A 55676-nucleotide genomic window follows, 5' to 3' on the forward strand; every position below is an offset into this window, starting at 1 on the left:
GCCTTATAGTGGCCTCATCCACGCTTTTACGAGATCCCCCATGAGTCAGGAAACGCCGTACATCTTCGACGCCACGACTGCCGATTTCGACCAGTCGGTGATCGAAGCCTCCTTCAACAAACCGGTGCTGGTGGATTTCTGGGCCGAATGGTGTGCGCCGTGCAAGGCGTTGATGCCGATGCTGCAGGGCATTGCCGAGAGCTATCAGGGCGAGTTGCTGCTGGCCAAGGTCAACTGCGACATCGAGCAGGACATCGTCGCCCGCTTCGGCATTCGCAGCCTGCCGACCGTGGTGCTGTTCAAGGACGGTCAGCCGGTCGACGGCTTTGCCGGCGCACAACCGGAATCCGCCGTGCGCGCGCTGCTGGAACCGCATGTGCAGATGCCGCCACCGGCCGCTGCCGACCCGTTCGAACAGGCTCAGGCGATGTTCGACGAAGGCCACTTCGCCGAGGCGGAAGCGGTGCTGGTGACCATTCTCAATGAAGACAATACCAACGCCAAAGCGCTGATCCTTTACGCACGCTGCCTGACCGAGCGCGGTGAGCTGGGCGAAGCGCAAACTGTGCTCGACGCGGTCAAGAGCGATGAGCACAAGGCCGCACTCGCCGGCGCCAAGGCGCAGATCCAGTTCCTCGGCCTCGCCCGCGATCTGCCGGACGCCGCCGACCTGAAGAGCCGCCTGGCGCAAAATCCACAGGACGATGAAGCGGTGTACCAACTGGCGATCCAGCAACTGGCGCGCCAGCAATACGAAGCGGCGCTGGACGCCTTGCTCAAACTGTTCATCCGCAACCGCAGCTACGGCGAAGGCTTGCCGCACAAGACCTTGCTGCAGGTGTTCGAGCTGCTGGGCAATGATCATCCGTTGGTGACGGCTTACCGTCGCAAAGTGTTTGCGGCGCTGTATTAAGGCCTCACCCGATCCAGCTATAGAGCGGCGTATCCCCGCCGCTCGCCACTTTCACATCGGAACTATGGCGCAGACGCACGAGCAGACGCTTGCCCGCTACCGCACTGCCGGTGAGCGCCTCCAACTGATCCAGCAGATCCGGCCCGCTAAGTTGCCCGGCGTTGCGCAACACGTCTTTGGCCACCTGCCACAGCGCATCATCCTGATTCACCGGCTTCGCCGCCGGGGCCGACGCCACTGCCTCAGACTGCACGACCGGCGCCTGCCCGCTCAGCGCCGAACCCAGCCTGGCCCAATCGCTGTCATCCAGCTCCACCGTCAAATCCACCGGCACTTCGCCGACCGTTCCGCGTATCCGCAACATCGAGTTCGCTCCTGCATTTTTCTGACCTGCATGCTCCCACGGGACTTGTGCAACGCCAAGCGACGTTGTCCAGTGTGGCGGTTATCGAGCATTCATCTACAGTGTCCTTTTTCTCACAGCACCCTGTAATGAAACGAAGTTACTACGCCCTATTGATGACCCCACTCTTGCTCATCGTGGCATGGCGCATCTGGTTGCCTGCCGATCTTTCGGCTTGTCCCGCTGACGGGGAAACTGCAGGTCCACTGACCCTTGTTATTCGTGATTACTTTGAGCGCAATAGCCGGACCGACTGGCGAGACATGGATGATCGTTTTGACATACTTTCAACCCCCGAAGGCCAGAGCATAGCGAGTCAACCGAATTCACACACTTGCGAAGCATTGCGGGTACTGCAGAGTCCGGCGTTCAGTCAGAGTGAAAAAATCTTCACCATGGCACTTATGTTCAGACTGCCAATCGACCAGTACATGGCCCTGATGGATCGCAGTCATCAACTCTACACGCAGGGCAAAATGGATAAGGAGGTGCTGACTCTGGTGGTATTTCCGCGCGGAACAGCCATCAACTACTGGTGGCTTCCGGCTTGGCGACAGCGTTTCAGTCGCGATGCCCCGAGCGTGCTCGACGCAAATCTGATCAACGATGTTCTTTCGGGACACTATTGGTTCGACTATCCCGGCGCAGGCTTCTGATTCTGCAAGCATGACATCCAATCCCAGCACCGCCCGCGAACTCATCCCGGGCGGTGCTTAGCCATGTCTTGCGCAATCTCAAGCGCACGGGCACACTCTGCGCACTTTCGTTATAAGATTACATAACAAACTTTTCATTTTTCTCGGAGTCCGTCATGCGTCGTCTGTTGCTCGCTTTGCCGTTTGCCCTGTTGCCGCTGGCCGCTGCCCATGCGGTTGATGAGCACGATCATGATCATGAGCACGGCAGCCTCGGCGCTCACGAACATGGCGTGGGTCGGCTGAACGCCGCGCTCGATGGTCAGACCCTGGAGCTGGAGCTGGAAAGCCCGGCGATGAATCTGGTCGGTTTTGAACACGCCGCCACGTCCGATGCCGACAAGGCCAAAGTCGCTGCCGCTCGGGCGCAACTGGAAAAACCATTGGCTCTGTTCAGCCTGCCCGCTGCGGCCGGCTGCAAGGTGGTCAGTCAGGAACTGGAAAGCCCGCTGTTCGGCGACAAACCGGACGCCGATGATCACGACGAAGATGAAGCGGACAAGGACGGTCACGAGCATCACCACGACCACAGCGAAATCCATGCGCATTACCAATTCAGCTGCGCCACACCGGGCGCGCTGAGCACGCTGAACCTGACGAACATCTTCAAGACCTTCCCGGCGACGCAGAAGATTCAGGTACAACTGATCAGCGCGACTGGCCAGCAAGGTACCGAAGTGACGGCCAAGTCGGCTGCGCTGAAATTCTAGGATCCACCGAAATCCCCTGTGGGAGCGAGCCTGCTCGCGAAGGCGGCGTGTCAGCTGACATGTGGGTGTCTGACCCAGCGCTTTCGCGAGCAGGCTCGCTCCCACAGGGTTATGTGTTCACTTCATGAAAATCGGTGCCATGACCCAAGCACTCATCGAACTTTCCGACCTTGGCTTCAACTGGCCCGGTCACCCGACGCTGCTGGACATCCCGGCGTTTCGTCTGGAAGCCGGCGAAACCCTGTTTCTCAAAGGCCCCAGCGGCAGCGGCAAGACCACTCTGCTCGGCCTGCTCGGCGGAGTGCAGAAGCCCGGTCGCGGCAGCATTCGCCTGCTCGGCCAGGAGCTGACCGAACTGTCTGCCGGCAAGCGCGATACGTTTCGTGTCGATCACACCGGCTACATTTTCCAGCAATTCAACCTGCTGCCGTTTCTCTCGGTGCGCGAGAACGTTGAGCTGCCGTGTCACTTCTCGAAACTGCGTGCGCAACGGGCGAAACAGCGCCACGGCAGCGTCGATCAGGCCGCCGCCACACTGCTCGCGCACTTGGGTCTGAAAGACGAAAGCATCCTCAGCCGCCGCGCCGACTCGCTGTCCATCGGCCAGCAACAACGGGTCGCTGCCGCCCGTGCGTTGATCGGTCAACCGGAACTGGTGATCGCCGACGAACCGACCTCGGCATTGGATTACGACGCCCGCGAGAACTTCATTCGCCTGCTGTTTGCCGAGTGCCGCGAGGCCGGATCGAGTCTGTTGTTCGTCAGCCACGACCAGAGCCTGGCGCCGCTGTTCGACCGTCATCTGTCCCTGGCCGATCTCAATCGCGCCGCTACGTCCGCCGAGGTCTGAGATGTATCTGTTTCGTCTGGCCATGGCCAGCCTGGCCAACCGCCGTTTCACCGCATTGCTCACCGCCTTCGCCATCGCCCTGTCGGTGTGCCTGCTGCTCGCCGTCGAGCGTGTGCGCACCGAAGCCAAGGCCAGTTTCGCCAGCACCATCAGCGGTACTGACCTGATCGTCGGCGCTCGTTCGGGGTCGGTGAACCTGCTGCTGTATTCGGTGTTCCGCATCGGCAACGCTACCAACAACATCCGTTGGGACAGCTTTGAACACTTCGCCAACAATCCGAAAGTGAAGTGGGCAATCCCCATGTCCCTCGGCGATTCCCATCGCGGCTATCGCGTGATGGGCACCACCGAAGCCTACTTCGAGCACTACCAGTACGGGCGCCAGCAACACCTGGCGCTGGCCGACGGTCGCGCGTTTGCCACCGATCCTTTCGAAGTGGTGCTCGGTGCCGAAGTCGCCGAAGCGCTGCACTACAAGCTCGGCGACAAACTGGTACTGGCCCACGGCGTGGCGGCGATCAGCCTGGTCAAGCATGACGACAAACCCTTCACCGTGGTCGGCATCCTCCAGCGTACCGGCACCCCGGTGGACCGCACGTTGCACATCAGCCTCGGCGGCATGGAGGCGATTCACATCGACTGGCACAACGGTGTGCCGGCGCGCGGCAACGGGCGGATCAGCGCTGATCAGGCGCGCAACATGGACCTGACCCCGCAAGCGATCACCGCGTTCATGCTCGGCCTCAACAGCAAGATTTCCACCTTTGCCTTGCAGCGCGAGATCAACGAGTACCGTGGCGAACCGATGCTGGCGATCCTGCCGGGCGTGGCCTTGCAGGAATTGTGGAGTCTGATGAGCACGGCCGAGAAAGCCTTGTTCGTGGTCTCGCTGTTCGTTGTGCTGACCGGGCTGATCGGCATGCTCACGGCGATTCTCACCAGCCTCAACGAACGTCGCCGCGAGATGGCGATTCTGCGTTCGGTGGGCGCGCGGCCGTGGCACATCGCAAGTCTGCTGGTGCTGGAAGCTTTCGCCCTGGCGCTGACCGGGGTGATTGCCGGGCTGGCGTTGCTGTACGTCGGCATCGCCGCTGCGCAAGGGTACGTGCAGGCCAATTACGGTTTGTATCTGCCGCTGGCATGGCCGAGCGAGTATGAATGGACGCTGCTCGGTGGCATTCTGGCGGCCGCGCTGCTGATGGGCAGCGTGCCGGCCTGGCGCGCGTATCGCCAATCATTGGCCGATGGCCTGTCGATCCGTTTATGAGGATGTTCACCATGCCCCGCGCCCTGCTTGCGCTGCTGATGCTGGTCGCCCTGCCCGTGTGGGCAGCGGCGCCGAAAGACCTGACCTGGTCGGAAATGATCCCGCCGGACGCCGCGCCGGAAGTGCCGAACATGACCCCGCTGCACGACCTGTCGAAGATGGGCGACGCACTCTCTGCCGAGTCCGCGCCGGCGGCCAAGCAGGACATGCCCAACGCACCGGTAGTGAAGAGCCTCGACGGGCAGAACATTCGCCTGCCCGGTTACATCGTGCCGCTGGAAGTCAGCGAAGAGGGGCGCACTACCGACTTTTTGCTGGTGCCGTATTTCGGCGCCTGCATCCACGTACCGCCACCGCCGTCGAACCAGATCGTCCATGTGAAAAGCGAACTGGGCGTGAAGCTCGACGAGCTGTATCAGCCGTATTGGGTTGAAGGACCGTTGCAGGTGAAAGCGTCGAGCAGTGAGCTGGCCGATGCCGGGTATCAGATGGAGGCGGAGAAGATTTATGCGTATGAACTGCCGGAGTAATTCCCGGTAGTTTTGTATTGGCTGGTCTATCGTCTTCGCGAGCAGGCTCGCTCCCACAGGTGATCACATTCCAAAGTGGGAGCGAGCCTGCTCGCGAATAGGCCCTCAAAGGTTCCACAAAACCCCGCCCCTTCACTGTTTCATTGAGCTGAGTCAAAACACCGTATCAGACGGCTTCGTACCCTAGGACATCGAATTTTTATGTCCTTTTCGGAGCCCCCATGAACAAGTCCTTGCTCAGCGCCTCGCTGTTTGCCCTCGCGCTCGCAGCCCCGCTCGCCCACGCCCACGAAGCCGGTGACATCCTTGTGCGCGCCGGTGCGATCACCGTCAACCCGAAGGCCGACAGCTCCAGCGTCAAGGTCGATCAGGGTCCGCTGAGCGGCACCAATCTGGGCGGCAAGGCGACCATGAGCAGCGACACCCAACTGGGCCTGAACTTCGCCTACATGCTCACCAACAACATCGGTATCGAACTGCTGGCAGCCACGCCGTTCGAGCATGACGTCAAGCTCAAGGGCACCGCCCTGCCCGCCGCCAACGGCAAGCTCGGCACCCTGAAACACCTGCCGCCGACCCTCAGCGTCGTCTACTACCCGCTGGATTCGAAATCGGCCTTCCAGCCGTATGTGGGTGGTGGCATCAACTACACCTGGATCTACGACGAACACGTCGGCAGCGAAGCCAGCGCCAACGGCTTCAGCAACTTCAAGGCGAAAAACTCCTGGGGCCTGGCCTGGCAGGTCGGCGCCGACTACATGATCACCGACAACATCATGCTCAATGCCCAGGTGCGCTACATCGATATCGACACCCGCGCGACCGTCGAGAACAACGCCGTCGCCCCCGGCACCCGTGCACGGGTGAATGTGGACGTCGATCCGTTCATCTACATGGTCGGTCTGGGCTATAAGTTCTAAGTCGATTTTTTACCGAACGTTCACGTGGTGGTGAATGAGGCTTGGTGGCGGGCAGGCACAGACCTGACGAAGACCGTACGCAGTCGATCGGGGGATAATTCCCTCGCCACAGGGATAGCAATATTCCGGCCGTGAAAAAGGCGCCTGTTGAAAAAGGCGCCTTTTTCATTTGGTGCTGAGTCATGTGGGGCGTTGGAGGCCCGGGCCCCTCACCCCAGCCCTCTCCCGGGGGAGAGGGAGCCGATTTGTGTGTTGTTCAAAACCTGAGTTCGACTGGGTATCGCAAGTCGGCGTACTTCTCACAAACACCTCAGTCAGTTCCCTCTCCCCTGGGAGAGGGCTAGGGTGAGGGGCTTCTCAGGAGCGCCCCAGCAAGCGCGCCAAGCCCACACTCATCGGCGTCTGCGGCGGCATTTCGAAGCGCTGCAGCAAGCGTCGGTTATCGGCTCGCGAATGGCGGATATCACCCGAACGCGCCGGCCCGTAACTCACGGGCGGCAACTCACCGATTACCGATTTCAAAGCTTCGAGCATCTGCTTCAGGCTCATCGCCTGGTTCCAGCCAACATTGACCGCGCCTTCCTGTACATCAGGCTTTTCCAGCGCCTGCACCAGCAAATCGACCAGATCACCGACATAGAGGAAATCGCGAGTCTGCTCGCCATCGCCAAACACTGTGATCGGCAAACCCTTCGAGGCGCGCTCGCTGAAAATGCTGATCACCCCGGAATACGGCGAGGACGGATCCTGGCGGGGGCCGAAGATGTTGAAGAAGCGAAAAATTGCCGGTTCCAGGCCATGCTGGCGACGGTAGAAATCGAAGTACTGCTCACCGGCCAGTTTGTCCGAGGCATAGGGTGTCAACGGCGCTTTTGGCGTGTCTTCATCAATCGACTCGCCCTCGCCATTGTTGCCGTACACCGCCGCGCTGGAGGCATACACCACACGCTTGACCCCGGCCAGACGCATGGCTTCGCAGACATTCAGGGTGCCGATGAAATTGCTCTGGTGGGTTTTCACCGGATCGTCCACCGAGGCCTGCACCGAGGCCACGGCCGCCAGATGCGCGACAGCGTTGCAACCTTGCATGGCGCGGGCGACCAAAGCGGCATCGGCGACATCGCCGACCACCAGTTCGACCTTGGGATTGTCCAGCGGCAGGTTGCTGCGCTTGCCGGTCGACAGATCGTCAAGCACGCGTACCGCATAGCCCTTGGCGAGCAAGGCGTCGGTCAGGTGCGAGCCGATGAATCCTGCTCCGCCGGTGATTAGAACCGTTCCTTCAGCCATGTCGGTAAAACCTGTCCAGTAGACCCGGGAGCGCGGCACGCCAGGCGCGCGGCTTGATCCCGAAAGTGTGGAGAATCTTCTTGCAGGCCAGCACCGCGTGTTGCGGCTCTTCGGCGGCGTCCGGGCGCGCGGCATGGGCCTGCGCGGTCGGTGCTTCGATCGCCAGCGGATGCAGGCTGCGTGCTTCGGTGAGAATCGCCTGGCCCAGCGCCAGCGGTGTGGTCGCTTCGTGGCCGGCGTAATGGTAAGTGCCCCACAGCGGCGCGGCGCAGTCGAGTTGCTTGAGCACGGAGATGATCACTCGCGCGGCGTCATCGACCGGAGTCGGATTACCGCGACGATCATCGGCCAGCAGCAACTCTTCGGGTTGTTCCGCACGGGCGAGAAAGCGTCCGAGGGTGCCGTCCGGGCTGTCGTCGAGCAGCCAGCCGAAACGCAGCAGCACATGTTGCGGGCAGGTCGCGCGCACACTTTGCTCGATGCGCCACAAGGCCTGACCGCGCAGGCCCAGCGGCACCGGTTCGTCTTTTTCGCTGTAAGCGGTAGCACGTGAGCCGTCGAACACGCGATAGCTCGACGGCTGCACGAGGACAATGTTGTGGTGCTGGCACAGCTCGGCCAGACGCTCGATGGCGCGTTCCTGACCGCTCATGCGGCTTTCGCTGACGCTCTCGGCCTGGAACCAGTCGAAATAGTAGGCGAGGTTGATCAACGCATCGGGACGGGTGTCGTCGAGCAGTTGGGTGAGGCTCGCGGCATCCCAGCCGTTTTCGGGCGGGCGGGGGGCGAGGAAACCGATGTCTTCTTCCGCACCGAGGCGAATCAGCGCCTGCCCAAGGGCATTTCCGCCGCCCAGTAACATAAGGCGCATTCGCATAGAGTCAGCAGGCCCAGTCTGATTGGAACGATGGCTTTGGCGACGGTTCTCGTGGAACCGTCGTCGATAATTGCCGGAATCGTTGCATTTTGCGGGTTTAGTGCGCAACCGTCATCCGTAAAGTGTAGATGCGCGGATTTGTATCGCCCTCACTGGCGCTATCGCGAGCAGGCTCGCTCCCACAGGGGAGCGCATTCCAAGGTGGGAGCGAGCCTGCTCGCGAAGGCGTCCGAACGGTACTTGCATCTTCCCGCCCCCGCCCGCATAACTTCAGTCATGAATCTGCCCCTCCCCGCCAACAGTGCGCTGGCCGGCTTTCACCCCGCCGTCAGCGCCTGGTTCAACAAGACTTTCCCGGCGGTCACCGCCGCTCAGGCCCGTGCGTGGCCGTTGATCCGCCAGCGCCGGTCGACGCTGATCGCCGCGCCCACCGGCTCCGGCAAAACCCTGACCGCGTTTCTCGCCGTGCTTGATGAGCTTGTCCATCGCGGTCTGGAACAGCCCGATGGTCTGCCCGCCGAAACCCTGGTGGTCTATGTCTCACCGCTGAAGGCACTGTCCAACGACATTCAGATCAACCTGCAAAATCCGCTCGCTGGCATTACCGCGCAATTGCGCGAAATGGGCCTGCAGGAGCTGACCATCACTACCGCCGTACGAACCGGCGACACGCCGCAGAAAGACCGCGCCGCCATGCGCAAGACCGCGCCGCACATTCTGGTCACCACCCCGGAATCGCTGTATGTGCTGCTTGGCTCGGAATCCGGGCGCAGGATGCTCGGCACTACGCGCACGGTGATCATTGACGAAATCCACGCCATGGCCGCCGGCAAGCGCGGCAGTCATCTGTCCTTGAGCCTTGAACGACTGCAAGCGTTGTGCGCCGAACCGCTGACCCGCATCGGCCTGTCCGCCACGCAGAAGCCGGTAGAAGCCGTGGCGCAATTCCTGGTCGGTCACGATCGCCCCTGCGAAATCGTCGACATTGGCCACGCCCGCCCTCGGGATCTGGGTATCGAAGTGCCGCCGGTGCCGTTGTCGGCGGTGATGGCCAACGATGTCTGGGAACTGGTGTACGAGCGCCTCGCCGAACTCGCCCGCGAGCATCGCACCACACTGATTTTCGTCAACACCCGACGCCTTGCCGAGCGCCTCAGCCGGCATCTGAGCGAACGCCTCGGCAAGAAGGCGGTGGCGGCGCACCATGGCAGCCTGGCCAAGGAGTTTCGCCTCGACGCCGAACAACGGCTCAAACGCGGCGAGCTGCAAGTGCTGATCGCCACGGCGTCGCTGGAGCTAGGCATCGATATCGGTGAAGTCGACCTGGTCTGCCAGATCAGTTCACCGCGCTCGATTGCTGCGTTTCTGCAAAGGGTTGGCCGTTCCGGACATCAGGTCGGCGGCACGCCCAAGGGTCGTTTGTTCGCCACCACCCGCGACGATCTGATCGAGTGCGCCGCCCTGCTCGACTGCGTGCGCCGGGGCGAGCTGGATACGCTGCAGATTCCGGAAAAGCCGCTGGACGTGCTGGCGCAGCAGATCATTGCCGAGGTCAGTTGCCAGGAATGGTCGGAGGACGCGTTGCTGGCGATGTTCCGCCGAGCGTGGCCGTATCGCGATCTCGACGAAAAACACTATCAGGCCCTGCTGAGCATGCTCGCCGAGGGTTACAACGGCCGTCAGGGCATTCGCAGCGCCTACCTGCACCGTGACGCCGTCAGCCGCACATTACGTGGCCGGCGGGGCGCGCAACTGACTGCCGTGACCAGCGGCGGCACCATTCCGGACAACGCCGACTACAGCGTATTGCTAGAACCCCAGGGCTTGAACATCGGCAGCGTCAACGAAGACTTCGCCGTGGAAAGTATCGCCGGCGACGTGTTCCAGCTCGGCAATACCTCGTACCGCATCCTGCGGGTGGAAAGCGGCAAAGTGCGGGTCGAGGATGCGCAGGGGATGCCGCCGACCATTCCGTTCTGGCTCGGCGAAGCGCCGGGGCGCAGTGATGAACTGTCGGCGGCCGTCGCGCGCCTGCAAGCGCAGTTGGACGAATTGCTCAGCGCCAGCCCCGGGAATCTGCAACCGGCGCTCGACTGGCTGACCGCAACACTCGGCCTCAACCTCGCCAGCGCCGAGCAACTGGTTGAATATCTGGCGCGCGCACGGCAAACCCTCGGCGCCCTGCCCTCGCAGAACACGCTGTTGATGGAGCGGTTTTTCGACGAGTCCGGCGGCACCCAACTGATCATTCACACGCCGTTCGGCAGCCGCATCAACCGCGCCTGGGGCCTGGCCCTGCGCAAGCGTTTCTGCCGCACCTTCAACTTCGAGTTGCAGGCCGCCGCCAGCGAAGACGCGATCGTGCTGTCGCTGTCCACCAGTCACAGCTTCGAGCTCGACGAAGTCTGGCGTTACCTGCACAGCAACAGCGCCGAACACACGCTCATTCAAGCGGTGCTTGATGCGCCGTTGTTCGGCGTGCGCTGGCGCTGGAGTGCCGGAGTGGCGCTGGCGTTGCCGCGTTTTACCGGCGGGCGCAAAGTCGCTCCGCAACTGCAACGGATGAAAAGCGAAGACCTCATCGCCAGCGTGTTTCCCGACCAGATCGCCTGCCTGGAAAACCTCGCCGGCGAGCGTGAAGTCCCCGAGCATCCGTTGGTGGAACAGACCCTCGACGATTGCCTGCACGAAGCGATGGACAGCGAAGGCTGGCTGACCCTACTGCGCCGCATGGAGCGTGGCGAGGTGCGCCTGATCGCCCGGGATTTACCTGCGCCGTCGCCGCTGGCGGCAGAAATCCTCAGCGCCCGACCGTACACGTTTCTCGACGACGCGCCGCTGGAGGAACGCCGCACGCAAGCGGTGATCAATCGACGCTGGAGCGATCCGCAGTCGACCGATGATCTCGGCGCACTCGATGCCGATGCGATCACCGCAGTACGCGAAGAAGCCTGGCCGTCGCCCAATTCCATGGATGAAATGCACGAAGCGCTGATGAGCCTCGCCTGCATAAGCGACACCGAAGCGCGCGCCAACGCGGGTTGGCCGGACTGGCTGCAAACGCTGATGGCCAGCGGCCGCGCCTGCCTATTGCAGATCGACGCCGAGCATCAGTTATGGCTGGCCCGCGAACGCTTGAGTTGCCTACAAGCACTTTATCCACAGGCGACGTTGGCAAGCGCAGCAGTCGCGCTGCCCGGATTCGACGATACGTGGGCATTCGATGAGGCGCTGGTCGAAGTGATCCGCGCCCGCCTCGGCGCCTTTGGGCCAATCCCGTTGCCCGCCATTGCCGAGCCGCTCGCCCTGCCAGTTGCGCAAGTCAATCAGGCCCTCGCGCAACTGGAGCGTGAAGGTTATGTGTTGCGCGGCCAGTTCACGCCGAACAGCGCGATTGAAGAATGGTGCGAACGCCATCTGCTGGCGCGCATCCATCGCTACACGGTCAAGCGCCTGCGCCGGGAAATCGAACCGGTGGCATTGCAGGACTTCATGCGTTTTCTGTTCGACTGGCAGCATCTGACGCCGGCCACCCAAGGTCAGGGCAGTGCGGTGCTGCCGGCGATTGTCGGCCAATTCGAAGGCTACCCGGCGGCAGCTTCGGCGTGGGACAGCGACATCCTGCCGGCCCGCCTCAAGGACTATTCGCCGAGCTGGCTGGATGAACTGTGCCGCAACGGCAAACTGGTGTGGACGCGCATCAATGCGCGGCAGAAGGTCAGCGGCTCGGCATTGCGCAGTACGCCGATCGTGCTGCTGCCGCGTAGCCAGGTGGGTTTGTGGAGTGCATTGGCAGAACAGACACCAGTGAGCGAGTTATCGCCGAAAACACAGAAAGTCTTCGAGGCGCTGAGTCAGCATGGCGCGCTGTTTTTCGATGAGCTGATTCATGAAGCGCGCTTGCTGCGCAGCGAACTGGAAATCGCTTTGCAGGAACTGGTTGCCGCAGGTTTGGTGAACGCCGACAGCTTCGCCGGTCTGCGCGCGCTGATCACTCCCGCAAGCAAGCGCCAGCAGCGCAGCAGCCGACGCGGGCGCGGCGCGTTTATCGGCGGCATGGACGATGCCGGGCGCTGGGCATTGCTGCGCCGGGGTTCGTCAGCCGATGCCGCCGAAACACTCGAACATGTCGCCATGACCCTGCTGCGCCGCTACGGCGTGGTGTTCTGGCGTCTGCTGGAACGCGAAGCGGACTGGTTGCCGAGCTGGCGGGAATTGCTGCGCACCTTTCATCGTCTGGAAGCGCGGGGCGAGATTCGTGGCGGGCGGTTTGTCAGTGGTCTGGCTGGCGAGCAGTTTGCCTTGCCCGAAGCCATTCCCTTGCTGCGCGAAGTACGCCGACGCCCGCAGGACGGCAGCCTGGTGGCGGTGTGTGGGGTTGATCCGCTGAATCTGGCCGGGACGTTGTTGCCCGGGGTGAAAGTGCCGGCGCTGGTGAGCAATCGGCTGGTGTATCGCGATGGGGTGGCGGTGGCGGCGGTGATTGCCGGCAAGCAGCAGGTTTGGGTAGAGCTGGATCCGATAGCCATGGGACAACTGCATGCCAAGCTGATCCGGCATTGAGAGTGTTCGCACCGGCGTCTTCGCGAGCAGGCTCGCTCCCACAGTTCAATCCCGTTTCCCCTGTGGGAGCGAGCCTGCTCGCGAATGGCCGGCCCTCCACCCCAAAATTATGCTTCAGGTCCGCGACTCCTGCGGCACCTCACCCGCAACCACCGCCCCCTCCTCCTGCCGCTTCGGCAACAGAACCTGCTGTGGATAAGTCTGCGCAAAATGCACATTCGGTGTGTTATCCACAAGCTTCTTCAAGCGCTGGTTGAACGCGCGGCTCACCGCATATTGCCCGCCGGACACTGTGCGGAATTGCGCCGTCAACACCACGCCGTTCAAGTCCATCTTGTCCACGCCAAACACATCCAGCGGCCCTTGCAGGTTGTACTTGAGGAACGGGTCTTCGCGGATCGAATCGCCGGCCTCGCGGATCAGCTCGATGGCCTTGTCGACGTCGGTGTCGTAAGTGAACTGCACCGAGAAAAATGCGAAGGCGAACTGGCGTGATTGGTTGGTCACAGCCTTGATCTGGCCGAACGGCACTGAATGCACAAAACCCTTGCCGTCGCGCAGGCGCAAGGTGCGAATGGTCAGGCCTTCCACCGTGCCAGCGTGGCCGGAATCGAGCACCACCCAGTCGCCGATCGACAGGGTGTCTTCGATGATGATGAACAACCCGGTGATGACGTCCTGCACCAGTTGCTGCGAACCGAAACCGATCGCCAGACCGACCACGCCCGCACCGGCCAGTAGCGGCGCGACGTTGATGCCGAGGTTGGCCATGGTGGTAATCGCGCAGATCACCACGAGGATGATTTTGATCGCATTGCGCAGCAGCGGCAGGATGGTTTTCACCCGCGTGCTCGGCTGGCGTGCCGCACGTTTGCTCAGCGGCGGTTTCAGCGCTTCCTGAATCGCCGTGTCGAGCACCACCCACAGCAGCCACGTCACCAGGAAGATCAGGCCGATGCTGCTCAAGGCATTGCTGATCGCCCGGCCGACCGTGCTGCTCTGGGCGAAATCGAGCAACGACACGCCCCAGATCCGCCCGAGAATATCGATGAAGACAATCGCCATGACGATGCGCAGCAAAGCATGCAACAGGCTGAGAAAGCGCTCCTTGTAGGCACTGCTGCGCTGGATCGCCTCGGCCTTGCGTGATTTGAACAGGTGCTGCAACACCGTGCTGAGAAACACCGTGGCGATCAGCAGCACGGTAGTGAACAAGGCACAGCGCAGGGCTTTCTGATTGTCCTCGCCAATGCCGATCAGGCTGACTGCCGAGACCAGCACCATCAGCACGATCGGCCAGTACCACAGCCCGGAAAATATCCGCAGTGATTCCTGCAGCGACCGTTGTTTCAAACGCTGAGCGAGCGGGCGATTGCGGATCAGATGCGCCACCGGGCGGCGCAGGCGAATCACCAGCAAACCGAAGATGACCGAGGCGATCAGCCCGGTGAACACGGCGATGCTGCTGGTGATATTGCCGCCCAATTGTCGGGCGATCTGCGGGCTGGTCAGGGCATCACTGAGGGCGGCGAGAAAGCCGATCAGGAACAGTGGGCGCGGGCAGTATTCACGGATGATTCGCGCGGCGGCGCGCTTGTGCCCGACGTTGAACATCACCACCACGCACAACAACATCGACGTGGAAAAAATGCCGCTGCTGGTGGCGTAGGCCAGACACAACGCCAGCGCACGGCCCACCGAAGCTTGCAGAAAGTGGCTGACATACAGCGTCAGCGGCAGGCAGATCAGCGCCGGCACGGTGTAAGGCAGCACGTAACCGAGCAGATCCTGACTGCGCTGGCGGGTGCGCAACCAGCGGCCCTCAAGCAGACGCTTGGCCAACAGACTGCCGAGCACGGTGAGCAGGGCGAAACTGCCCAGCCAGACTCCCGACAACGTGAGGAAATCCCCGGCCACGCTCCAGCCCGAGCGGTTTGACGGTTGCTTGACCAGCCGATCGACCTCATCCGCCGCGCGGTCGGCGCGCAGCCGCCAGGCATCGACCAGGTGTTCGTTGAGATCGAGTTTTTCCTGCACATCGTCGATGCTCGTACTGATCGCCCCGAGCAGACCGCCCTGCACCAGCGGTTCCGGTTCGGCGGATTTCTCCGCCGTGTCGGCGGCAGCCGGAACGCCCGGTAGCGCGACGGCTTGCGATGTATTGACGCCCAAGCACAGCAGCGCTGCCAGCAGAATGGCGATCCTGAAATTGCGCAAAGCTCCGATCTCCCGTGGCTGACCCTGGTAAGGAACTGATCGGTAATTGCGCGGCAAGTTCAAGAGCCCCCTCACCCCAGCCCTCTCCCCCAGGAGAGGGAGCCGACCGAGTTGCCTGACCAAAATCACCAACTGCACGTCTTGAGTCGAACTCAAGTCCTGAACACCATGCAGATCTGCTCCCTTTCCCCTTCGCCCCCTTTGGGGGGAGAGGGTTGGGGTGAGGGGGAAAGCTTTTGACCTTCGCTTCACCCGCGACCGTCCGTAACACCACCGAAACTTTCCCGCCCCCGCCGCAGTCATCACAGAACATCGGCAACACGAGGACTTTCTACGGGAGGATGGGATGGCGACGATTCACATCGGTATTTCAGGCTGGCGCTACGCCCCGTGGCGCGGGGACTTCTACCCGAAGGGACTGGCGCAGAAGCGCGAATTGCAGTTCGCCTCCCGCGCGGTCAACAGCATCGAAATCAACGGATCGTTCTACGCCCTGCAACGCCCCGAACGTTACGCCCAGTGGTACGCCGAAACCCCTGATGACTTCGTGTTTAGCGTCAAGGCGCCGCGCTTCATCACCCACGTGCGCCGTTTGCGCGAAATCGAAAAACCGCTGGCGAATTTCTTTGCCTCGGGCGTGCTGGAGCTGAAGGAAAAACTCGGGCCGATCCTCTGGCAGTTTCCGCCGAACTTCAAGTTCGATGCCGAGCGCTTCGACCAGTTTCTCGCGCAACTGCCCCACGATACCCAAGCCGCAGCCGCCCTCGCCCGCCAGCACGATTCCCATCTGCCCGGCCACGCCAGCATCAAAGCCTGGCGCAAGAAGCCGTTGCGCCATGCCGTGGAAATCCGTCACGAGAGCTTTATCGACCCGGAGTTCGTGCGCCTGCTCAAGCGCCATAACACCGCGCTGGTGGTCGCCGACACCGCCGGCAAATGGCCGTACCGCGAAGACCTCACCAGCGACTTCGTCTATCTGCGCCTGCACGGCGCCGAAGAGCTCTACGCCAGCGGTTATTCCGAACAAGCGCTCAAGCGCTGGGCCGAGCGCATCGACGCCTGGCATCACGGTAAACAGCCAGAGGACGCCCACCTGATAGCGCCACGCCTGAAACCCCGCGCGCGCAAATCCCGCGAAGTGTTCTGCTACTTCGACAACGACATCAAAGTCCGCGCGCCCTACGACGCACGCAACCTCTTGCAGCGCTTCGACCTCGATAAAGACCTCGCCACGACTCCCGGGCAAGTTGCCGCAGAAGGAGTTCTGTCATGAGCATTCCCGAACCGGTCGGTTTTACCGACGAAGGCTCCGTGGTTGCGCCCTCGGTGCGCACTTTCACCGTACTGACGGTCAACACCCACAAGGGCTTCACCGCACTGAACCGGCGCTTCATTCTGCCGGAGCTGCGTGAAGCGGTGCGCAGTGTCGCCGCCGACGTGGTGTTTCTGCAGGAAGTGCACGGCACGCACGAGCAGCATCCGAAACGCTACGACAACTGGCCGACGATGCCGCAATACGAATTTCTCGCCGACAGCCTCTGGCCGCAATTCGCCTACGGGCGCAACGCGGTGTATCCGGCGGGCGATCACGGCAATGCGCTGCTGTCGAAATTCCAGATCATCCGCCACGACAACCTCGATGTGTCGATCAGTGGCCATGAGAACCGCGGCCTGTTGCATTGCGTGCTGCGCCTGCCTGGCGACGGCACCGAAGTGCACGCGATCTGCGTGCATCTGGGCCTGCGCGAGAGCCACCGCAACGCGCAACTGGATCTGCTGATGCAACGTCTCGCCGAATTGCCCGCCGACGCTCCGGTGATCGTCGCTGGCGATTTCAACGACTGGCGCCAGCGTGCCGATGCGCAGCTCAAGCCCTGTGGCCTGCGCGAAGTGTTCGCCGAGCAGTACGGCAAACCCGCGCGCAGTTTTCCCGCGCGGCTGCCAGCGCTACGACTCGACCGCATCTACGTACGCAACCTCAAGGCCAGCCGGCCGAAAGTTTTGACCAACCGGCCCTGGTCCCACCTTTCCGACCACGCACCGTTATCGGTGGAGATTGAACTATGAACAGTGCGCCACTGGAAAAATCCGCCGTCGACCCGGTCCCGTTGAACCCGCCGGTGCGCGAGCCCGGCCACGTTGACGTCGAGTATCAATGGCACAGCAACAACCGCGTAGAGCTGCTGGAGAACGGCGAGGAGTATTTCCCCCGCGTGTTCGAAGCGATGCGCGCAGCCAAGAGCGAGATCCTGCTGGAGACCTTCATCGTTTTCGAAGACAAGGTCGGCGCCGAGTTGCAGCAGATCCTCATCGAAGCCGCCCAGCGCGGCGTGCGCACCACGGTCAGCCTCGACGGCTTCGGCTGTGGCGAGCTGAGCACTGGCTATCTGTCGGCCTTGAGCGATGCCGGCGTGCATCTGCAAATCTTCGATCCGGCGCCAAAGCATTTGGGCATCCGCACCAACTGGTTCCGCCGCCTACACCGCAAGATCGTGGTGGTCGACGGCTTGATCGCGTTCATTGGCGGGATCAACTTTTCCGGCGATCACCTGGCCGATTTCGGCCCTGAAGCCAAGCAGGATTACTCGGTGGAGATCCAGGGCCCGGTGGTCGCCGATATCCATCACTTCGCCCTGCTGCAAAGCGGTCGCCCCGGGCGGGCGCGGTTCTGGTGGCAACGCCGGCGCCAGCGTCTGGAGGAAATGGCCTTCACCGACCACGACGGCCAGGTGCGCCTGGTGTTCCGCGATAACGATCAACACAACACCGATATCGAAGACGTGTATTTGCAGGTGCTGCGCAAGGCCAAGCGCCGGGTAATCATCGCCAACGCCTACTTCTTTCCCGGCTACCGTTTGCTGCGCGAAATCCGCAACGCCGCCCGCCGTGGCGTCGAGGTGCGGCTGATCCTGCAAGGCCAGCCGGACATGCTCGTGGCGAAACTGGCGGCGCGCATGACCTACGATTATCTGTTGCGCGCCGGCGTGCAGATTCACGAATACTGCCAACGCCCGCTGCACGGCAAGGTCGCGCTTGTCGACGAAGACTGGAGCACCGTGGGCTCGAGCAATCTCGACCCGCTGAGCCTGTCGCTGAATCTGGAAGCCAACGTGCTGATCCGCGACCGCGCGTTCAATCAGCACCTGTACGAACGCCTCGAAGACCTCAGCCAGAACCACTGCAAGGCCATGGACGCCAAACTGTTGCCGCGTGGGCGTATCTGGCACATGACCGTGGGTTTTCTGGTGTTCCACTTCCTGCGGCACTTCCCGGCCATGGCCGGTTGGCTGCCGGCGCATAAACCGCGTCTGAAGCCTTTCCGAGGTGCGCGTCCATGAGTCATTCCGAAGTGCACTCCGATAGCCATTCGGCACAAGCGGCGCCGTCGAAATGGAGCCGCTGGAAACGTCCGCTGACCATCCTGTTTTTCCTCGCGCTGATCGTCCTGCTGACGATGTTCGCCACCCGCATCGAATGGGCCGAGGTGTTGGAGACCCTTGCCGATTTCAAGGTGCGCACGCTGATCATCGCCGCCAGCCTGACCCTGCTGAGCTTTCTGGTGTACGCCAGTTTCGACCTGATCGGCCGCACCTACATTCGTCAGGACCTGACCTGGAAGCAGATCCTGCCGGTGGGCATCATCAGTTACGCCTTCAACCTCAACCTCAGCGCCTGGGTCGGCGGGATCGCCATGCGCTATCGCCTGTATTCGCGGCTGGGCGTGAGCAAAGGCAACATCGCCAAGATTCTCGGCCTGAGCCTGGCAACCAACTGGTTCGGCTACATGACCATCGCTGGCGTAGTGTTCAGCAGCGGTCTGGTGACGATGCCACCGGGCTGGAAACTCAGCAGTTCGGCCTTGCAACTGGTCGGTGTGTTATTGCTGCTGGTCAGCGCCGGCTATCTGGCGGCGTGTCAGTTTTCCAAGCGCCGCGAGTGGTCGATTCGCGGCGTGGAAATCAACCTGCCGTCGCTGCGCATGGCGGTGCTGCAATTGCTTTTGGGCGCGCTGAACTGGTCGCTGATGGCGGCGGTGATCTTCACTCTGCTGCCAAGCAAACTGGATTATCCGCTGGTGCTCGGCGTGCTGTTGATCAGCGCGATTGCCGGGGTCATCACGCACATTCCGGCGGGGCTGGGTGTGCTGGAGGCGGTGTTTGTGGCGCTGCTGCAGCACGAGGCATCGCGCGGCAGTCTGGTCGCGGGATTGCTGGCGTATCGGGCGATTTATTTTCTGCTGCCGCTGTTGATTACGGTGGTGATGTATCTGGTGGTGGAAGCGAAGGCCAAGGCGTTGCGCATCGAGAAGAAACCGTCCTGACCGTGCATTGCTGCTGATGGCCCCTTCGCGAGCAGGCTCGCTCCACAAACTGTGGGAGCGAGCCTGCTCGCGAAGGGGCGGTACACGCGACAGATCATCTGGATTGGATAATGCTCAACCGCTCCCCCACCACCATCTCGGTAATCCAGTCCACCAGAATCGAGGTGTAGGCCTGCTGCGACACCGGGTCACTCAACGCGTGATCCGCGCCATCGATGATCCGGTGGGTCAACGAGTGGGTCTGCTGACACGCGGCGCGGTAACTCATGATCGTCGCGTGGGGCACGAAATCGTCGGTTTCCGATTCCACCAACAGCACGTCGCCAGTGAATTGCGAGCAGGCATGCAGGGCGCGATTGCTGTCGGCGCGCACCAGCGTGCCGCGATAATCGCGCAGGTCGGCCTTGTCCAGATCGCGTTTGGGCGTGTGCCATTGCTCGTCGCGGTACAGCGCCGGTACGCGCAGCGCCAGCCAGCGCACCGGGCGCAATGACGTCAGGATCGAGGCCAGATAGCCGCCATAACTGGTGCCGACCACAGCGATCGCCGAGGTATCCAGCGCCGGGTGCGCCAGCAAGCGATCGTAGGCCGCCAGCAAATCACGCAGATTGTCTTCACGGGTCACCCGGGTCAGCGGAATTCCGGTGCCGCCGGTGTGCCCGCGCAGGTCGAAGGTCAGGCAAACGCAACCCAGGCCGGCGATACCTTTGGCCCGTTCCAGATCACGTTCCTGACTGCCGCCCCAACCGTGAACAAACAACACCCCCGGGACTTTCGATTTGGGACTGAGAAAAGTCCCGCTCATCTGTTCGTCATCAATGTCGATTTGAATGCTTTCGCTTCTAGCCGTCATAGGATTGGACCGTCACATATTTGAGAAGAAACGCGCTGTTTTCCGCCGGGCCGCGATAGACCTCGATGGCGTCCGCCGGCAGCGCCTGATCGATGTAGGTTTCCACCGACGACACACGGATGGCGCGCATCTGTGGATCGTTGACGAAGCTTTGCAGCGCCGCCACTTCAGCGCTGCTGGCACCGCCCATGCGCCAGGATTGTTCGAGCACGCCGCTGCGCGGGTTGCCGCTGGCGTCGAGGCCTTGGGCGATATCGTAATTGCGCCGCGAGGCGAAGAAGCGCGGGTAGGCTTCGTTGGCGGCGCTGTCGAAGACCTGTGCCTGCTCAATGGCCAGACGCACATCATCAGGCAGATCCAGCACGAGCAATTGGTCATAGCCCCCTTGCACCACCAGCAGATTCGAACCGCCGTAGACCTCTTCGCCCTGGCCGTCCTCGGTCAAGTATTGATCACCACAGTAGCTCAACACTTTGCCGCCGATGAACGACTGGCCGACGCTGTGGGTGACGACGTTGCTCAAGTCCTGCTCCAGCACTACGCCGTCCCTGAACAGGCTTTGCGACTCGGGCCGCGCGAGGATTTCATCGAACGCGTCGAGGCTCTTGATCACTTCCTGACCGCGACCGGCGCAAGCGTGAACCGGCTTCAAGCGAATCGGCCCGGCGTACAGCAGATGTTCGGCGGCGGGACGTGCATCTTCCAGGGCAAATACGCTGAGACCGTCGAGCACAACGTTGCGCACCCGCTCCGAAAACAGCGGCGACCAGCCTTGCGGCGCGTGCGCCAGATGGCTGCGCAAGCCGTGGCTGATGGCTTTGGTGCAGATGAAATCGTATTCGACGTAACCGCCCCACAAGTCATCGGGGCCTTTGATGCCCAGCGCTTGAGCGTGGGCGGCGCCAACGATGGTTTGCGTTGGCAGCAGATACAGCTCGCGGCCCTGATGTTTGGCCGGATCGTAACTGCCGCCGAATTTGCAGCCGAGAATCTGCGCCATCCAACGCGCCAGAGCCTTGTTGGTCTCGACTTCATGTTGCGGCGCCTCGGCACGCACCGAATGGGCCACGACGATTTTGTTGCTGGGTGTCGGGGTCATGCGTTCCCCTTTTATCAGTCGATGGGTTCTCAAAGGAAATTGCAGAGATCAGGCCAAACAACGATCCCGCCGAACCGCCCGATAATCGGGAGTTTGCCGTGAATGTGCTGGCATGAGGCCTGTTTCAAACTGCACGACGGCGCGCAAAACTCCGGCAAATTGCACGATCTGTCATCCTGCCGCGATCATTGTGGGAGCGAGCCTGCTCGCGAAAGCGTAGTGTCAGCCGACTACAATTCTGTAGATCCAGCGCCTTCGCGAGCAGGCTCGCTCCCACATTAGTTCATCGTCGTTCTGGGAGCGGGATTCACACCAAACCGCCCCCGGTACTCACTCGGCCCCAACCCGGTAATCTTCTTGAAGATCGCACGAAACGCGCCCGGATCCTGATAGCCCACCGTCCAGGCAATGTGGTCGATCGTGCCATTGGTGAACTCGAGCATTTCTCGCGCTTTGCCGACCCGCAGGTGCTGGCAATATTCGGTCGGTTTCAAGCCTGTCGCGGCGCGGAATCGGCGCAGGAAAGTGCGCTCTTCAAGGCCCGCGCGCTCGCCCATCGCGTTCAGCGAAACATCCGTCGCCCCGGTGCTTTGCAGCCAGTGCTGAACCTTGAGAATCGCCGCGTCGCCATGACTGAGAATCGGCGCGAAATTGCTCCCGCATTCACTGGCGCTGTCGCTGTGTTCCATCACCAGAAAACGCGCGGTCGCGGTGGCGATGCTCGGGCCGAGCAAGCGATCGACCAGGCGCAGTCCCAGTTCCGACCAGGCCATCAGCCCCGCCGTGGTGATCAGGTCACCGTCGTCGACAATCGGCGTGTCGGCCTTGAGTTTGATCTTCGGGTAACGCTCGGCAAACGCCTGGGCCGAGGTCCAGTGGGTGGTGGCGCTGCGACCGTCGAGCAAGCCGCTTTCAGCGAGCATCAACGAGCCCACACAAACACCACCAAGGGTTGCGCCGCGCGCATGCTGATCGCGCAGCCATTGCGCAAGACTCGCGGTCATCTGCGCCGCATCGAACCCGCCGAGGGACGGCGGAATCAGCATGGCGAGCAAAGCGTCTTCGGCACCGGGATGACTGTCGTAAACCCGCGTCGGCAACTGCTCGCCCTCGACCTGCCAGTGACTGACCCGCAGCAAGGGCAATTGCACAGCCTGATACTCGGCGGCAATGCGGTTGGCCACCGCGAACAGGTCGGTCAGACCGTGCACCGCCGCCAGTTGCGCGCCGGGGTAAATCAGCACGCCCAGTTCAGCGGTGGCGGCTCTTTGTGCAGCCATTGTCAGTTTTCCCCCGTCTATTGTCGGTGCGGCCAATCCTCGAATCCTCGGCCAGCGTCAATACTGAGGCCACACCCAATCACCGTCTCGAGGACAATCCCATGGCCAAGCAAGCGCTCATCGTAGTCGATATCCAGAACGACTACTTCCCCCAAGGCAAGTGGCCGCTGGTCGGCGCCGACGCCGCTGCCGACAACGCCGCACGGCTGATCGCAGCCTTTCGCGCAGCGGGCGATCCGGTGGTGCACATTCGGCATGAATTCACCTCCGAAGACGCGCCGTTTTTCACTCCCGGCTCCGAAGGCGCGAAACTGCATCCGAAAGTGCTCAACCGCGCCGACGAGCCGGTGGTGCTCAAGCACTTCGTCAACTCGTTCCGTGAAACCGAACTGAAAGCGGTGCTCGACGAACACGGCATCACCGACCTGGTGGTGGTCGGCAGCATGAGCCATATGTGCGTCGATGGCATCACCCGCGCGGCGGCGGACATGGGTTACAGCGTGACCGTGATTCACGATGCCTGCGCCAGCCGTGACCTGGAATTCAACGGCCTGACGGTGCCCGCCGCTCATGTGCACGCAGCATTCATGTCGGCGCTGGGTTTTGCCTACGCCAGCGTGGTATCGACTGAGCAGTTCCTGCACAGCAACGCCTAGCAACAACTGCGCAATCCCCTGGCCCGCCCCGTTGCGGGCCTTTTTGCGTCTGTCATGAAAATCTCACGCGTGAGTCATTGATGGCACTTTGCATTGGTTGTAGTGTGGCCCACGCGTGAGACGCTCATAACCGGATTCCAGCCATGACAAGCCGCACTCCGACGCCTGCCGCAGCCAGCCCCAAGGGCGAGCGTGGCAAGACGTCAGCGAAAAAACCGTCGAGCTTCTACATGAAGCAGATGCGCGCAGGCCTGGCCGCCGCCGGTTATGTGAAACACGAAACTTGGGTGCTTCCGGAAAACCGAAGCTTGCTCAAGCAAATGGAGCAACAGCTACGCCAACCGATTCTGGCTGGCTCTTTCATGTCGGAGAAATACATGAGCGCAGGCAACAACTGGACCATCGACAGCCTCTTCAATGCCCTCAAGGCGCTGGACGAGGTGGCTTCCCAAGAGATTTCGCTGTCCCTGATCCAGAGCTCCGAACCGAGCATCAAGCTGGAAATGAACGAATTCGGCGGCTTGCCGATTCACATCGCCCTGGCCGGCCAGCAGATCATCGTCGACACCGTGCTGGTGGACATCGATTCGATCAGCAACGTCCAGGCGTTCAACGATGCCGTGCTGCGCAGCCGCGAGATGTTCCCGCTGTCGTCGATCGGGATCGAGTCGATGCCCAACGGGCAGACCGTCTACAACATGTTCGGCGCCCTCAGCGCCGACTCGAGCCTGACCAACGTGGTCACCGAGGTGAAAACCCTGGTCGACAACGTGCAGCGCGCCAGCGAAGCCTTCGAACACTTCTTCAAGTAATCAACAGGGAATATCCAATGACTCAGTCCATCTGGAGCAAGTTGTTCACCGCACTGCGCGGCGGCGCCAATGAAGTTGGCGAAGCCATCGCCGACCAGCAGGCACTGCGCATCCTAGATCAGGAAATCCGCGACGCCGACACCGCGCTGTCCAATGCCCGCCGCGAACTGGTGACGATCATGGCCAAGCACAAACTGGCCGCCGACCGCGTCAGCGAATACGACGCCAAGATCAAGGACCTCGAAGCCAAGGCTGTAGCCGCGTTGAATGCCGGCCGTGAAGACCTGGCGCTGGAAGTGGCCGAAGCGATTTCGACCCTGACCAACGACCTCGCTGCCGAGAAGAAGCTCAGCGATGAATTCGGCGCCTACGCCGACAACATGCGCAAAGACATCAGCAAAGCCGAATCGCGAATCAAGAGCCTGCGCCAGCAAGTGGACATGGCCAAGGCCCGCGACAGCGTGCAGAAAGCCCAGGTCAGCGCCTCGATTGCCAGCGGCGGCGCCAACGGCAAACTGGAAACCGCGGTCGGCACCCTGAACCGCCTGCAAGCCAAGCAGCAGCAACGCGCTGCCGAACTGAACGCCGCAGACGAACTGGCCGACGCCTCTACCGGCAACGACCTGGAACGCAAACTGCGCGACGCCGGCATCACGCCGAACGAAGGCAGCGCCAATGCGATCCTTGAGCGGCTGAAGCAGAAGTCCGCGCAGTAATGACTGAACGGTAACTTGTGGGAGCGAGCCTGCTCGCGAAAGCGTCGTGACAGTCTAAGAATCGAGTGACTGACACAACCCATTCGCGAGCAGGCTCGCTCCCACATGGTTTTGCGGCGTAATTGCCTCTGCTCGTTCACCGCTTCGCCCGTTACACTACCGCCACTTTTTCACCCCCGAACACCTCCACCCGCTTCAAGGAACGTACCCATGGGATGGTTTAAAGACTTGCTCGGCACCAGCAATTGGCAGGCCGCTGCGCCAACGAGCACCGGCGCCAGCGGTCCACTGGGCATGGCACAAGGCAAAGGCGTGCGCTTCGACACGACCCTGGCATTGCTGCTGGAAGGCTCGACGTCGGTGCGGGTGCCATTCGATCAAGCGGTGTGGAGCGCCGGTTGGGTCGATCTCGGCCAGTCCAACAAGCTGCACCGCTACTACATGAACGACGAGGATTTCTGGGTGCAGATCCACGTCACTGGCGATGATCAGGTCGAGTCGGTCACCCTGTTCAATTACCTCAGCTACGTGACGGTCAACAGTGACGCCGAACTGCAGCGTCTGGCCGGCCCGAACAGCCTGATCGGTCTGCCGACCTACCACCACGACGGTGTTGAATACACCCGTGAATGGGGCACCGAGTTACATCAGACCGAACTGGTGCCAATGACCGAACACGTGGTCAACCCGGACGAGTCCTACACCATCAAGCACCACGCCATGCTGTATGCCCGTGACACCGGCCTGACCGATCGCCGCGAACTGCTGCTGTTCTCCGTCGAACAGGACGAAGAAGGCACCGTCAGCCTGAGCACCTCGCTGGGCATCTCGCTGTACACGACTGATTTGAGCGCCATCTAAAAAAGGAAGTTTTTCATGCTGGAAGTCTTGGCCGTTTCCCTGAACAAAACCGCGCTGGTCGGTTTTGTCGTCTACCTGATCGGCGCCGTGTTGCTGTTCATGCTGTTTCAATTCGTCTACACGCGCATTACCGCGCACAAGGAATTCGAACTGATCCGTGCCGGCAACACTGCCGCCGCCATTGCTCTGTCCGGGGCGATCATCGGTTTCGCCATTCCGGCGAGCAACGTGATCGCCTACTCGGTCAACGTGCTCGACTTTGTCCTCTGGGCGGTCATCGCCGCCGTCGTGCAGCTGTTGGCGTTCGTTGCGACCGGGCTGGTGCTCAAGGGCACGTCCCAGCGCATCGCCAACGGCGAAGTCGCCGCCGGCATTTATGTCGCCGCCGTGGCGATCAGCGTCGGCATGCTCAATGCCGCGTGCATGACACCGTCCCACTGACCGGCAGGAAGCCTCTCGATGAAACGCAGCAAATACGTGCAATTGTCCCTCGCCGCGTCGGTGGCGATGGCGATTTCCGGTGAAGCAGCGGCGCTGGATCAGCCGCGCAACTTCCAAAGCGTTGAACAGTGTGTCGACGCCGAATTGGCCGCCGATCTCTGCTCCAGCGCCTACGTCGCCGCCCTGAACGAGCACCGGCGCATCGCCCCGGCCTACAGCGACAAGGCCAAGTGCGACGCAGACTTTGCCGCTGGCTGGTGTCAGAAAAATTCCGATGGCCGTTTCGTGCCGAAACTCGGCGGCTTTAAAGTGCCGGGCGATGCCGAGACGCCGCAGGATCTCGATGCCATCGCCAATTCGCAAATGCCGGCGGGGGACACCACGAGCAGCAGCAGCGCCAGCCACGGCGGCTCGCACTATTCCGGTGGCTCAGGTGGCGGCGGCAATGGCTGGCTGACCGGCTGGCTGATCGGCAACGCAATGAGCAACAACGCCGAACGCACCGTTTACCGTGATCGCGAAACGCGCCAGCCGTACAACACCTCAACGCAGTACCGCCGAGCTGACACAACCTCGCGCAGCCAGTCGGATTACGAGAGCAGCAAGAGCAAACCGGTGAACGTTGCGTCGTCGACTTCGCGCGGCGGCTTCGGCAGCCAGTCCAGCGCCCGCAGCGGTTGGGGTGGCTGGGGCAGCAGTTCCGGACGCTCGAGCAGCTGACATGAAAAAGATCCACTGCGCCGAGCGCCCCGACTGGAAACACACCGCCGAAAGCCTCGGTTTCCTGTTCCACACCATCGACGACGAACCGTACTGGGACGAAAGCGCCTACTACCAGTTCAGCCTCGCGCAAATCGAAAACGATCTGGAGGACCCGACCACCGAACTGCACGAGATGTGCATGGACCTGGTGGATCGCGTGGTCAACAGCGAGGAGTTGCTCGATCGCCTCAGCATCCCGGCGGCGTACTACGACATGATCCGCACCTCCTGGCGTGAAGGTCATCCGCATCTGTACGGTCGCATGGACTTTTCCTACAGCGGCAGCGGGCCGGCGAAACTGCTGGAGCTCAACTACGACACGCCGACCAGCCTCTACGAGGCGGCGGCGTTTCAGTGGGGCTGGCTGGAACAATGCATCGAACGCGGCACCTTGCCCCGGCATGCCGACCAGTTCAACAGCATCGACACCAAGCTGCATCAGGCCTTCGCCGAGTTGCAGTTGAAGCGGCCGTTCTACTTTGCCTCGATGAAGGACTCGGTCGAGGACAAAGGCACCACCGACTATCTGCGGCTGATCGCGGAAAAGGTCGGCATCGAATCACGCCACATCGATATCGAAGACATCGGCCTGACGGCTGAAGGTCGTTTCGTCGATCTGCAGGATCGTTGGATCCCGCACCTGTTCAAGCTGCACGCCTGGGAATTCATCTTCCACGAACCGTTCGGCGCAGCGATCGCCGAGTGCGACACGCAGTTTTTCGAACCGGCGTGGAAGGCGATTCTGTCGAACAAGGGTGCGCTGCCGCTGCTGTGGGAATTGCACAAGGGACATCCGAATCTGCTCGCTGCGCACCTTGATCCGAATCCGCAAAGTGCCGTGCCGAAGGGCTGGGTGCGCAAGCCGTACTTTTCCCGCGAAGGCGCCAACATCGAACTGCAAACAGCGGAAGGTCTGATCGTCAAAGAGGACGGGCCTTACACCGATGCGCCGTTCATCCTGCAGGAGTTCGCGCCGCTGCCGAAGTTTGGCGACAGCTACACGCTGATTGGCTCGTGGGTGATTGGTGATGAGGCGGCAGGGATTGGTGTTCGCGAGGACAACAGTCTGATCACCAAGGACTCCAGTCACTTCCTGCCGCACCTGATCCTGGATTAAGACGAAGTTACCTTGTGGGAGCGAGCCTGCTCGCGAAAGCGTCCTGTCAGTTACAGGTGCATCGACTGATCTGACGCATTCGCGAGCAGGCTCGCTCCCACAGGAGATTGCGAGTAGCCAGGAATTTCCTGAACAAAAAAGGCCCGTCGTTTAAGCGACGGGCCTTTTTCATTCAAGACGGTTACAGCGGTAAATCAGAACGGAATATCGTCATCGAAGCTGTCGAAATCCGGAGCCGGTTGCTGTGCGGCCTGCTGAGGCGCCGGAGCCGAACGCTGCTGTGGAGCCGACTGCTGCGGGCGTGGAGCCTGCTGACGTGGCGCCTGCTGCTGGTAGTTGTTGCCGCCTTGCTGGTCGCCCTGTTGTGGACGGCCGCCGAGCAGTTGCATGGTGCCTTGCATGTCGACCACGATTTCAGTGGTGTAACGCTTGATGCCGTCCTTTTCCCACTCGCGGGTCTGCAGCTTGCCTTCGATGTACACCTGCGAACCCTTGCGCAGGTATTCACCGGCGATCTCGGCCACCTTGCCGAACATCGATACGCGGTGCCATTCGGTCTTCTCGACCTTCTGACCGGTCTGCTTGTCGGTCCATTGTTCGCTGGTGGCCAGACTCAGGTTGGTCACGGCGTTACCGTTAGGCAGGTAGCGAACTTCGGGATCCTGGCCGCAAGTGCCGACCAATATGACTTTGTTAACCCCACGGGCCATAACGTTCTCCTAAGCGTCGCACGCAGCCCCGGCCGGGTTGTTGACCAGGCGTTCGAGGGTGCTGCGATCCACTAATTCTTTGTCCAGTTTGATGTAAACAGCCGCCTCTTCGGCGACTATCACTGCATCTGTTACCCCTACCAGGGCCTTGAGGCGCTCGACCAGACCCGCTTCGCGGATCGCTTCGGGCGACAACGGCAAGCGCAGGCTCGTCACGTAGGGAGGTTCGCGCATGGTAACAGCAAAGGCCAGCCAAAGTGCAGCCAGCGCGGCGCATCCGAGGAACACAACCGACAGACCGCCATGCTGGAACAACCAGCCGCCGAGTATCCCGCCGAGTGCCGAACCGAGGAACTGGCTGGTGGAGTACACGCCCATGGCCGTGCCCTTGCCGCCTGCCGGTGAAACCTTGCTGATCAGCGACGGCAACGATGCCTCGAGCAGATTGAACGCGGTGAAAAACACCACCGTACCAATCACCAGAGCGCGCAGGCTGTCGCCGAACTGCCAGAAGAATAGTTCAGTCAGCATCAATGTCATGACGGCGCCGAGCAAAACTCGTTTCATTTTGCGTTTCTTCTCGCCGTAGATAATGAACGGGATCATGGCGAAGAACGAAATCAGCAACGCGGTGAGGTAGACCCACCAGTGCTGTTCCTTGGGCAAACCGGCTTTTTCCACCAGTGCCAGCGGCAAGGCCACGAAGCTCGACATCAACATGGCATGTAACACAAAGATGCCCAGATCCAGGCGCAGCAGGTCCGGGTGCTTGAGCGTCGGCATCAGCGCCTGCCGGGCCACTCCGGATTCCCGGTGCTGCAACGGCCCGGTGGATTGCGGCACCATGAACATGATGATCAGGATGCCGAGCAGCGCCATGGCGCCAGTGGCGAGGAACAGCCCGGACAGCCCGAACGCACTGGTCAGTAACGGCCCGACTACCATGGCCACGGCGAACGACAGGCCGATGGTCATGCCGATCATCGCCATGGCTTTGGTCCGATGCTGCTCGCGGGTCAGGTCGGAAAGCAGCGCCATCACCGCTGCGGAAATCGCCCCGGCGCCTTGCAGGATCCGCCCGGCGATCACACCCCAGATCGAATCGGCCTGGGAAGCCAGAACACTGCCGAGAGCGAATACGATCAGGCCGAGGTAGATCACCGGCCGGCGACCGATGCGGTCGGAAATGATCCCGAACGGAATCTGGAAAATTGCCTGGGTCAGACCGTAAGCGCCAATCGCCAGCCCGATCAGGGCCGGGGTCGCTCCCGCCAGATCCATGCCATAGGTCGCCAGCACCGGCAACACCATGAACATGCCAAGCATACGGAAGGCGAACACCAGGGCCAGACCGCTCGCCGCGCGGGTCTCGCTGCCACTCATGCGTTCGCTGTGGGGATCGTGCATGGAAAAACCTCGTGTGAACCGGCGGCGATTCTACCAGTCCCATCGGAAGACGGGGTATATCGCGACGCTATGACGCGTATAGATGAAACTCTCTTCATGAACGGCAAAACGCCCTTCGTTGGATAGTGTGCATCCATCCAGTATTTGCCCGTATACTCCTACGTTTTCGACGCCCGCCAAGCGAGGCCACTTTGGACAAGATCCTGATACGTGGGGCCCGTACCCACAACCTGAAGAACATCGACCTGACCCTGCCACGGGACAAGCTGATCGTCATCACCGGCCTGTCCGGATCCGGCAAGTCGTCGCTGGCGTTCGACACGCTGTATGCCGAAGGTCAGCGCCGCTATGTCGAATCGCTGTCGGCCTATGCCCGGCAGTTCCTGTCGATGATGGAAAAACCCGACGTCGACACCATCGAAGGCCTGTCGCCGGCGATTTCCATCGAACAGAAGTCGACCTCGCACAACCCGCGTTCCACGGTCGGCACCATCACCGAAATCTACGACTACCTGCGCTTGCTCTATGCCCGCGTGGGTACGCCGCGTTGCCCGGATCACGACATTCCACTGGAGGCGCAGACCGTCAGCCAGATGGTCGATCTGGTGCTGGCGCAGCCGGAAGGCAGCAAACTGATGTTGCTGGCACCGGTGATCCGCGAACGCAAAGGCGAACACCTGTCTGTCTTCGAAGAATTGCGTGCGCAGGGTTTCGTCCGCGCCCGGGTCAACGGACGCATTTGCGAGCTCGACGAGCTGCCGAAGCTGGATAAACAGAAGAAGCATTCGATCGATGTGATCGTCGACCGCTTCAAGGTTCGCGCCGATCTGCAGCAACGTCTGGCCGAGTCTTTCGAGACCGCGCTGAAACTTGCCGACGGCATTGCCCTGGTGGCGCCGATGGACGACGAGCCTGGCGAAGAAATGATCTTCTCCGCACGCTTCGCCTGCCCGATCTGCGGCCACGCAATCAGCGAACTGGAGCCCAAGCTGTTTTCCTTCAACAACCCGGCCGGCGCCTGCCCGACCTGTGATGGCCTGGGTGTGAAGCAGTTCTTCGACATCAAGCGTCTGGTCAATGGCGAGCTGACCCTGGCCGAAGGTGCGATACGCGGCTGGGACCGGCGCAACGTCTATTACTTCCAGATGCTCGGCTCACTCGCCTCGCACTACAAGTTCAGCCTGGACAAGCCCTTCAACGACCTGAGCGCCGAGCAGCAGAAGTTCATCCTGCACGGCAGTGGCTCGCAGAACGTCGACTTCAAATACCTCAACGACCGTGGCGATATCGTCAAACGCTCGCACCCGTTCGAAGGCATCGTGCCGAATCTTGAGCGTCGCTATCGCGAAACCGAATCGGCGAGCGTGCGCGAAGAGCTGGCCAAGTTCCTCAGCCATCAGGCCTGCCCGGATTGCCGTGGCACGCGTCTGCGCCGCGAAGCACGGCACGTCTGGGTCGGCGAAAAAACCTTGCCGGCAGTGACCAATCTGCCGATTGGCGATGCCTGCGAATACTTCGGTGCGCTGAAGATGACCGGTCGGCGTGGCGAAATCGCCGACAAGATCCTCAAGGAAATCCGCGAGCGTCTGCAATTCCTGGTCAACGTCGGCCTCGACTATCTGTCGCTGGATCGCAGCGCGGACACGCTCTCCGGTGGCGAGGCGCAGCGGATTCGTCTGGCCAGCCAGATTGGCGCCGGCCTGGTCGGTGTTCTGTATATCCTCGATGAACCGTCCATTGGTCTGCATCAGCGCGACAACGATCGGCTGCTCGGTACGCTCAAGCATTTGCGCGATATCGGCAACACGGTGATCGTGGTCGAGCATGATGAAGACGCGATTCGTCTGGCTGACTATGTCGTCGATATCGGCCCGGGCGCCGGTGTGCACGGCGGGCGGATCGTTGCCGAAGGCACGCCGGACGAAGTCATGGCGCACCCGGATTCGCTGACCGGCAAATACCTGTCCGGCCGGGTGAAGATCGAAGTGCCGGCCAAACGCACGCCGCGCAACAAGAAGCTCAACCTGTCGCTCAAAGGTGCGCGTGGCAACAACCTGCGCAACGTCGATCTGGACATCCCGATTGGTCTGCTGACTTGCGTGACAGGCGTATCCGGTTCGGGCAAATCGACACTGATCAACAACACGCTGTTCCCGCTCAGCGCCACGGCGCTCAATGGAGCGACCACGCTGGAAGCGGCTGCGCATGACAGCATCAAAGGCCTGGAACATCTCGACAAAGTCGTCGACATCGACCAGAGCCCGATCGGCCGTACGCCGCGCTCCAACCCGGCGACCTACACCGGGCTGTTCACGCCGATCCGCGAACTGTTTGCCGGCGTGCCCGAGTCACGCTCCCGTGGTTACGGCCCGGGGCGTTTCTCGTTCAACGTCAAGGGCGGTCGCTGCGAAGCGTGCCAGGGCGATGGCCTGATCAAGGTGGAAATGCACTTCCTGCCGGACATCTACGTGCCCTGCGATGTGTGCAAGAGCAAGCGCTACAACCGCGAAACCCTTGAGATCAAATACAAGGGCAAGAGCATCCATGAAACCCTCGAAATGACCATCGAGGAAGCACGGGAGTTCTTCGATGCGGTGCCGGCACTGGCGCGCAAGCTGCAAACGCTGATGGATGTCGGCCTGTCCTACATCAAGCTGGGGCAGTCGGCGACGACCCTGTCCGGCGGTGAAGCACAGCGGGTCAAGTTGTCGCGCGAGCTGTCCAAACGCGATACGGGCAAAACCCTGTATATCCTCGATGAGCCAACCACCGGCCTGCACTTCGCCGATATCCAGCAGTTACTCGATGTTCTGCATCGTCTGCGCGATCACGGCAACACCGTGGTGGTGATCGAGCATAACCTCGATGTGATCAAGACCGCTGACTGGTTGGTGGACCTCGGTCCTGAAGGCGGTTCCAAGGGCGGGCAGATCATTGCCACCGGTACGCCGGAGGAAGTTGCCGAGATGAAGCAATCTCACACCGGCCATTACCTCAAGCCGTTGCTGATCCGCGATCGGGCTTAACTGCCAGGCATGAAAAAGCCCCTGTCACCGTTGAGGTGCCAGGGGCTTTTTTGTAGCTGGTGCAATCAGGACGCGTGGGATTGCAGATAGTTCTCGAGACCGATCAGCTTGATCAGGCCCAGCTGCTTTTCCAGCCAGTAGGTGTGATCTTCTTCGGTGTCGTTGAGCTGAACCCGCAGAATCTCGCGGCTGACATAGTCCTTGTGTTGCTCGCAAAGTTCGATGCCTTTGCACAGCGCAGCGCGGACTTTGTATTCGAGGCGCAGATCCGCTTCGAGCATCGTAGGCACCGTGGTGCCGACATCCAGATCGTCCGGACGCATGCGCGGCGTGCCTTCGAGCATCAGAATCCGCCGCATCAACGCATCGGCGTGGCCGGCTTCTTCTTCCATCTCGTGGTTGATGCGCTCGTAGAGCTTGGTGAACCCCCAGTCCTCATACATCCGCGAATGAACGAAATATTGGTCACGCGCGGCCAGTTCGCCGGTCAGCAACGTATTGAGGTAATCGATTACATCTGGGTGGCCTTGCATCGCCCTACATCTCCCTTCCTGAAAGTCTGTAGTTTGAACCAACCTGACCGGAAGGTCACTCACCGCGCGCAATAAAAGCGAAGATATTCTGAGAAAAGCAGGCCAAATAACGCAAAAACCGCCCAAATGAGGGCGGTTCTGCTTCTCGTTTAGACTACGTTAAGCTGTCAGTTGAGCAGCTTTGCGATTGCTTCTCCATACGCCGGATCGGCTTTGTAGAAATGCTGCAACTGGCGATCGACGACGTCGCTGGAAACGCCCGCCATTGCGCCGGCAATGTTGCTGACCAGCAATGCTTTCTGCTCGTCGCTCATCAAGCGGAACAAGGCACCGGCATGGCTGTAGTAGTCGGTATCTTCGCGATGATCATAACGATCAGCGGCACCGCTCAAGGCCAGCGCTGGCTCCGCGTAATGCGGCGCTTGCTTCGGCGACTCAACGTAGCTGTTCGGTTCATAGTTCGGCGCCGCGCCGCCATTGCTGCCGAAAGCCATGGAGCCGTCACGCTGATAAGTATTCACCGGGCTGCGCGGAGCGTTCACCGGCAATTGCTGGTGATTGGTGCCCACACGGTAACGGTGCGCGTCAGCGTAGGCGAATACACGGCCTTGCAGCATGCGGTCTGGCGACAGACCGACACCTGGCACCATGTTGCTCGGGCCAAACGCAGCCTGTTCAACTTCAGCGAAGTAGTTCAACGGGTTGCGATTCAACTCCAGCTCACCAACTTCGATCAACGGAAACTCCTTCTGCGACCAAGTCTTGGTCACGTCGAACGGATTCTCGTAATGAGCCGCCGCCTGCGCTTCGGTCATGATCTGAATGCACACGCGCCATTTCGGGAATTCACCGCGCTCGATAGCCTCGAACAGGTCACGCTGCGCATAGTCCGGGTCGGTACCGGCCAAACGGGCGGCCTCGGCTGGCGCCAGGTTCTTGATGCCTTGCTGGGTCTTGTAGTGCCACTTCACCCAGTGACGCTCACCTTTGGCGTTGATCAGGCTGTAGGTGTGGCTACCGAAGCCGTGCATGTGACGGTAGCCGTCAGGGATGCCACGATCAGAAAACAGGATGGTGACCTGGTGCAGCGCTTCAGGCGAATGCGACCAGAAATCCCACATCATCTGCGCGCTTTTCAGGTTGCTTTGCGGCAGACGCTTTTGCGTGTGGATAAAGTCAGGAAATTTCAGCGGATCGCGGATGAAGAACACTGGCGTGTTGTTGCCGACGATGTCCCAATTGCCTTCCTCGGTGTAGAACTTCAAGGCGAAGCCGCGCGGATCGCGCTCAGTGTCGGCCGAACCACGCTCGCCACCTACGGTGGAAAAGCGCAGAAAGGTTGGCGTTTGTTTGCCTACCGATTCGAACAACTTTGCACTGGTGTATTCGGTGATTTCACTGGTGACGGTGAACGTACCGTAAGCGCCCGAGCCCTTAGCGTGGACACGGCGTTCTGGAATGTTTTCACGGTTGAAGTGCGCAAGTTTTTCGATCAGATGGAAATCGTCGAGAAGCAGCGGACCGCGTGGGCCGGCGGAACGGGAATTCTGGTTGTCAGCGACTGGCGCGCCACTGGCGGTTGTAAGCGTCTTGGTCTGGCTCATGCGGTCTTCTTCCTCTGTCAGTCTTGAACTGCCGGCTAATGGGCTTGGCGGGAAGTATTGATCATCGACGTTACAGCTACAAATTCATTAACTTGCAGGCATCGATAGATAATTACTAATTATGTTTTCCCGGCACATAGTGGCAGTTCAACCATGTCAGAAACTTGTACGGACGACGCATTTCTTACAGGCACAAAAAACCGGGCACTAGGCCCGGTTCTTTGTTTCAGACTGACGTCTTACTCGGCGGATACAGCTTCGCCAGCAGTAGCACGATCAACCAACTCGACGTACGCCATAGGCGCGTTGTCGCCAGCGCGGAAACCGCACTTGAGGATGCGCAGGTAGCCACCCTCACGGGTAGCGTAACGCTTGCCCAGGTCGTTGAAGAGCTTACCAACGATAGCTTTCGAACGAGTACGGTCGAAAGCCAGACGGCGGTTAGCCAGGCTGTCTGTCTTGGCCAGAGTGATCAGCGGCTCGGCAACGCGGCGCAGTTCTTTGGCTTTTGGCAGAGTAGTTTTGATCAGCTCGTGCTCGAACAGCGACACCGCCATGTTTTGGAACATGGCCTTGCGGTGCGAGCTGGTGCGGCTCAGGTGACGACCACTTTTACGATGACGCATGATTCATTCCTTACCAAACACTACGTTCGGTGATTACGACGATCAGGCAGTCGCCTTGTCGTCCTTCTTAAGACTTGCAGGCGGCCAGTTGTCGAGGCGCATGCCGAGGGACAGACCGCGGGAGGCCAGAACGTCCTTGATTTCAGTCAAGGATTTCTTGCCCAGGTTCGGAGTCTTCAACAGCTCTACTTCGGTACGCTGAATCAGGTCGCCGATGTAGTAGATGTTTTCCGCCTTAAGGCAGTTAGCCGAACGTACAGTCAGTTCCAGATCGTCAACCGGGCGAAGCAGGATCGGATCGATCTCGTCTTCCTGCTCGACAACCAGCGGCTCACTTTCACCTTTGAGGTCGACGAACGCAGCCAGCTGCTGTTGCAGGATGGTTGCAGCGCGACGGATAGCCTCTTCAGGATCCAGGGTACCGTTGGTTTCCAGATCAATAACCAGCTTGTCCAGGTTGGTACGCTGTTCGACACGGGCGTTTTCCACCACGTAAGCGATACGGCGAACCGGGCTGAACGAAGAGTCGAGCTGCAAGCGACCGATGCTGCGGCTTTCGTCTTCATCGCTCTGACGCGAGTCGGCTGGTTCATAACCACGACCACGAGCTACGGTGAGCTTCATGTTCAGGGCGCCGTTAGACGCCAGGTTAGCGATTACGTGATCGGGATTAACGATCTCGACATCATGATCCAGCTGAATATCGGCAGCGGTAACCACCCCCGAACCCTTCTTCGACAAGGTCAGCGTAACTTCGTCACGACCGTGCAGCTTGATGGCCAGACCTTTAAGGTTCAACAGGATTTCAATTACGTCTTCCTGTACACCTTCGATGGCGCTGTACTCGTGGAGCACACCGTCAATCTCGGCCTCGACTACTGCGCAGCCGGGCATTGAGGACAACAGGATGCGGCGCAGCGCGTTGCCCAGGGTGTGGCCAAAACCACGCTCGAGAGGCTCGAGAGTGATCTTGGCGCGGGTTGGACTGACAACCTGCACATCAATGTGGCGGGGTGTCAGGAACTCATTTACCGAAATCTGCATGGATGCACCTATTTTCTAGCCCTTACTTGGAGTAGAGCTCGACAATCAGGCTTTCGTTGATGTCGGCGGACAGATCACTGCGAGCAGGAACGTTCTTGAAAACGCCCGACTTCTTCTCAGTGTCTACTTCTACCCATTCTACGCGGCCACGTTGGGCACACAGATCGAGAGCTTGGACAATGCGAAGTTGGTTTTTTGCTTTCTCGCGAACTGCAACCACGTCACCAGCACGAACCTGATACGACGGAACGTTTACGGTCTGACCGTTTACGCTGATCGACTTGTGCGATACCAGCTGGCGGGATTCGGCACGAGTCGAACCAAAGCCCATACGGTATACAACGTTGTCCAGACGGCATTCGAGCAGTTGCAGCAGGTTTTCACCGGTTGCACCTTTCTTGCCAGCAGCTTCTTTGTAGTAGCCGCTGAACTGACGCTCGAGAACGCCGTAGATACGACGGACCTTCTGCTTTTCACGCAGTTGGGTGCCGTAGTCGGACTGGCGACCGCGGCGTTGGCCGTGGATACCAGGTGCTGCTTCAATGTTGCACTTCGATTCGATCGCGCGCACGCCGCTCTTCAGGAAGAGATCGGTGCCTTCGCGACGAGCGAGTTTGCATTTTGGACCAATGTAACGAGCCATTCTTTACAATCTCCTGGATTACACGCGGCGCTTCTTCGGCGGACGGCACCCGTTGTGCGGGATTGGCGTCACGTCGGTGATGCTGGCGATCTTGTAGCCACAGCCGTTCAAAGCGCGGACTGCGGATTCACGACCTGGACCTGGACCCTTGACGTTGACGTCGAGGTTTTTCAGGCCGTATTCCAGCGCAGCTTGACCAGCACGCTCAGCAGCTACTTGAGCAGCGAACGGGGTGGACTTGCGGGAACCGCGGAAACCCGAACCACCGGAGGTAGCCCAGGAAAGAGCGTTACCTTGACGGTCGGTGATGGTCACGATGGTGTTGTTAAAAGATGCATGGATGTGGGCGATGCCATCAACCACTGTCTTTTTAACTTTTTTACGAGGACGAGCAGCAGGTTTTGCCATGATTAAATTCCTGTCGATTCGCTGGGGCGATTACTTGCGGATCGGCTTACGCGGACCTTTACGGGTACGCGCGTTGGTCTTGGTACGCTGACCGCGTACTGGCAGACCACGACGATGACGCAGACCGCGATAGCAACCGAGGTCCATCAAGCGCTTGATTTTCATGTTGATTTCGCGACGCAGGTCACCTTCAGTGGTGAACTTCGCCACTTCGCCACGCAGCTGTTCAATTTGCTCGTCGCTCAGATCTTTGATCTTTGCTGCTGGGTTTACCCCAGTCACTGCACAGATCTTCTGCGCAGTAGTGCGACCAACACCATAGATGTAGGTCAGCGAGATAACAGTATGCTTGTTATCTGGAATGTTAACGCCTGCAATACGGGCCATTCAGTGGGACTCCAATTGACAGCTACCTACGCCCCGGAAGCCAAGAAATAGGGCGCGAGATAATATCGCTGTAATAACAAATAATCAACCCGGTAGCGCACTAGCTACCGGGCTTGAAGCACAATCACACTCAGCCTTGGCGCTGTTTGTGACGCGGTTCCGCGCTGCAAATTACTCGAACAACACCTTCGCGGCGAATAATCTTGCAGTTACGGCACAGCTTTTTCACCGATGCACGAACTTTCATCACCAACTCCTCGAACCTTATGGGTACTCAGCGCAACATGCCGCTGCCGTAACCCTTCAGGTTGGCTTTCTTCATCAGGGATTCGTACTGGTGCGAAACGAGGTGCGATTGTACTTGGGACATGAAGTCCATCACAACCACGACCACGATCAGCAACGAGGTCCCGCCAAGGTAGAACGGAACGTTTGCTGCAACCACCAGGAATTGGGGCAACAGGCACACGGCCGTCATGTAAAGAGCACCGAACAGGGTCAAGCGGGTCAGAACGCCATCAATATAGCGCGCAGACTGCTCACCTGGACGGATGCCCGGAATAAAGGCACCGGACTTCTTCAGGTTTTCCGCTACGTCTTTCGGATTGAACATCAACGCCGTATAGAAGAAGCAGAAGAAAATAATCCCTGCACTAAACAGCAGAATATTCAACGGCTGACCAGGAGCGATCGACTGCGAGATGTCCTGCAACCAGCCCATACCTTCAGACTGACCGAACCAGGCACCCAACGAAGCCGGAAACAGCAAGATGCTGCTCGCGAAAATAGCCGGAATAACACCGGCCATGTTCACCTTCAGCGGCAAGTGGCTTGTCTGCGCAGCAAAAACCTTGCGGCCCTGCTGACGCTTGGCGTAGTGAACAGCGATACGACGCTGGCCACGCTCAATGAAAACCACGAAACCGATAATCGCTACTGCCAGCAAACCGATGGCAACCAGGGCGAAGATGTTGATATCACCCTGACGCGCAGACTCGAAAGACTGCCCGATTGCTCTCGGAAGACCGGCGACGATACCCGAAAAAATCAACATCGAGATACCGTTGCCAACACCACGCTCAGTAATCTGCTCACCCAGCCACATCATGAACATCGCACCAGCCACAAATGTGGTTACCGCGACGAAATGGAAGCCAAAGTCACCAGTGAACGCGACGCCCTGCCCCGCCAGACCAATGGACATGCCAATAGCCTGGACCAGAGCGAGAGCGACGGTGAGGTAGCGGGTGTACTGGCTAATCTTGCGACGGCCAGCTTCACCTTCCTTCTTCAACTGCTCCAGCTGCGGGCTGACGGCGGTCATCAGTTGCATGATGATCGATGCCGAAATGTACGGCATGATCCCCAGTGCAAAGATGCTCATCCGTTCCAGCGCGCCGCCGGAGAACATGTTGAACAAGCTAAGAATGGTCCCCTCATTCTGTCGAAACAGGTCTGCGAGTCGGTCCGGGTTGATACCTGGAACCGGGATGTGTGCGCCTATTCGGTAGACGATAATCGCCAGGAACAGAAAACGCAGACGAGCCCAGAGTTCAGACATACCGCCTTTGCCGAGCGCAGAGAGAGCACCTTGCTTAGCCATTTATTCCTCGAACTTGCCGCCAGCTGCTTCGATAGCCGCACGCGCACCTTTGGTGGCGCCGATTCCCTTGCCGATAGTGACAGCGCGAGCCACTTCACCGGACAGCATGATTTTCACACGCTGTACGTTGACGTTGATCACGTTGGCATCTTTCAGGGACTGCACAGTAACGATGTCGCCTTCCACTTTGGCCAGCTCGGACAAACGCACTTCTGCGCGATCCATGGCTTTCAGGGAAACGAAACCGAACTTAGGCAGGCGACGATGCAGCGGCTGTTGACCGCCTTCAAAGCCTGGAGCGATGGTGCCACCGGAGCGGGAGGTCTGACCTTTGTGACCACGGCCACCAGTCTTGCCCAAACCACTACCGATACCACGGCCCGGACGATGCTTTTCGCGACGGGAACCCGGCGCTGGACTCAGATCATTGAGTTTCATCGATTAACCCTCGACACGCAGCATGTAGTAAGCCTTGTTGATCATCCCGCGATTCTCGGGAGTATCCTGGACTTCTACAGTGTGACCGATGCGACGCAGACCCAGACCCTTAACGCACAGTTTGTGGTTAGGGATGCGGCCGGTCATGCTTTTGATCAGCGTAACTTTAACGGTAGCCATGATTACTTGATCTCCTCAACACGCAGGCCACGCTTGGCAGCGATGGACTCAGGAGACTGCATAGCCTTCAGACCCTTGAAAGTGGCGTGAACCACGTTTACCGGGTTAGTCGAGCCGTAGCACTTGGCCAGAACGTTCTGAACGCCAGCAACTTCGAGGACAGCACGCATAGCGCCGCCAGCGATGATACCGGTACCTTCAGAAGCAGGCTGCATGTACACCTTCGAAGCGCCGTGAGCGGACTTCATTGCGTACTGCAGAGTGGTGCCGTTCAGGTCAACTTGAATCATGTTGCGGCGAGCAGCTTCCATTGCCTTCTGGATCGCAGCAGGCACTTCACGCGACTTGCCACGGCCGAAGCCAACACGCCCTTTACCATCACCAACCACGGTCAACGCGGTGAAAGTGAAGATACGGCCGCCTTTAACGGTTTTGGCTACGCGGTTAACTTGAACCAGCTTCTCGATGTAGCCTTCGTCGCGCTTTTGGTCGTTATTTGACATAACTTAGAACTCCAGCCCAGCTTCACGAGCAGCATCAGCCAGCGCTTTAACGCGGCCGTGGTACTTGAAGCCAGAGCGGTCGAAAGCCACTTGCGATACGCCAGCGGCCTTAGCACGCGTAGCGACCAGCTGGCCAACCTTTGTGGCCGCGTCGATGTTGCCAGTGGCACCATCACGCAGTTCTTTATCCAAAGTCGAGGCACTTGCCAGGACTTTGTTGCCGTCGGCCGAGATGACCTGGGCGTAGATGTGCTGCGACGAGCGGAACACGCAGAGACGCACGACTTCGAGTTCGTGCATTTTCAGGCGTGCTTTGCGAGCGCGACGCAGTCGAGTAACTTTTTTGTCGGTCATTTGCTATGCCCTACTTCTTCTTGGCTTCTTTACGACGGACGACTTCGTCCGCGTAGCGCACACCTTTGCCTTTGTATGGCTCTGGTGGACGGAAGTCGCGGATCTCGGCGGCCACTTGACCTACCAGCTGCTTGTCGATGCCCTTGATCAGGATATCGGTCTGGCTAGGAGTCTCAGCGGTGATGCCTTCCGGCAGTTCGTAATCCACTGGGTGCGAGAAGCCAAGAGCCAGGTTCAGAACCTGACCTTTTGCTTGCGCTTTGTAACCAACACCGACCAGCTGGAGCTTGCGCTCGAAGCCTTGGCTTACGCCCTGGACCATGTTGTTTACCAACGCACGCGTGGTACCGGCCATTGCGCGAGTTTGTTGATCGCCATTGCGAGCAGCGAAACGCAGCTCACCAGCTTCTTCAACGATCTCAACGGACGAATGGATGTTCAGTTCAAGAGTACCCTTGGCACCCTTCACCGAAAGCTGTTGGCCTGCGAATTTGACTTCGACACCGGCTGGCAGCTTAACGGGGTTCTTAGCGACGCGAGACATGCTTATCCCCCCTTAGAACACAGTGCAAAGAACTTCGCCGCCGACACCGGCAGCGCGCGCAGCACGATCCGTCATCACACCTTTGTTGGTGGAGACGATAGACACGCCAAGACCGCCACGAACTTTCGGCAGATCTTCAACGGACTTGTACTGACGCAGGCCTGGACGACTAACGCGCTTCACTTCTTCGATAACCGGACGGCCTTCGAAGTACTTCAGCGAGATGGACAGCGACGGCTTGGCGTCGGTGGTGATCTGAAAATCCGCGATGTAACCTTCGTCCTTCAGGACTTTTGCTACAGCTGCCTTCAACGTGGAAGACGGCATGCTTACGACAGACTTTTCAGCCATCTGGGCATTACGGATTCGAGTTAGCATGTCCGCTAACGGGTCCTGCATACTCATGGGCTAGACGCTCCTAATACAAAAAAATTAGCCTTGCGGCTACTACTTGTCGCCGGGAACTTCCGGGCAGAAAAACACGGGCTCAGGCGAGCCGGTCATTCTAGACACACCCCAGAAATGAATCAAGCCCCAAAAGGGGCTTGATTCAGATTCAAGGCCACCGATGGTCAGGTTCTTGCGAACCCGAACACCGAGACTTTGACAACTATTACCAGCTGGCTTTAACCAGACCTGGCACGTCACCACGCATTGCAGCTTGACGCAGCATGTTACGGCCGAGGCCGAACTTGCGGTACACGCCGTGCGGACGACCAGTCAGGCGGCAACGGTTACGCATGCGCGAAGCGCTTGCGTCACGTGGTTGCTTCTGCAGAGCTACGGTAGCTTCCCAACGCGCTTCTGGACTTGCGTTCAGATCAACGATGATAGCTTTCAGCGCTGCACGCTTGGTGGCGTACTTGGCAACGGTGAGCTGACGCTTCAGCTCACGGTTCTTCATGCTCTTCTTGGCCATTTTCCTACTCCAATCAGTTGCGGAACGGGAATTTGAAAGCACGCAGCAGAGCGCGGCCTTCATCATCGTTCTTGGCAGTGGTGGTCAGGGTAATGTCCAGACCGCGGAGAGCATCGATCTTGTCGTAGTCGATTTCCGGGAAGATGATCTGCTCTTTCACGCCCATGCTGTAGTTGCCACGACCATCGAAGGACTTGGCATTCAGGCCGCGGAAGTCGCGAACCCGAGGCAGGGAGATCGACAGCAGACGATCCAGGAACTCGTACATACGCTCACGGCGCAGGGTCACTTTGACGCCGATCGGCCATCCTTCGCGGACTTTGAAGCCAGCGATGGATTTACGAGCGTAGGTCACAACGACTTTCTGGCCGGTGATCTTTTCCAGGTCAGCAACAGCGTGCTCGATGACTTTTTTGTCGCCGATCGCTTCGCCCAGACCCATGTTCAGGGTGATTTTGGTAACGCGCGGAACTTCCATCACGTTCGAAAGCTTAAGTTCTTCCTTAAGTTTCGGAGCGATTTCCTTCCGGTAAATCTCTTTTAGTCGTGCCATGGTCTTCTACCTAGCAGTGTTCAAGCATCAACCGCTTTTTGGGTCGACTTGAAGACACGAATTTTCTTACCGTCTTCTACTTTGAAACCAACGCGGTCAGCCTTGTTGGTTTCGCCGTTGAAGATGGCGACGTTGGAAGCGTGCAGTGGCGCTTCTTTCTCGACGATACCGCCCTGTACGCCCGACATCGGGTTAGGCTTGGTATGACGCTTGACCAGGTTCAGACCACCAACAACCAGACGGTTGTCAGCAAGAACCTTCAGCACCTTACCGCGCTTACCTTTGTCTTTGCCGGCGATCACGATGATCTCGTCGTCACGACGAATCTTTTGCATGTCGGATCTCCTTACAGCACTTCTGGGGCGAGCGAGACGATCTTCATGAACTTCTCAGTACGAAGTTCACGGGTCACTGGCCCAAAGATACGGGTGCCGATCGGCTCTTGCTTGTTGTTCAGAAGAACAGCAGCGTTGCCATCAAAGCGGATAATGGAGCCATCAGCACGACGTACGCCGTGACGAGTGCGGACTACAACAGCAGTCATCACTTGGCCTTTTTTCACCTTACCGCGAGGAATTGCTTCCTTCACGGTAACTTTGATGATGTCACCGATACCAGCGTAACGACGATGGGAGCCACCCAGCACCTTGATGCACATAACACGGCGAGCGCCGCTGTTATCGGCCACATCGAGCATGGATTGAGTCTGAATCATATAATTTCTCCGACCCCTAGCCCTTAGACTTCCACAGCGCGTTCGAGAACATCAACCAGCGCCCAAGACTTGGTCTTGGCCATCGGACGAGTTTCACGAATAGTGACTTTGTCGCCGATGTGGCACTGATTGGTTTCGTCGTGCGCGTGCAGCTTAGTCGAACGCTTAACGTATTTACCGTAGATCGGGTGCTTTACGCGACGCTCGATCAGAACGGTGATGGTTTTGTCCATCTTGTCGCTGACAACACGGCCAGTCAGCGTACGGACAGTTTTTTCGGCTTCAGCCATGATCACTTACCTGCCTGCTGGTTGAGCACAGTCTTCACGCGAGCGATGTCACGCTTAACTTGCGAGAGCAGATGAGACTGCCCCAACTGGCCAGTTGCTTTCTGCATGCGCAGATTGAACTGGTCGCGCAGCAAGCCGAGCAGTTGCTCGTTCAGCTGCTGTGCGGATTTTTCACGAAGTTCATTCGCTTTCATCACATCACCGTCCGTTTAACAAAGGAGGTGGCGAGCGGCAGCTTTGCAGCAGCCAGGGCGAAAGCCTCACGCGCCAGCTCTTCAGAAACACCCTCGATTTCATACAGGACTTTGCCTGGCTGAATCTGGGCAACCCAGTACTCCACGTTACCCTTACCTTTACCCATACGAACCTCGAGAGGTTTCTTGGAGATCGGCTTGTCCGGGAATACACGGATCCAGATCTTGCCGCCACGTTTTACGTGACGGGTCAGAGCACGACGCGCTGACTCGATCTGACGAGCGGTGAGACGACCACGAGCAACAGACTTCAGCGCGAACTCGCCGAAGCTGACTTTGCTACCGCGCAGTGCCAGACCACGGTTGTGGCCGGTCATCTGCTTGCGGAACTTCGTACGCTTTGGTTGCAACATTTGGCGTACCCCTTACTTAGCAGCTTTTTTACGAGGCGCTGGTGCTTGTGGTTTCAGTTCTTCTTGGCGACCACCAATAACTTCGCCTTTGAAGATCCAAACCTTTACACCGATCACACCGTAAGTGGTGTGAGCTTCGTAGTTGGCATAGTCGATGTCGGCACGCAGGGTGTGCAGTGGCACACGACCTTCGCGATACCATTCAGTACGTGCGATTTCAGCACCGCCGAGACGACCGCTCACTTGGATTTTGATGCCTTTGGCACCAATGCGCATGGCGTTCTGTACAGCGCGCTTCATAGCGCGACGGAACATTACACGACGCTCCAGCTGCTGAGCTACGCTCTGCGCAACCAGCATACCGTCGAGCTCCGGCTTGCGGATCTCTTCGATATTGATGTGCACAGGCACACCCATTTGCTTGGTCAGGTCCTGACGCAGTTTCTCAACATCTTCACCTTTCTTCCCGATAACGATACCTGGACGAGCGGTGTGGATGGTGATGCGTGCAGTTTGGGCCGGACGATGGATATCGATACGGCTTACGGACGCGCTTTTTAGTTTGTCTTGGAGATACTCACGCACTTTCAGATCTGCGAACAAGTAGTCCGCATAAGTCCGACCGTCTGCGTACCAGACGGAGGTGTGCTCCTTGACGATTCCCAGGCGAATGCCAATGGGATGTACTTTCTGACCCATCTCTTCGACTCCGTTACTTGTCAGCAACCTTGACAGTGATATGGCAAGACCGCTTGACGATGCGATCAGCACGGCCTTTGGCACGTGGCATGATGCGCTTCAGCGAACGCCCTTCGTTGACGAAAACGGTGCTGACCTTCAGGTCATCAACGTCTGCGCCTTCGTTATGCTCGGCGTTGGCTACGGCCGACTCCAGCACTTTCTTCATGATCTCGGCGGCTTTCTTACTGCTGAAAGCCAACAGGTTGAGCGCTTCGCCCACCTTCTTCCCGCGGATCTGGTCGGCGACCAAGCGGGCTTTCTGGGCGGAGATTCGAGCGCCCGACAACTTAGCGGCTACTTCCATTTCCTTACCCCTTAACGCTTGGCTTTCTTGTCAGCCACGTGCCCGCGATAGTTGCGGGTACCGGCGAACTCGCCCAGTTTGTGGCCGACCATGTCTTCGTTAACGAGAACTGGGACGTGCTGACGACCGTTGTGTACTGCGATGGTCAGACCGACCATTTGTGGCAGGATCATCGAACGACGCGACCAGGTTTTAATTGGTTTGCGATCGTTCTTTTCCGCCGCCACTTCGATCTTCTTCAGTAGGTGAAGATCAATAAAAGGACCTTTTTTCAGAGAACGTGGCACTGTCGTATCCCTCTATTTACTTGCGACGACGGACGATCATTTTGTCGGTACGCTTATTACCACGAGTCTTCGCGCCCTTAGTCGGGAAGCCCCATGGCGATACCGGATGACGACCACCAGAGGTACGACCTTCACCACCACCATGTGGGTGGTCAACCGGGTTCATGGCAACACCACGAACGGTTGGGCGAACGCCACGCCAGCGTTTGGCACCAGCTTTACCCAGCGAACGCAGGCTGTGCTCGGAGTTCGAGACTTCACCCAGGGTCGCACGGCATTCAGCCAGGACTTTACGCATTTCACCGGAACGCAGACGCAGGGTCACGTAGACACCTTCACGAGCGATCAGCTGAGCCGAAGCACCAGCGGAACGAGCGATCTGTGCACCTTTACCTGGCTTCAATTCGATGCCGTGTACGGTAGAACCGACTGGAATGTTGCGCAGTTGCAGAGCGTTGCCTGGCTTGATTGGAGCCAGAGCGCCTGCGATCAGCTGGTCGCCAGCACTCACGCCTTTAGGGGCGATGATGTAGCGGCGCTCGCCGTCTGCGTAGCAGAGCAGTGCGATGTGAGCAGTACGGTTTGGATCGTATTCGATACGCTCGACAGTGGCGACGATGCCATCTTTGTCGTTGCGACGGAAATCGACCATACGGTAATGCTGCTTATGACCACCACCGATGTGACGAGTGGTAATACGGCCATTGTTGTTACGACCACCAGACTTCGATTTTTTCTCGAGCAGCGGTGCGTGAGGAGCGCCTTTATGCAGCTCCTGGTTGACCACCTTGACCACAAAACGGCGGCCAGGGGAAGTCGGTTTGCATTTAACGATTGCCATGATGCACCCCTTCCTTACTCAGCACTGCTGCTGAAATCGAGATCTTGGCCTGGCTGAAGGGAGATAACTGCCTTCTTCCAGTCATTACGCTTGCCCAGACCGCGAGCAGTGCGCTTGCTCTTACCCAGAACGTTCAGGGTAGTGACGCGCTCTACTTTCACGCTGAACAGGCTTTCGACGGCCTTCTTGATTTCCAGCTTGGTTGCATCAGTAGCAACCTTGAAAACGAACTGGCCTTTCTTGTCTGCCAGAACCGTAGCCTTCTCGGAAACGTGCGGGCCAAGCAGAACTTTAAATACGCGTTCCTGGTTCATCCCAGCAGCTCCTCGAATTTCTTCACGGCCGACACGGTGATCAACACCTTGTCGTATGCGATCAGACTAACTGGATCGGAACCTTGCACATCACGTACATCTACGTGCGGCAGGTTGCGAGCAGCCAGGTACAGGTTCTGATCAACAGCGTCCGACACGATCAGAACGTCGGTCAGGCTCATGTTGTTCAGTTTGCCCAGCAGATCTTTGGTTTTCGGAGTTTCAACAGCGAAATCCTGAACCACGACCAGACGATCAGTACGCACCAGCTCAGCAAGGATGGAACGCATTGCTGCGCGATACATCTTCTTGTTCAGCTTCTGGGAGTGATCCTGTGGACGAGCTGCGAAAGTGGTACCGCCGCCACGCCAGATTGGGCTACGGATAGTACCAGCACGAGCACGGCCAGTACCTTTCTGACGCCATGGGCGCTTGCCGCCACCACGAACGTCGGAACGGGTCTTCTGCTGCTTGCTACCTTGACGGCCGCCGGCCATGTAGGCCACGACTGCTTGGTGAACCAGCGTCTCGTTGAATTCGCCGCCAAATGTCAGTTCGGAAACTTCGATCGCTTGAGCGTCATTTACATTTAATTGCATGTCAGCTTCCCCTTAACCGCGAGCCTTGGCTGCTGGACGTACAACCAGGTTGCCGCCAGTAGCGCCAGGAACAGCACCCTTGACCAACAACAGATTGCGTTCAGCGTCCACGCGCACTACTTCCAGGGACTGCACGGTCACGCGCTCAGCGCCCATATGACCGGACATTTTTTTGCCCTTGAATACACGACCAGGAGTCTGGCACTGGCCGATAGAGCCTGGGACGCGGTGGGATACGGAGTTACCGTGGGTGTTATCTTGCCCGCGGAAATTCCAACGCTTGATCGTACCCTGGAAGCCTTTACCCTTGGACTGACCGGTTACATCAACCAGTTGACCAGCGGCGAAGATTTCAGCGTTGATCAGATCGCCAGCCTGGTACTCGCCTTCTTCAAGGCGGAATTCCATGGTGGTGCGACCAGCGGCAACGTTCGCTTTAGCGAAGTGGCCAGCCTGAGCTGCTGTTACACGCGAAGCGCGACGCTCGCCGACAGTGACTTGCACTGCACGATAGCCATCGGTCTCTTCAGTTTTGAACTGGGTGACGCGATTCGGCTCGATCTCAATGACCGTGACCGGAATGGAGACACCTTCTTCGGTGAAAATACGGGTCATACCGCATTTACGACCGACTACACCAATAGTCATGTTGTAAACCTCATGAGTGTACGGGGCTTTCACCCGCTATGGCCGCCCATTTCAGAGCGTTACACGACCAAGACCGAGTCTTAGCCGAGGCTGATCTGCACTTCCACACCGGCCGCAAGATCAAGCTTCATCAGCGCATCAACGGTTTTATCCGTTGGCTGGACGATGTCCAGAACACGCTTATGAGTGCGGATCTCGTACTGGTCACGCGCGTCTTTGTTGACGTGCGGGGAAACCAGAACGGTGAACCGCTCTTTACGGGTAGGCAGTGGAATTGGACCACGCACTTGAGCACCAGTACGTTTCGCGGTTTCCACGATTTCCTGGGTTGATTGGTCGATCAGGCGATGGTCAAAAGCCTTCAACCTGATACGGATTTGCTGATTTTGCATTGGATTTCAGACTCCGGCTGCTATTCCCACCGGGCGCAATACGCCCGTTAAAAGGAGGCGCAATTCTATAGACGCCCCTGATAGGTGTCAACCCAATAAAAAAGCCCCCGCTGAGCGGGGGCTTTTTCAATCCATCAAGCTGACTTTAAAAGTCTTACTCGATGATTTTGGCTACGACGCCAGCGCCGACGGTACGACCGCCTTCACGGATAGCGAAACGCAGACCGTCTTCCATCGCGATGGTTTTGATCAGGGTAACAGTCATCTGAATGTTGTCACCTGGCATTACCATTTCAACGCCTTCTGGCAGCTCGCAGTTACCAGTCACGTCAGTAGTACGGAAGTAGAACTGTGGACGGTAGCCTTTGAAGAACGGAGTGTGACGACCGCCTTCTTCCTTGCTCAGAACGTAAACTTCTGCGGTGAACTTGGTGTGCGGCTTGACCGAACCTGGCTTGACCAGAACCTGGCCACGCTCAACGTCGTCACGCTTGGTACCACGCAGCAGAACGCCGCAGTTCTCGCCAGCACGACCTTCGTCGAGCAGCTTGCGGAACATTTCAACACCAGTGCAAGTAGTAACGGTGGTGTCACGCAGACCAACGATTTCCAGCGGATCCTGAACGCGAACGATACCGCGCTCGATACGACCAGTCACAACAGTACCGCGACCCGAGATCGAGAATACGTCTTCGATTGGCATCAGGAATGGCTTGTCGATCATACGAACTGGTTCTGGGATGTAGGCATCCAGAGTTTCAACCAGTTTCTTGACGGCAGTGGTGCCCATCTCGTTGTCGTCTTTGCCTTCCAGCGCCATACGAGCCGAACCGATGATGATCGGAGTGTCGTCGCCCGGGAAGTCGTAAGTCGACAGCAGGTCACGAACTTCCATCTCAACCAGTTCCAGCAGCTCAGCGTCGTCTACCAGGTCAGCCTTGTTCAGGAAGACCACGATGTACGGAACGCCAACCTGACGGGACAGCAGGATGTGCTCACGGGTTTGCGGCATCGGACCATCAGCGGCCGAGCAAACCAGGATAGCGCCGTCCATCTGAGCAGCACCGGTGATCATGTTCTTCACGTAGTCAGCGTGACCCGGGCAGTCAACGTGAGCGTAGTGACGGATCTTCGAGTTGTACTCAACGTGCGCGGTGTTGATGGTGATACCGCGAGCTTTTTCTTCTGGTGCGCTGTCGATCTTGTCGAAGTCAACGATTGCAGAACCGAAAACTTCGGAGCAAACGCGAGTCAGAGCAGCAGTCAGAGTGGTTTTACCGTGGTCAACGTGACCAATGGTGCCAACGTTGACGTGCGGTAGGGAACGATCAAATTTTTCTTTAGCCACGACAATTAACTCCTAGCCTAAAGGGGCTGAATCAGCCTTGTTTTTTGGTTACGGATTCGACGATGTGCGACGGAGCCGTATCGTATTTTTTGAATTCCATAGAGTAGCTTGCGCGACCCTGGGACATGGAACGAACGTCGGTCGCATAACCGAACATCTCACCCAGTGGAACCTCGGCACGGATAACCTTGCCGGACACTGTGTCTTCCATACCCTGGATCATGCCGCGACGACGGTTAAGGTCGCCCATCACATCACCCATATAGTCTTCAGGCGTAACAACCTCTACCGCCATGATCGGCTCGAGCAACTCACCACCACCCTTCTGGGCCAGTTGCTTGGTCGCCATGGAAGCAGCCACCTTGAACGCCATCTCGTTGGAGTCGACGTCGTGGTAAGAACCATCGAACACGGTAGCCTTCAGGCCGATCAGCGGATAGCCGGCAACAACGCCGTTCTTCATCTGCTCTTCGATACCCTTCTGGATAGCCGGGATGTATTCCTTAGGAACCACACCACCTACAACTTCGTTCACGAATTGCAGACCTTCCTGACCTTCGTCAGCAGGAGCAAAACGGATCCAGCAGTGACCGAACTGGCCGCGACCACCGGACTGACGAACGAACTTGCCTTCGATTTCACAGTTCTTCGTGATGCGCTCACGATACGAAACCTGAGGCTTGCCGATGTTGGCTTCGACGTTGAACTCACGGCGCATCCGGTCAACCAGGATGTCCAGGTGCAGCTCGCCCATGCCGGAGATGATCGTCTGACCAGTCTCTTCATCAGTTTTAACGCGGAAAGACGGGTCTTCCTGAGCAAGCTTGCCCAGAGCGATACCCATTTTTTCCTGGTCATCCTTGGTCTTAGGCTCTACGGCAACCGAAATAACCGGCTCCGGGAAGTCCATGCGAACCAGGATGATTGGCTTGTCAGCGTTGCAGAGGGTTTCACCAGTGGTGACGTCCTTCATGCCGATCAGGGCCGCGATGTCACCAGCGCGTACTTCCTTGATCTCTTCACGGGCGTTTGCGTGCATTTGCACCATACGACCCACGCGCTCTTTCTTGCCTTTGACCGAGTTGATCACGCCGTCGCCGGAGTTCAACACGCCCGAGTAAACGCGGACGAAGGTCAGGGTACCCACGAATGGGTCGGTAGCGATCTTGAACGCCAGAGCCGCGAAAGGCTCGTTGTCGTCTGCATGACGCTCCATCTCTTCTTCCTCGTTATCAGGGTTGGAACCCTTGATAGCAGGAATGTCGGTCGGAGCAGGCAGGTAGTCGATAACGGCGTCGAGAACCAGGGGAACGCCCTTGTTCTTGAACGAAGAACCGCAAACGGCCAGAACGATTTCGCCGGCGATAGTACGCTGACGCAAAGCAGCCTTGATCTCTTCGATCGACAGCTCTTCGCCTTCCAGGTACTTGTTCATCAGCTCTTCGTTGGCTTCGGCAGCAGCTTCAACCATGTTGTTGCGCCACTCTTCAGCCAGCTCTTGGAGCTCGGCAGGAATGTCCTTGCGAACAGGGACCATACCTTTATCGGAGTCGTTCCAGTAGACAGCTTGCATGTTGATCAGATCGATCTGACCCTGGAAGTTGTCTTCGGAGCCGATGGCCAACTGGATCGGCACCGGAGTGTGACCCAGACGCTGCTTGATCTGACCGATCACGCGCAGGAAGTTGGCGCCGGCACGGTCCATCTTGTTTACGTAAACAAGACGTGGAACGCCGTATTTGTTGGCTTGACGCCATACGGTTTCCGACTGCGGCTCAACACCCGAAGTACCGCAGAACACAACGACAGCGCCGTCGAGTACGCGCAGGGAACGCTCAACTTCAATGGTGAAGTCAACGTGGCCCGGGGTATCGATTACGTTGAAACGGTGCTCGTGAGAGTACTGCTTCTCGGAACCTTTCCAGAAGGCGGTAATGGCAGCAGAAGTAATGGTAATACCACGCTCCTGCTCCTGAACCATCCAGTCTGTGGTCGCGGCGCCATCATGCACCTCGCCCATTTTGTGACTTTTGCCGGTGTAAAACAGTACGCGCTCGGTGGTTGTGGTTTTACCAGCATCCACGTGAGCGACGATACCGATGTTACGGTAGCGGCTAATCGGAGTAGTACGAGCCATAAAGCCCTCGCAAAATTAGTGAAGCTAAAATTAGAAGCGGTAGTGCGAGAAAGCTTTGTTAGCTTCGGCCATACGGTGCACGTCTTCACGCTTCTTAACAGCAGCACCTTTACCTTCAGCAGCATCCAGCAGTTCGCCAGCCAAACGCAGAGCCATAGACTTCTCGCCGCGCTTACGGGCGAAGTCTACCAACCAGCGCATTGCCAGAGCGTTACGACGGGAAGGACGAACCTCGACCGGAACCTGGTAAGTAGCACCACCAACGCGGCGCGACTTCACTTCGACCAGCGGAGCGATGGCGTCGAGTGCTTTTTCGAAGAGTTCCAGGGGATCGGTGCCAGCCTTACGGGCCGCAACGGTTTCCAGGGCACCATAAACGATACGCTCGGCAACGGCTTTCTTGCCGCTTTCCATAACGTGGTTCATGAATTTGGCGAGGATCTGGCTTCCGTATTTCGGATCGTCCAGAATCTCACGCTTTGCTGCTACGCGACGTCTTGGCATGATAAGCCCTCAAGCGGTCTTCAGGTTAGCTCGGGACAGATCCAGAGGATGCGTGCCCGACCTTACTCTTATCGACTCAATAAAATAAAAATCTGCAAAACGGCCGATTACTTCGGACGCTTGGTACCGTACTTCGAACGACCCTGGTTACGGCCTTTAACGCCGGAAGTATCCAAGGAGCCGCGAACGGTGTGGTAACGAACACCTGGCAAGTCTTTTACACGACCGCCGCGGATCAGTACCACGCTGTGCTCTTGCAGGTTGTGGCCTTCACCACCGATGTACGAGGAAACCTCGAAACCGTTGGTCAGACGCACACGGCATACTTTACGCAGTGCCGAGTTAGGTTTTTTCGGCGTGGTGGTGTACACACGGGTGCACACGCCACGACGTTGCGGGCAGTTCTGCAGCGCAGGTACGTCGGATTTCTCGACGATACGCTTACGCGGCTGACGTACCAGCTGGTTGATAGTTGCCATCTACTAGCTCCACTGTTGTCTTGCGACGCTATTGTCTTGCAAGAAAAGCAAAATGGCAGGAACGAATTCCCGCCAAATTTAGGGGATCAAGAGTCTAAAGAGGATCTTGATTCCAGTCAAGGCAAGGCCCCGACCTCCCCGCCCATCGAACCTTGACTTGATGTCTCGATTCGACGAACGGAGCGATCAGGGCCTCACGCTCGTTTATCGCAGAACTCAGTTACCGCTCGAGTTCAGCGCTTCGGTCAGTGCAGCTTCCACTTCACTGGCGCTTACGCGCAACGGCTTGTCGGCATCACGGCGACGCTTGCGCTCGCTGTGATAGGCAAGACCGGTACCGGCCGGGATCAGACGACCCACGACTACGTTTTCTTTCAGGCCGCGCAGGTAATCGCGCTTGCCGGTGACTGCCGCTTCGGTCAGTACGCGGGTGGTTTCCTGGAAGGAAGCCGCCGAGATGAACGATTCGGTGGACAACGACGCCTTGGTGATACCCAGCAGAACGCGAGTGAACTTGGAGACAAACTTGTCTTCCGCGCTCAGACGCTCGTTCTCTACCAGAACGTGAGTCAGTTCCATCTGGTCGCCCTTGATGAAGCTGGAATCGCCGGACTCGGAGATCTCAACTTTACGCAGCATCTGACGCAGGATGGTCTCGATGTGCTTGTCGTTGATCTTCACGCCTTGCAGACGATAAACGTCCTGGATCTCGTTGACGATGTACTTGGCCAGCGCGCTTACACCCAGCAGACGCAGGATGTCGTGCGGATCGCTTGGACCGTCGGAGATAACTTCGCCGCGGTTTACCTGTTCGCCTTCGAAGACGTTCAGGTGACGCCACTTCGGAATCAGCTCTTCGTACGGATCGCTACCGTCGTTCGGGGTAATGACCAGACGGCGCTTGCCTTTGGTCTCTTTACCGAACGCGATGGTGCCGCTGACTTCAGCCAGAATCGACGCTTCTTTCGGACGACGGGCTTCGAACAGGTCGGCAACACGCGGCAGACCACCGGTGATGTCACGGGTCTTCGAAGTTTCCTGCGGGATACGAGCGATAACGTCACCGATCGCAATCTTCGCACCGTCAGCCACACCGACCAGGGCGTTGGCTGGCAGGAAGTACTGAGCGATAACGTCAGTGCCTGGCAGCAACAGATCCTTGCCGTTGTCGTCGACCATCTTCACTGCTGGACGGATTTCCTTACCGGCAGCTGGACGATCTTTCGCGTCAAGTACTTCAATGTTGGTCATACCGGTCAATTCGTCAGTCTGACGCTTGATCGTGATGCCTTCTTCCATGCCCACGTAGGTCACGGTACCTTTCATTTCGGTAACGATCGGGTGAGTGTGCGGATCCCACTTGGCCACGATTGCGCCAGCGTCAACCTTGTCACCTTCTTTAACCGAAATCACAGCACCGTACGGCAGCTTGTAACGCTCGCGCTCACGACCGAAGTCATCCGCGATTGCCAGCTCACCGGAACGGGACACAGCAACCAGATGGCCATCCACTCGCTCAACGTGCTTCAGGTTGTGCAGACGGACGGTACCGCCATTCTTCACCTGAACGCTGTCGGCTGCGGAAGTACGGCTTGCCGCACCACCGATGTGGAACGTACGCATGGTCAGCTGGGTACCCGGCTCACCGATAGACTGGGCAGCGATAACGCCGACCGCTTCACCGATGTTCACCTGGTGACCACGAGCCAGATCACGGCCGTAGCACTTGGCGCAGATGCCGTAGCGGGTTTCGCAGCTGATCGGCGAACGCACGATCACTTCGTCGATGCTGTTCAGCTCGATGAACTCGACCCACTTCTCGTCAACCAGAGTGC

At 59.0% G+C, this 55676-nt stretch carries 64 protein-coding genes (1 of these 64 running past the window's edge); 20 read left to right on the forward strand and 44 right to left on the reverse strand.

Going from position 1 to position 55676, the window contains the following annotated elements; genetic code table 11:
• Positions 1–40 precede the first annotated feature (40 nt).
• Complete coding sequence (gene trxA / locus D8U61_RS17405; protein ID WP_130927381.1) at positions 41–913, forward strand: thioredoxin; 873 nt, start codon at positions 41–43, stop codon at positions 911–913.
• 4 nt (positions 914–917) lie between these two features.
• On the opposite strand, the gene D8U61_RS17410 is transcribed toward trxA, so the two are convergent.
• Positions 918–1277: a hypothetical protein gene (locus tag D8U61_RS17410; RefSeq protein ID WP_125918210.1), complete on the reverse strand. Its 360-nt coding sequence runs from the start codon at positions 1275–1277 to the stop codon at positions 918–920.
• A gap of 128 nt (positions 1278–1405) precedes the next feature.
• On the opposite strand from D8U61_RS17410, the gene D8U61_RS17415 reads away from it, so the two are divergent.
• From D8U61_RS17415 to D8U61_RS17440, 6 genes are all read left to right on the forward strand, one after another.
• Positions 1406–1972, forward strand: coding sequence for a hypothetical protein (locus D8U61_RS17415; protein ID WP_071173727.1), 567 nt, complete (start codon positions 1406–1408; stop codon positions 1970–1972).
• A gap of 155 nt (positions 1973–2127) precedes the next feature.
• Complete coding sequence (locus tag D8U61_RS17420) at positions 2128–2721, forward strand: DUF2796 domain-containing protein (protein ID WP_056790744.1); 594 nt, start codon at positions 2128–2130, stop codon at positions 2719–2721.
• Positions 2722–2860: 139 nt separating this feature from the next.
• Complete coding sequence (locus D8U61_RS17425) at positions 2861–3571, forward strand: ABC transporter ATP-binding protein (protein ID WP_130911713.1); 711 nt, start codon at positions 2861–2863, stop codon at positions 3569–3571.
• A gap of 1 nt (position 3572) precedes the next feature.
• Entirely contained in the window at positions 3573–4838 is a 1266-nt protein-coding gene (locus tag D8U61_RS17430; protein WP_024014501.1) for an ABC transporter permease, read from the forward strand.
• An 11-nt stretch (positions 4839–4849) separates the two neighbouring features.
• Positions 4850–5368, forward strand: a complete 519-nt coding sequence (locus D8U61_RS17435) for a DUF3299 domain-containing protein (RefSeq protein ID WP_024014502.1) — start codon at positions 4850–4852, stop codon at positions 5366–5368.
• A 221-nt stretch (positions 5369–5589) separates the two neighbouring features.
• Positions 5590–6288, forward strand: coding sequence for an OmpW family outer membrane protein (locus D8U61_RS17440; protein WP_016772968.1), 699 nt, complete (start codon positions 5590–5592; stop codon positions 6286–6288).
• Positions 6289–6645: 357 nt separating this feature from the next.
• Here D8U61_RS17440 and D8U61_RS17445 read toward each other — a convergent pair whose 3' ends face one another.
• On the reverse strand, positions 6646–7578 hold the full coding sequence (locus D8U61_RS17445; RefSeq protein WP_130888581.1) for an NAD-dependent epimerase/dehydratase family protein: 933 nt from the start codon (positions 7576–7578) through the stop codon (positions 6646–6648).
• On the reverse strand, positions 7571–8455 hold the full coding sequence (locus D8U61_RS17450; RefSeq protein WP_038860943.1) for a sugar nucleotide-binding protein: 885 nt from the start codon (positions 8453–8455) through the stop codon (positions 7571–7573). Before D8U61_RS17450 ends, D8U61_RS17445 begins: the two co-directional genes overlap by 8 nt.
• A 276-nt stretch (positions 8456–8731) precedes the next feature.
• On the opposite strand from D8U61_RS17450, the gene D8U61_RS17455 reads away from it, so the two are divergent.
• Positions 8732–13018, forward strand: coding sequence for a DEAD/DEAH box helicase (locus D8U61_RS17455; protein WP_130927382.1), 4287 nt, complete (start codon positions 8732–8734; stop codon positions 13016–13018).
• Positions 13019–13132: 114 nt separating this feature from the next.
• Here D8U61_RS17455 and D8U61_RS17460 read toward each other — a convergent pair whose 3' ends face one another.
• Positions 13133–15235, reverse strand: a complete 2103-nt coding sequence (locus D8U61_RS17460; RefSeq protein WP_130927383.1) for a mechanosensitive ion channel family protein — start codon at positions 15233–15235, stop codon at positions 13133–13135.
• Between the two features lie 346 nt (positions 15236–15581).
• On the opposite strand from D8U61_RS17460, the gene D8U61_RS17465 reads away from it, so the two are divergent.
• Genes D8U61_RS17465 through D8U61_RS17480 form a run of 4 tightly spaced genes read left to right on the forward strand, consistent with a single transcriptional unit; the run spans position 15582 to position 19556 of the window.
• The gene (locus D8U61_RS17465) at positions 15582–16508 is read left to right on the forward strand and encodes a DUF72 domain-containing protein (protein WP_076564311.1); all 927 of its coding nucleotides are present in this window, start codon (positions 15582–15584) and stop codon (positions 16506–16508) included.
• Positions 16505–17302, forward strand: a complete 798-nt coding sequence (locus D8U61_RS17470) for an endonuclease/exonuclease/phosphatase family protein (RefSeq protein ID WP_056790768.1) — start codon at positions 16505–16507, stop codon at positions 17300–17302. The genes D8U61_RS17465 and D8U61_RS17470 overlap by 4 nt, the downstream gene beginning before the upstream one ends.
• Entirely contained in the window at positions 17299–18573 is a 1275-nt protein-coding gene (gene clsB / locus D8U61_RS17475; protein WP_073475752.1) for a cardiolipin synthase ClsB, read from the forward strand. Before D8U61_RS17470 ends, clsB begins: the two co-directional genes overlap by 4 nt.
• The gene (locus tag D8U61_RS17480; protein ID WP_024014510.1) at positions 18570–19556 is read left to right on the forward strand and encodes a lysylphosphatidylglycerol synthase domain-containing protein; all 987 of its coding nucleotides are present in this window, start codon (positions 18570–18572) and stop codon (positions 19554–19556) included. Before clsB ends, D8U61_RS17480 begins: the two co-directional genes overlap by 4 nt.
• A 94-nt stretch (positions 19557–19650) precedes the next feature.
• On the opposite strand, the gene D8U61_RS17485 is transcribed toward D8U61_RS17480, so the two are convergent.
• From D8U61_RS17485 to D8U61_RS17495, 3 genes are all read right to left on the reverse strand, one after another.
• Positions 19651–20409 carry an alpha/beta fold hydrolase gene (locus tag D8U61_RS17485; RefSeq protein WP_016772959.1) on the reverse strand — a complete coding sequence of 253 codons (759 nt, stop codon included), beginning with the start codon at positions 20407–20409 and terminating at the stop codon, positions 19651–19653.
• Positions 20399–21508, reverse strand: a complete 1110-nt coding sequence (locus tag D8U61_RS17490; protein ID WP_130927384.1) for a DUF3182 family protein — start codon at positions 21506–21508, stop codon at positions 20399–20401. Before D8U61_RS17490 ends, D8U61_RS17485 begins: the two co-directional genes overlap by 11 nt.
• Positions 21509–21786: 278 nt before the next feature.
• Entirely contained in the window at positions 21787–22788 is a 1002-nt protein-coding gene (locus D8U61_RS17495) for a GlxA family transcriptional regulator (RefSeq protein WP_130927385.1), read from the reverse strand.
• Positions 22789–22889: 101 nt separating this feature from the next.
• Between D8U61_RS17495 and D8U61_RS17500 the strand changes: the two genes are divergently transcribed.
• The 7 genes from D8U61_RS17500 (at position 22890) to D8U61_RS17530 (ending at position 28153) form a co-directional block, all read left to right on the forward strand.
• The gene (locus D8U61_RS17500) at positions 22890–23444 is read left to right on the forward strand and encodes a cysteine hydrolase family protein (protein ID WP_130903217.1); all 555 of its coding nucleotides are present in this window, start codon (positions 22890–22892) and stop codon (positions 23442–23444) included.
• A gap of 143 nt (positions 23445–23587) precedes the next feature.
• On the forward strand, positions 23588–24256 hold the full coding sequence (locus tag D8U61_RS17505; RefSeq protein ID WP_041477671.1) for a YjfI family protein: 669 nt from the start codon (positions 23588–23590) through the stop codon (positions 24254–24256).
• A 17-nt stretch (positions 24257–24273) separates the two neighbouring features.
• Positions 24274–24972 carry a PspA/IM30 family protein gene (locus D8U61_RS17510; RefSeq protein ID WP_016772954.1) on the forward strand — a complete coding sequence of 233 codons (699 nt, stop codon included), beginning with the start codon at positions 24274–24276 and terminating at the stop codon, positions 24970–24972.
• 210 nt (positions 24973–25182) lie between these two features.
• Positions 25183–25833, forward strand: a complete 651-nt coding sequence (locus tag D8U61_RS17515) for a DUF2491 family protein (protein WP_130888362.1) — start codon at positions 25183–25185, stop codon at positions 25831–25833.
• Positions 25834–25848: 15 nt separating this feature from the next.
• Positions 25849–26274, forward strand: a complete 426-nt coding sequence (locus D8U61_RS17520) for a DUF350 domain-containing protein (RefSeq protein ID WP_016772952.1) — start codon at positions 25849–25851, stop codon at positions 26272–26274.
• Between the two features lie 18 nt (positions 26275–26292).
• The gene (locus tag D8U61_RS17525) at positions 26293–26994 is read left to right on the forward strand and encodes a DUF1190 domain-containing protein (RefSeq protein WP_130888363.1); all 702 of its coding nucleotides are present in this window, start codon (positions 26293–26295) and stop codon (positions 26992–26994) included.
• A gap of 1 nt (position 26995) precedes the next feature.
• A complete protein-coding gene (locus D8U61_RS17530) occupies positions 26996–28153 on the forward strand; it encodes a glutathionylspermidine synthase family protein (RefSeq protein ID WP_130927386.1) in 1158 nt (385 codons plus the stop codon).
• Positions 28154–28347: 194 nt separating this feature from the next.
• Here D8U61_RS17530 and D8U61_RS17535 read toward each other — a convergent pair whose 3' ends face one another.
• Positions 28348–28863, reverse strand: a complete 516-nt coding sequence (locus D8U61_RS17535; RefSeq protein WP_130927387.1) for a single-stranded DNA-binding protein — start codon at positions 28861–28863, stop codon at positions 28348–28350.
• Positions 28864–28872: 9 nt separating this feature from the next.
• Positions 28873–30270 carry an MFS transporter gene (locus D8U61_RS17540; protein ID WP_024014518.1) on the reverse strand — a complete coding sequence of 466 codons (1398 nt, stop codon included), beginning with the start codon at positions 30268–30270 and terminating at the stop codon, positions 28873–28875.
• Between the two features lie 191 nt (positions 30271–30461).
• Here D8U61_RS17540 and uvrA point away from each other — a divergent pair, with 191 nt between their 5' ends.
• Positions 30462–33296, forward strand: coding sequence for an excinuclease ABC subunit UvrA (gene uvrA, locus D8U61_RS17545; RefSeq protein ID WP_024014519.1), 2835 nt, complete (start codon positions 30462–30464; stop codon positions 33294–33296).
• Positions 33297–33361: 65 nt separating this feature from the next.
• On the opposite strand, the gene bfr is transcribed toward uvrA, so the two are convergent.
• The 35 genes from bfr to rpoC form a co-directional block, all read right to left on the reverse strand.
• Positions 33362–33829: a bacterioferritin gene (gene bfr, locus D8U61_RS17550; protein ID WP_016772947.1), complete on the reverse strand. Its 468-nt coding sequence runs from the start codon at positions 33827–33829 to the stop codon at positions 33362–33364.
• A gap of 167 nt (positions 33830–33996) precedes the next feature.
• Complete coding sequence (locus tag D8U61_RS17555; RefSeq protein ID WP_130888367.1) at positions 33997–35433, reverse strand: catalase; 1437 nt, start codon at positions 35431–35433, stop codon at positions 33997–33999.
• A gap of 239 nt (positions 35434–35672) precedes the next feature.
• Positions 35673–36059 carry a 50S ribosomal protein L17 gene (rplQ, locus tag D8U61_RS17560; protein WP_003176402.1) on the reverse strand — a complete coding sequence of 129 codons (387 nt, stop codon included), beginning with the start codon at positions 36057–36059 and terminating at the stop codon, positions 35673–35675.
• A gap of 42 nt (positions 36060–36101) precedes the next feature.
• Positions 36102–37103: a DNA-directed RNA polymerase subunit alpha gene (gene rpoA, locus D8U61_RS17565; RefSeq protein WP_016772946.1), complete on the reverse strand. Its 1002-nt coding sequence runs from the start codon at positions 37101–37103 to the stop codon at positions 36102–36104.
• 22 nt (positions 37104–37125) lie between these two features.
• Positions 37126–37746 (reverse strand): 30S ribosomal protein S4, encoded by a 621-nt coding sequence (gene rpsD, locus D8U61_RS17570; protein WP_003176404.1) that lies wholly within the window; start codon positions 37744–37746, stop codon positions 37126–37128.
• Positions 37747–37764: 18 nt separating this feature from the next.
• On the reverse strand, positions 37765–38154 hold the full coding sequence (gene rpsK / locus D8U61_RS17575; RefSeq protein WP_002555466.1) for a 30S ribosomal protein S11: 390 nt from the start codon (positions 38152–38154) through the stop codon (positions 37765–37767).
• A gap of 30 nt (positions 38155–38184) precedes the next feature.
• On the reverse strand, positions 38185–38541 hold the full coding sequence (gene rpsM, locus D8U61_RS17580; RefSeq protein WP_003186020.1) for a 30S ribosomal protein S13: 357 nt from the start codon (positions 38539–38541) through the stop codon (positions 38185–38187).
• A gap of 130 nt (positions 38542–38671) precedes the next feature.
• On the reverse strand, positions 38672–38788 hold the full coding sequence (rpmJ, locus tag D8U61_RS17585) for a 50S ribosomal protein L36 (protein ID WP_002555468.1): 117 nt from the start codon (positions 38786–38788) through the stop codon (positions 38672–38674).
• Positions 38789–38815: 27 nt separating this feature from the next.
• Positions 38816–40144 (reverse strand): preprotein translocase subunit SecY, encoded by a 1329-nt coding sequence (gene secY / locus D8U61_RS17590; RefSeq protein WP_016772945.1) that lies wholly within the window; start codon positions 40142–40144, stop codon positions 38816–38818.
• Positions 40145–40582 (reverse strand): 50S ribosomal protein L15, encoded by a 438-nt coding sequence (gene rplO, locus D8U61_RS17595; RefSeq protein WP_011336169.1) that lies wholly within the window; start codon positions 40580–40582, stop codon positions 40145–40147. It lies immediately after the preceding gene.
• 3 nt (positions 40583–40585) lie between these two features.
• A complete protein-coding gene (gene rpmD / locus D8U61_RS17600; RefSeq protein ID WP_003176408.1) occupies positions 40586–40762 on the reverse strand; it encodes a 50S ribosomal protein L30 in 177 nt (58 codons plus the stop codon).
• Between the two features lie 2 nt (positions 40763–40764).
• A complete protein-coding gene (rpsE, locus tag D8U61_RS17605; RefSeq protein ID WP_007955637.1) occupies positions 40765–41265 on the reverse strand; it encodes a 30S ribosomal protein S5 in 501 nt (166 codons plus the stop codon).
• 3 nt (positions 41266–41268) lie between these two features.
• Complete coding sequence (rplR, locus tag D8U61_RS17610; protein WP_003186037.1) at positions 41269–41619, reverse strand: 50S ribosomal protein L18; 351 nt, start codon at positions 41617–41619, stop codon at positions 41269–41271.
• Between the two features lie 10 nt (positions 41620–41629).
• Complete coding sequence (gene rplF, locus D8U61_RS17615) at positions 41630–42163, reverse strand: 50S ribosomal protein L6 (RefSeq protein ID WP_003228722.1); 534 nt, start codon at positions 42161–42163, stop codon at positions 41630–41632.
• Positions 42164–42175: 12 nt separating this feature from the next.
• Positions 42176–42568 (reverse strand): 30S ribosomal protein S8, encoded by a 393-nt coding sequence (gene rpsH, locus D8U61_RS17620; RefSeq protein ID WP_016772944.1) that lies wholly within the window; start codon positions 42566–42568, stop codon positions 42176–42178.
• 208 nt (positions 42569–42776) lie between these two features.
• On the reverse strand, positions 42777–43082 hold the full coding sequence (gene rpsN, locus D8U61_RS17625; RefSeq protein WP_003186042.1) for a 30S ribosomal protein S14: 306 nt from the start codon (positions 43080–43082) through the stop codon (positions 42777–42779).
• A gap of 13 nt (positions 43083–43095) precedes the next feature.
• Positions 43096–43635, reverse strand: coding sequence for a 50S ribosomal protein L5 (rplE, locus tag D8U61_RS17630; RefSeq protein WP_003210069.1), 540 nt, complete (start codon positions 43633–43635; stop codon positions 43096–43098).
• A gap of 20 nt (positions 43636–43655) precedes the next feature.
• Positions 43656–43970, reverse strand: coding sequence for a 50S ribosomal protein L24 (gene rplX / locus D8U61_RS17635; RefSeq protein WP_003186046.1), 315 nt, complete (start codon positions 43968–43970; stop codon positions 43656–43658).
• A gap of 11 nt (positions 43971–43981) precedes the next feature.
• The gene (rplN, locus tag D8U61_RS17640; protein WP_002555479.1) at positions 43982–44350 is read right to left on the reverse strand and encodes a 50S ribosomal protein L14; all 369 of its coding nucleotides are present in this window, start codon (positions 44348–44350) and stop codon (positions 43982–43984) included.
• Between the two features lie 23 nt (positions 44351–44373).
• Positions 44374–44640: a 30S ribosomal protein S17 gene (gene rpsQ / locus D8U61_RS17645; protein WP_003194644.1), complete on the reverse strand. Its 267-nt coding sequence runs from the start codon at positions 44638–44640 to the stop codon at positions 44374–44376.
• Positions 44641–44642: 2 nt separating this feature from the next.
• A complete protein-coding gene (gene rpmC / locus D8U61_RS17650) occupies positions 44643–44834 on the reverse strand; it encodes a 50S ribosomal protein L29 (RefSeq protein WP_002555481.1) in 192 nt (63 codons plus the stop codon).
• Positions 44834–45247, reverse strand: coding sequence for a 50S ribosomal protein L16 (gene rplP, locus D8U61_RS17655; protein ID WP_003228729.1), 414 nt, complete (start codon positions 45245–45247; stop codon positions 44834–44836). The genes rpmC and rplP overlap by 1 nt, the downstream gene beginning before the upstream one ends.
• Positions 45248–45259: 12 nt before the next feature.
• Positions 45260–45946, reverse strand: coding sequence for a 30S ribosomal protein S3 (gene rpsC / locus D8U61_RS17660; RefSeq protein WP_003176422.1), 687 nt, complete (start codon positions 45944–45946; stop codon positions 45260–45262).
• Positions 45947–45959: 13 nt separating this feature from the next.
• Entirely contained in the window at positions 45960–46292 is a 333-nt protein-coding gene (rplV, locus tag D8U61_RS17665) for a 50S ribosomal protein L22 (RefSeq protein ID WP_003103908.1), read from the reverse strand.
• 11 nt (positions 46293–46303) lie between these two features.
• On the reverse strand, positions 46304–46579 hold the full coding sequence (gene rpsS / locus D8U61_RS17670; protein ID WP_011336172.1) for a 30S ribosomal protein S19: 276 nt from the start codon (positions 46577–46579) through the stop codon (positions 46304–46306).
• Positions 46580–46595: 16 nt separating this feature from the next.
• On the reverse strand, positions 46596–47420 hold the full coding sequence (gene rplB / locus D8U61_RS17675) for a 50S ribosomal protein L2 (protein WP_016772943.1): 825 nt from the start codon (positions 47418–47420) through the stop codon (positions 46596–46598).
• Positions 47421–47434: 14 nt separating this feature from the next.
• Positions 47435–47734: a 50S ribosomal protein L23 gene (rplW, locus tag D8U61_RS17680; protein WP_002555488.1), complete on the reverse strand. Its 300-nt coding sequence runs from the start codon at positions 47732–47734 to the stop codon at positions 47435–47437.
• Positions 47731–48333 (reverse strand): 50S ribosomal protein L4, encoded by a 603-nt coding sequence (gene rplD / locus D8U61_RS17685; RefSeq protein WP_003228735.1) that lies wholly within the window; start codon positions 48331–48333, stop codon positions 47731–47733. The genes rplW and rplD overlap by 4 nt, the downstream gene beginning before the upstream one ends.
• A gap of 12 nt (positions 48334–48345) precedes the next feature.
• Positions 48346–48981 (reverse strand): 50S ribosomal protein L3, encoded by a 636-nt coding sequence (rplC, locus tag D8U61_RS17690; protein WP_003228738.1) that lies wholly within the window; start codon positions 48979–48981, stop codon positions 48346–48348.
• A gap of 80 nt (positions 48982–49061) precedes the next feature.
• A complete protein-coding gene (gene rpsJ, locus D8U61_RS17695; protein WP_003186070.1) occupies positions 49062–49373 on the reverse strand; it encodes a 30S ribosomal protein S10 in 312 nt (103 codons plus the stop codon).
• A gap of 154 nt (positions 49374–49527) precedes the next feature.
• The gene (tuf, locus tag D8U61_RS17700) at positions 49528–50721 is read right to left on the reverse strand and encodes an elongation factor Tu (RefSeq protein ID WP_064361246.1); all 1194 of its coding nucleotides are present in this window, start codon (positions 50719–50721) and stop codon (positions 49528–49530) included.
• A gap of 31 nt (positions 50722–50752) precedes the next feature.
• Positions 50753–52858 (reverse strand): elongation factor G, encoded by a 2106-nt coding sequence (fusA, locus tag D8U61_RS17705; RefSeq protein WP_016772942.1) that lies wholly within the window; start codon positions 52856–52858, stop codon positions 50753–50755.
• Positions 52859–52888: 30 nt separating this feature from the next.
• Complete coding sequence (gene rpsG / locus D8U61_RS17710) at positions 52889–53362, reverse strand: 30S ribosomal protein S7 (protein WP_016772941.1); 474 nt, start codon at positions 53360–53362, stop codon at positions 52889–52891.
• Positions 53363–53469: 107 nt separating this feature from the next.
• Positions 53470–53841, reverse strand: a complete 372-nt coding sequence (gene rpsL, locus D8U61_RS17715) for a 30S ribosomal protein S12 (RefSeq protein WP_003186084.1) — start codon at positions 53839–53841, stop codon at positions 53470–53472.
• Between the two features lie 216 nt (positions 53842–54057).
• Positions 54058–55676: the end of a DNA-directed RNA polymerase subunit beta' gene (gene rpoC / locus D8U61_RS17720; RefSeq protein ID WP_016772940.1), read on the reverse strand. Its footprint extends 2581 nt past the window's final position; 1619 of the gene's 4200 nt are visible here — the last part of the coding sequence; its start codon lies beyond the right edge, outside the window — the gene reads right to left on this strand; the stop codon is at positions 54058–54060.

Origin of the sequence: Pseudomonas sp. Sample_14 (assembly GCF_004307515.1) — a bacterium.
Taxonomy (GTDB): Bacteria; Pseudomonadota; Gammaproteobacteria; order Pseudomonadales; family Pseudomonadaceae; genus Aquipseudomonas; species Aquipseudomonas atacamensis.

Bases quoted from the DNA above. Each gene is read 5' to 3' on its own strand.
- D8U61_RS17450 (WP_038860943.1), bottom strand. From the start codon at position 8,455: ATGCGAATGCGCCTTATGTTACTGGGCGGCGGAAATGCCCTTGGGCAG.
- clsB (WP_073475752.1), top strand. From the start codon at position 17,299: ATGAACAGTGCGCCACTGGAAAAATCCGCCGTCGACCCGGTCCCGTTG.
- D8U61_RS17495 (WP_130927385.1), bottom strand. From the start codon at position 22,788: ATGGCTGCACAAAGAGCCGCCACCGCTGAACTGGGCGTGCTGATTTAC.
- D8U61_RS17480 (WP_024014510.1), top strand. From the start codon at position 18,570: ATGAGTCATTCCGAAGTGCACTCCGATAGCCATTCGGCACAAGCGGCG.
- rplN (WP_002555479.1), bottom strand. From the start codon at position 44,350: ATGATTCAGACTCAATCCATGCTCGATGTGGCCGATAACAGCGGCGCT.
- rpsJ (WP_003186070.1), bottom strand. From the start codon at position 49,373: ATGCAAAATCAGCAAATCCGTATCAGGTTGAAGGCTTTTGACCATCGC.
- D8U61_RS17510 (WP_016772954.1), top strand. From the start codon at position 24,274: ATGACTCAGTCCATCTGGAGCAAGTTGTTCACCGCACTGCGCGGCGGC.
- rplR (WP_003186037.1), bottom strand. From the start codon at position 41,619: ATGACCGACAAAAAAGTTACTCGACTGCGTCGCGCTCGCAAAGCACGC.
- rpmJ (WP_002555468.1), bottom strand. From the start codon at position 38,788: ATGAAAGTTCGTGCATCGGTGAAAAAGCTGTGCCGTAACTGCAAGATT.
- D8U61_RS17490 (WP_130927384.1), bottom strand. From the start codon at position 21,508: ATGACCCCGACACCCAGCAACAAAATCGTCGTGGCCCATTCGGTGCGT.
- D8U61_RS17425 (WP_130911713.1), top strand. From the start codon at position 2,861: ATGACCCAAGCACTCATCGAACTTTCCGACCTTGGCTTCAACTGGCCC.
- rpsQ (WP_003194644.1), bottom strand. From the start codon at position 44,640: ATGGCTGAAGCCGAAAAAACTGTCCGTACGCTGACTGGCCGTGTTGTC.
- D8U61_RS17520 (WP_016772952.1), top strand. From the start codon at position 25,849: ATGCTGGAAGTCTTGGCCGTTTCCCTGAACAAAACCGCGCTGGTCGGT.
- rpsE (WP_007955637.1), bottom strand. From the start codon at position 41,265: ATGTCAAATAACGACCAAAAGCGCGACGAAGGCTACATCGAGAAGCTG.
- bfr (WP_016772947.1), bottom strand. From the start codon at position 33,829: ATGCAAGGCCACCCAGATGTAATCGATTACCTCAATACGTTGCTGACC.
- D8U61_RS17470 (WP_056790768.1), top strand. From the start codon at position 16,505: ATGAGCATTCCCGAACCGGTCGGTTTTACCGACGAAGGCTCCGTGGTT.
- rplD (WP_003228735.1), bottom strand. From the start codon at position 48,333: ATGCAATTAAATGTAAATGACGCTCAAGCGATCGAAGTTTCCGAACTG.
- D8U61_RS17415 (WP_071173727.1), top strand. From the start codon at position 1,406: ATGAAACGAAGTTACTACGCCCTATTGATGACCCCACTCTTGCTCATC.
- rpmD (WP_003176408.1), bottom strand. From the start codon at position 40,762: ATGGCTACCGTTAAAGTTACGCTGATCAAAAGCATGACCGGCCGCATC.
- D8U61_RS17535 (WP_130927387.1), bottom strand. From the start codon at position 28,863: ATGGCCCGTGGGGTTAACAAAGTCATATTGGTCGGCACTTGCGGCCAG.
- D8U61_RS17555 (WP_130888367.1), bottom strand. From the start codon at position 35,433: ATGAGCCAGACCAAGACGCTTACAACCGCCAGTGGCGCGCCAGTCGCT.
- rplW (WP_002555488.1), bottom strand. From the start codon at position 47,734: ATGAACCAGGAACGCGTATTTAAAGTTCTGCTTGGCCCGCACGTTTCC.
- rpsD (WP_003176404.1), bottom strand. From the start codon at position 37,746: ATGGCTCGTTACATTGGTCCAAAATGCAAACTCGCTCGTCGCGAAGGC.
- rpsG (WP_016772941.1), bottom strand. From the start codon at position 53,362: ATGCCAAGACGTCGCGTAGCAGCAAAGCGTGAGATTCTGGACGATCCG.
- rpoA (WP_016772946.1), bottom strand. From the start codon at position 37,103: ATGCAGATTTCGGTAAATGAGTTCCTGACACCCCGCCACATTGATGTG.
- D8U61_RS17485 (WP_016772959.1), bottom strand. From the start codon at position 20,409: ATGACGGCTAGAAGCGAAAGCATTCAAATCGACATTGATGACGAACAG.
- fusA (WP_016772942.1), bottom strand. From the start codon at position 52,858: ATGGCTCGTACTACTCCGATTAGCCGCTACCGTAACATCGGTATCGTC.
- rpsH (WP_016772944.1), bottom strand. From the start codon at position 42,568: ATGAGTATGCAGGACCCGTTAGCGGACATGCTAACTCGAATCCGTAAT.
- rplC (WP_003228738.1), bottom strand. From the start codon at position 48,981: ATGACTATTGGTGTAGTCGGTCGTAAATGCGGTATGACCCGTATTTTC.
- D8U61_RS17430 (WP_024014501.1), top strand. From the start codon at position 3,573: ATGTATCTGTTTCGTCTGGCCATGGCCAGCCTGGCCAACCGCCGTTTC.
- D8U61_RS17455 (WP_130927382.1), top strand. From the start codon at position 8,732: ATGAATCTGCCCCTCCCCGCCAACAGTGCGCTGGCCGGCTTTCACCCC.
- rplO (WP_011336169.1), bottom strand. From the start codon at position 40,582: ATGAAACTCAATGATCTGAGTCCAGCGCCGGGTTCCCGTCGCGAAAAG.
- D8U61_RS17500 (WP_130903217.1), top strand. From the start codon at position 22,890: ATGGCCAAGCAAGCGCTCATCGTAGTCGATATCCAGAACGACTACTTC.
- rplX (WP_003186046.1), bottom strand. From the start codon at position 43,970: ATGCAAAAGATTCGTCGTGACGACGAGATCATCGTGATCGCCGGCAAA.
- D8U61_RS17465 (WP_076564311.1), top strand. From the start codon at position 15,582: ATGGCGACGATTCACATCGGTATTTCAGGCTGGCGCTACGCCCCGTGG.
- secY (WP_016772945.1), bottom strand. From the start codon at position 40,144: ATGGCTAAGCAAGGTGCTCTCTCTGCGCTCGGCAAAGGCGGTATGTCT.
- D8U61_RS17440 (WP_016772968.1), top strand. From the start codon at position 5,590: ATGAACAAGTCCTTGCTCAGCGCCTCGCTGTTTGCCCTCGCGCTCGCA.
- D8U61_RS17530 (WP_130927386.1), top strand. From the start codon at position 26,996: ATGAAAAAGATCCACTGCGCCGAGCGCCCCGACTGGAAACACACCGCC.
- rpsM (WP_003186020.1), bottom strand. From the start codon at position 38,541: ATGGCCCGTATTGCAGGCGTTAACATTCCAGATAACAAGCATACTGTT.
- D8U61_RS17445 (WP_130888581.1), bottom strand. From the start codon at position 7,578: ATGGCTGAAGGAACGGTTCTAATCACCGGCGGAGCAGGATTCATCGGC.
- rplE (WP_003210069.1), bottom strand. From the start codon at position 43,635: ATGGCACGACTAAAAGAGATTTACCGGAAGGAAATCGCTCCGAAACTT.
- D8U61_RS17540 (WP_024014518.1), bottom strand. From the start codon at position 30,270: ATGCACGATCCCCACAGCGAACGCATGAGTGGCAGCGAGACCCGCGCG.
- trxA (WP_130927381.1), top strand. From the start codon at position 41: ATGAGTCAGGAAACGCCGTACATCTTCGACGCCACGACTGCCGATTTC.
- rplB (WP_016772943.1), bottom strand. From the start codon at position 47,420: ATGGCAATCGTTAAATGCAAACCGACTTCCCCTGGCCGCCGTTTTGTG.
- rpsC (WP_003176422.1), bottom strand. From the start codon at position 45,946: ATGGGTCAGAAAGTACATCCCATTGGCATTCGCCTGGGAATCGTCAAG.
- rpsL (WP_003186084.1), bottom strand. From the start codon at position 53,841: ATGGCAACTATCAACCAGCTGGTACGTCAGCCGCGTAAGCGTATCGTC.
- D8U61_RS17435 (WP_024014502.1), top strand. From the start codon at position 4,850: ATGCCCCGCGCCCTGCTTGCGCTGCTGATGCTGGTCGCCCTGCCCGTG.
- rpmC (WP_002555481.1), bottom strand. From the start codon at position 44,834: ATGAAAGCGAATGAACTTCGTGAAAAATCCGCACAGCAGCTGAACGAG.
- rpsN (WP_003186042.1), bottom strand. From the start codon at position 43,082: ATGGCCAAGAAGAGCATGAAGAACCGTGAGCTGAAGCGTCAGCTCACC.
- rplQ (WP_003176402.1), bottom strand. From the start codon at position 36,059: ATGCGTCATCGTAAAAGTGGTCGTCACCTGAGCCGCACCAGCTCGCAC.
- rpsK (WP_002555466.1), bottom strand. From the start codon at position 38,154: ATGGCAAAACCTGCTGCTCGTCCTCGTAAAAAAGTTAAAAAGACAGTG.
- D8U61_RS17505 (WP_041477671.1), top strand. From the start codon at position 23,588: ATGACAAGCCGCACTCCGACGCCTGCCGCAGCCAGCCCCAAGGGCGAG.
- D8U61_RS17420 (WP_056790744.1), top strand. From the start codon at position 2,128: ATGCGTCGTCTGTTGCTCGCTTTGCCGTTTGCCCTGTTGCCGCTGGCC.
- D8U61_RS17515 (WP_130888362.1), top strand. From the start codon at position 25,183: ATGGGATGGTTTAAAGACTTGCTCGGCACCAGCAATTGGCAGGCCGCT.
- rplP (WP_003228729.1), bottom strand. From the start codon at position 45,247: ATGTTGCAACCAAAGCGTACGAAGTTCCGCAAGCAGATGACCGGCCAC.
- rplV (WP_003103908.1), bottom strand. From the start codon at position 46,292: ATGGAAGTAGCCGCTAAGTTGTCGGGCGCTCGAATCTCCGCCCAGAAA.
- D8U61_RS17525 (WP_130888363.1), top strand. From the start codon at position 26,293: ATGAAACGCAGCAAATACGTGCAATTGTCCCTCGCCGCGTCGGTGGCG.
- rplF (WP_003228722.1), bottom strand. From the start codon at position 42,163: ATGTCTCGCGTCGCTAAGAACCCCGTTAAGCTGCCAGCCGGTGTCGAA.
- D8U61_RS17410 (WP_125918210.1), bottom strand. From the start codon at position 1,277: ATGTTGCGGATACGCGGAACGGTCGGCGAAGTGCCGGTGGATTTGACG.